The 56,075-nt window shown below is 71.4% G+C and carries 53 protein-coding genes (2 of these 53 cut by a window edge); 20 read left to right on the top strand and 33 right to left on the bottom strand.

From position 1 onward, the window contains the following. Positions 1-257 carry the 3' portion of a nitroreductase family deazaflavin-dependent oxidoreductase gene (locus tag OG510_RS34465; protein WP_406141943.1) on the top strand. 193 nt of this gene lie to the left of the window's left edge, so 257 of the gene's 450 nt are visible here — the last part of the coding sequence; the start codon falls outside the window, past its left edge; it ends in the stop codon at positions 255-257. A 20-nt stretch (positions 258-277) separates the two neighbouring features. Here OG510_RS34465 and OG510_RS34460 read toward each other — a convergent pair whose 3' ends face one another. Continuing rightward, the gene (locus OG510_RS34460) at positions 278-1,600 is read right to left on the bottom strand and encodes a geranylgeranyl reductase family protein (protein ID WP_406141942.1); all 1,323 of its coding nucleotides are present in this window, start codon (positions 1,598-1,600) and stop codon (positions 278-280) included. A 166-nt stretch (positions 1,601-1,766) separates the two neighbouring features. Between OG510_RS34460 and OG510_RS34455 the strand changes: the two genes are divergently transcribed. Next, complete coding sequence (locus OG510_RS34455) at positions 1,767-3,131, top strand: dipeptidase (protein WP_406141941.1); 1,365 nt, start codon at positions 1,767-1,769, stop codon at positions 3,129-3,131. An 11-nt stretch (positions 3,132-3,142) separates the two neighbouring features. Here OG510_RS34455 and OG510_RS34450 read toward each other — a convergent pair whose 3' ends face one another. The 5 genes from OG510_RS34450 to OG510_RS34430 all read right to left on the bottom strand — a co-directional run bounded on the left by OG510_RS34450 (position 3,143) and on the right by OG510_RS34430 (position 9,204). Beyond that, complete coding sequence (locus OG510_RS34450; protein WP_406141940.1) at positions 3,143-4,180, bottom strand: NUDIX domain-containing protein; 1,038 nt, start codon at positions 4,178-4,180, stop codon at positions 3,143-3,145. Positions 4,181-4,387: 207 nt separating this feature from the next. Continuing rightward, complete coding sequence (locus OG510_RS34445; protein WP_406141939.1) at positions 4,388-5,878, bottom strand: FG-GAP-like repeat-containing protein; 1,491 nt, start codon at positions 5,876-5,878, stop codon at positions 4,388-4,390. Positions 5,879-6,060: 182 nt separating this feature from the next. Beyond that, the gene (locus OG510_RS34440; RefSeq protein ID WP_164267461.1) at positions 6,061-6,978 is read right to left on the bottom strand and encodes a carbohydrate ABC transporter permease; all 918 of its coding nucleotides are present in this window, start codon (positions 6,976-6,978) and stop codon (positions 6,061-6,063) included. After that, entirely contained in the window at positions 6,975-7,889 is a 915-nt protein-coding gene (locus OG510_RS34435) for a carbohydrate ABC transporter permease (RefSeq protein WP_406141938.1), read from the bottom strand. Before OG510_RS34435 ends, OG510_RS34440 begins: the two co-directional genes overlap by 4 nt. A gap of 22 nt (positions 7,890-7,911) precedes the next feature. Next, on the bottom strand, positions 7,912-9,204 hold the full coding sequence (locus OG510_RS34430; protein WP_406141937.1) for an ABC transporter substrate-binding protein: 1,293 nt from the start codon (positions 9,202-9,204) through the stop codon (positions 7,912-7,914). Between the two features lie 268 nt (positions 9,205-9,472). Here OG510_RS34430 and OG510_RS34425 point away from each other — a divergent pair, with 268 nt between their 5' ends. After that, the gene (locus tag OG510_RS34425; RefSeq protein WP_406141936.1) at positions 9,473-11,503 is read left to right on the top strand and encodes an NPCBM/NEW2 domain-containing protein; all 2,031 of its coding nucleotides are present in this window, start codon (positions 9,473-9,475) and stop codon (positions 11,501-11,503) included. Here OG510_RS34425 and OG510_RS34420 read toward each other — a convergent pair. After that, a complete protein-coding gene (locus OG510_RS34420) occupies positions 11,493-12,452 on the bottom strand; it encodes an ROK family protein (protein WP_406141935.1) in 960 nt (319 codons plus the stop codon). The two genes, OG510_RS34425 and OG510_RS34420, sit on opposite strands and share 11 nt — an antisense overlap. A 137-nt stretch (positions 12,453-12,589) precedes the next feature. Between OG510_RS34420 and OG510_RS34415 the strand changes: the two genes are divergently transcribed. Both OG510_RS34415 and OG510_RS34410 read left to right on the top strand, forming a co-directional pair. Continuing rightward, a complete protein-coding gene (locus tag OG510_RS34415) occupies positions 12,590-13,618 on the top strand; it encodes a LacI family DNA-binding transcriptional regulator (protein ID WP_406141934.1) in 1,029 nt (342 codons plus the stop codon). A gap of 427 nt (positions 13,619-14,045) precedes the next feature. Next, positions 14,046-14,636, top strand: a complete 591-nt coding sequence (locus OG510_RS34410; protein WP_406141933.1) for a hypothetical protein — start codon at positions 14,046-14,048, stop codon at positions 14,634-14,636. Between the two features lie 150 nt (positions 14,637-14,786). Here OG510_RS34410 and OG510_RS34405 read toward each other — a convergent pair whose 3' ends face one another. The 5 genes from OG510_RS34405 to OG510_RS34385 form a co-directional block, all read right to left on the bottom strand. Next, the gene (locus tag OG510_RS34405; protein ID WP_164267387.1) at positions 14,787-16,085 is read right to left on the bottom strand and encodes a DUF6986 family protein; all 1,299 of its coding nucleotides are present in this window, start codon (positions 16,083-16,085) and stop codon (positions 14,787-14,789) included. Between the two features lie 152 nt (positions 16,086-16,237). Then, a complete protein-coding gene (locus OG510_RS34400; RefSeq protein ID WP_406141932.1) occupies positions 16,238-17,200 on the bottom strand; it encodes an electron transfer flavoprotein subunit alpha/FixB family protein in 963 nt (320 codons plus the stop codon). Between the two features lie 73 nt (positions 17,201-17,273). Then, on the bottom strand, positions 17,274-18,059 hold the full coding sequence (locus tag OG510_RS34395) for an electron transfer flavoprotein subunit beta/FixA family protein (protein WP_406141931.1): 786 nt from the start codon (positions 18,057-18,059) through the stop codon (positions 17,274-17,276). Positions 18,060-18,259: 200 nt separating this feature from the next. Next, the gene (locus OG510_RS34390; protein WP_406141930.1) at positions 18,260-18,850 is read right to left on the bottom strand and encodes a flavin reductase family protein; all 591 of its coding nucleotides are present in this window, start codon (positions 18,848-18,850) and stop codon (positions 18,260-18,262) included. Positions 18,851-19,186: 336 nt separating this feature from the next. After that, positions 19,187-19,513 (bottom strand): TlpA family protein disulfide reductase, encoded by a 327-nt coding sequence (locus tag OG510_RS34385; RefSeq protein WP_406141929.1) that lies wholly within the window; start codon positions 19,511-19,513, stop codon positions 19,187-19,189. 383 nt (positions 19,514-19,896) lie between these two features. On the opposite strand from OG510_RS34385, the gene OG510_RS34380 reads away from it, so the two are divergent. Beyond that, positions 19,897-20,625 carry a lysophospholipid acyltransferase family protein gene (locus tag OG510_RS34380; protein WP_406141928.1) on the top strand — a complete coding sequence of 243 codons (729 nt, stop codon included), beginning with the start codon at positions 19,897-19,899 and terminating at the stop codon, positions 20,623-20,625. Between the two features lie 85 nt (positions 20,626-20,710). On the opposite strand, the gene OG510_RS34375 is transcribed toward OG510_RS34380, so the two are convergent. From OG510_RS34375 to OG510_RS34365, 3 genes are read right to left on the bottom strand one after another with little or no spacing between them, the layout of a single operon-like run. Next, on the bottom strand, positions 20,711-21,790 hold the full coding sequence (locus OG510_RS34375; protein WP_406141927.1) for a threonine aldolase family protein: 1,080 nt from the start codon (positions 21,788-21,790) through the stop codon (positions 20,711-20,713). Further along, positions 21,769-22,515: an SDR family NAD(P)-dependent oxidoreductase gene (locus tag OG510_RS34370; protein WP_406141926.1), complete on the bottom strand. Its 747-nt coding sequence runs from the start codon at positions 22,513-22,515 to the stop codon at positions 21,769-21,771. The genes OG510_RS34375 and OG510_RS34370 overlap by 22 nt, the downstream gene beginning before the upstream one ends. A 26-nt stretch (positions 22,516-22,541) precedes the next feature. Then, on the bottom strand, positions 22,542-23,942 hold the full coding sequence (locus tag OG510_RS34365; RefSeq protein ID WP_406141925.1) for a DUF6421 family protein: 1,401 nt from the start codon (positions 23,940-23,942) through the stop codon (positions 22,542-22,544). A gap of 390 nt (positions 23,943-24,332) precedes the next feature. Here OG510_RS34365 and OG510_RS34360 point away from each other — a divergent pair, with 390 nt between their 5' ends. Then, entirely contained in the window at positions 24,333-24,983 is a 651-nt protein-coding gene (locus OG510_RS34360; protein ID WP_406142703.1) for a glycerophosphodiester phosphodiesterase, read from the top strand. Here OG510_RS34360 and OG510_RS34355 read toward each other — a convergent pair. Beyond that, positions 24,973-25,533 carry a GNAT family N-acetyltransferase gene (locus OG510_RS34355; RefSeq protein WP_406141924.1) on the bottom strand — a complete coding sequence of 187 codons (561 nt, stop codon included), beginning with the start codon at positions 25,531-25,533 and terminating at the stop codon, positions 24,973-24,975. The two genes, OG510_RS34360 and OG510_RS34355, sit on opposite strands and share 11 nt — an antisense overlap. 187 nt (positions 25,534-25,720) lie before the next feature. On the opposite strand from OG510_RS34355, the gene OG510_RS34350 reads away from it, so the two are divergent. The 4 genes from OG510_RS34350 to OG510_RS34335 all read left to right on the top strand — a co-directional run bounded on the left by OG510_RS34350 (position 25,721) and on the right by OG510_RS34335 (position 29,026). Continuing rightward, positions 25,721-26,356: a DUF5134 domain-containing protein gene (locus OG510_RS34350; protein ID WP_406141923.1), complete on the top strand. Its 636-nt coding sequence runs from the start codon at positions 25,721-25,723 to the stop codon at positions 26,354-26,356. Positions 26,357-26,449: 93 nt separating this feature from the next. Next, positions 26,450-27,385: a M56 family metallopeptidase gene (locus tag OG510_RS34345; protein WP_164266279.1), complete on the top strand. Its 936-nt coding sequence runs from the start codon at positions 26,450-26,452 to the stop codon at positions 27,383-27,385. Positions 27,386-27,486: 101 nt separating this feature from the next. Further along, the gene (locus tag OG510_RS34340) at positions 27,487-28,182 is read left to right on the top strand and encodes an HAD family hydrolase (protein WP_406141922.1); all 696 of its coding nucleotides are present in this window, start codon (positions 27,487-27,489) and stop codon (positions 28,180-28,182) included. A gap of 226 nt (positions 28,183-28,408) precedes the next feature. Next, positions 28,409-29,026, top strand: coding sequence for a TetR/AcrR family transcriptional regulator (locus tag OG510_RS34335; RefSeq protein ID WP_406141921.1), 618 nt, complete (start codon positions 28,409-28,411; stop codon positions 29,024-29,026). Between the two features lie 13 nt (positions 29,027-29,039). Here OG510_RS34335 and OG510_RS34330 read toward each other — a convergent pair whose 3' ends face one another. Beyond that, the gene (locus tag OG510_RS34330; RefSeq protein WP_406141920.1) at positions 29,040-29,384 is read right to left on the bottom strand and encodes an ArsR/SmtB family transcription factor; all 345 of its coding nucleotides are present in this window, start codon (positions 29,382-29,384) and stop codon (positions 29,040-29,042) included. Between the two features lie 193 nt (positions 29,385-29,577). Here OG510_RS34330 and OG510_RS34325 point away from each other — a divergent pair, with 193 nt between their 5' ends. Further along, positions 29,578-30,657, top strand: coding sequence for an NADH:flavin oxidoreductase/NADH oxidase (locus OG510_RS34325; RefSeq protein WP_406141919.1), 1,080 nt, complete (start codon positions 29,578-29,580; stop codon positions 30,655-30,657). A 46-nt stretch (positions 30,658-30,703) separates the two neighbouring features. On the opposite strand, the gene OG510_RS34320 is transcribed toward OG510_RS34325, so the two are convergent. The 3 genes from OG510_RS34320 to OG510_RS34310 are packed head-to-tail and all read right to left on the bottom strand — an operon-like array spanning position 30,704 to position 33,500. After that, positions 30,704-31,333, bottom strand: coding sequence for a lactate utilization protein C (locus tag OG510_RS34320; protein ID WP_406141918.1), 630 nt, complete (start codon positions 31,331-31,333; stop codon positions 30,704-30,706). Continuing rightward, positions 31,330-32,748, bottom strand: coding sequence for a LutB/LldF family L-lactate oxidation iron-sulfur protein (locus OG510_RS34315; RefSeq protein ID WP_406141917.1), 1,419 nt, complete (start codon positions 32,746-32,748; stop codon positions 31,330-31,332). The genes OG510_RS34320 and OG510_RS34315 overlap by 4 nt, the downstream gene beginning before the upstream one ends. Further along, positions 32,745-33,500, bottom strand: a complete 756-nt coding sequence (locus OG510_RS34310; RefSeq protein WP_406141916.1) for a (Fe-S)-binding protein — start codon at positions 33,498-33,500, stop codon at positions 32,745-32,747. The genes OG510_RS34315 and OG510_RS34310 overlap by 4 nt, the downstream gene beginning before the upstream one ends. 357 nt (positions 33,501-33,857) lie before the next feature. On the opposite strand from OG510_RS34310, the gene OG510_RS34305 reads away from it, so the two are divergent. After that, on the top strand, positions 33,858-34,721 hold the full coding sequence (locus OG510_RS34305) for a fumarylacetoacetate hydrolase family protein (protein WP_406141915.1): 864 nt from the start codon (positions 33,858-33,860) through the stop codon (positions 34,719-34,721). Continuing rightward, positions 34,721-35,044 carry an L-rhamnose mutarotase gene (locus tag OG510_RS34300; protein ID WP_164266288.1) on the top strand — a complete coding sequence of 108 codons (324 nt, stop codon included), beginning with the start codon at positions 34,721-34,723 and terminating at the stop codon, positions 35,042-35,044. The genes OG510_RS34305 and OG510_RS34300 overlap by 1 nt, the downstream gene beginning before the upstream one ends. Positions 35,045-35,322: 278 nt before the next feature. On the opposite strand, the gene OG510_RS34295 is transcribed toward OG510_RS34300, so the two are convergent. From OG510_RS34295 to OG510_RS34285, 3 genes are read right to left on the bottom strand one after another with little or no spacing between them, the layout of a single operon-like run. Beyond that, on the bottom strand, positions 35,323-36,018 hold the full coding sequence (locus tag OG510_RS34295) for a class I SAM-dependent methyltransferase (protein WP_406141914.1): 696 nt from the start codon (positions 36,016-36,018) through the stop codon (positions 35,323-35,325). After that, entirely contained in the window at positions 36,015-36,692 is a 678-nt protein-coding gene (locus OG510_RS34290; protein ID WP_406141913.1) for a DUF2064 domain-containing protein, read from the bottom strand. The genes OG510_RS34295 and OG510_RS34290 overlap by 4 nt, the downstream gene beginning before the upstream one ends. After that, entirely contained in the window at positions 36,689-37,402 is a 714-nt protein-coding gene (locus OG510_RS34285; RefSeq protein WP_406142701.1) for a glycosyltransferase family 2 protein, read from the bottom strand. Before OG510_RS34285 ends, OG510_RS34290 begins: the two co-directional genes overlap by 4 nt. A gap of 132 nt (positions 37,403-37,534) precedes the next feature. Between OG510_RS34285 and OG510_RS34280 the strand changes: the two genes are divergently transcribed. Together OG510_RS34280 and OG510_RS34275 are read left to right on the top strand one after the other, a co-directional pair. Beyond that, on the top strand, positions 37,535-38,428 hold the full coding sequence (locus OG510_RS34280) for a response regulator transcription factor (RefSeq protein ID WP_406141912.1): 894 nt from the start codon (positions 37,535-37,537) through the stop codon (positions 38,426-38,428). After that, positions 38,425-39,537 (top strand): sensor histidine kinase, encoded by a 1,113-nt coding sequence (locus OG510_RS34275; RefSeq protein ID WP_406141911.1) that lies wholly within the window; start codon positions 38,425-38,427, stop codon positions 39,535-39,537. The genes OG510_RS34280 and OG510_RS34275 overlap by 4 nt, the downstream gene beginning before the upstream one ends. Before the next feature lie 157 nt (positions 39,538-39,694). On the opposite strand, the gene argG is transcribed toward OG510_RS34275, so the two are convergent. Then, positions 39,695-41,143, bottom strand: coding sequence for an argininosuccinate synthase (argG, locus tag OG510_RS34270; protein ID WP_164267588.1), 1,449 nt, complete (start codon positions 41,141-41,143; stop codon positions 39,695-39,697). A 134-nt stretch (positions 41,144-41,277) separates the two neighbouring features. Here argG and OG510_RS34265 point away from each other — a divergent pair, with 134 nt between their 5' ends. The 3 genes from OG510_RS34265 to OG510_RS34255 all read left to right on the top strand — a co-directional run bounded on the left by OG510_RS34265 (position 41,278) and on the right by OG510_RS34255 (position 44,047). Further along, positions 41,278-41,955 carry a uracil-DNA glycosylase gene (locus OG510_RS34265; RefSeq protein ID WP_406141910.1) on the top strand — a complete coding sequence of 226 codons (678 nt, stop codon included), beginning with the start codon at positions 41,278-41,280 and terminating at the stop codon, positions 41,953-41,955. Beyond that, positions 41,952-43,028, top strand: a complete 1,077-nt coding sequence (locus tag OG510_RS34260; protein ID WP_406141909.1) for an N-acetylglucosamine kinase — start codon at positions 41,952-41,954, stop codon at positions 43,026-43,028. Before OG510_RS34265 ends, OG510_RS34260 begins: the two co-directional genes overlap by 4 nt. A 92-nt stretch (positions 43,029-43,120) precedes the next feature. Further along, complete coding sequence (locus OG510_RS34255) at positions 43,121-44,047, top strand: sirohydrochlorin chelatase (protein WP_164267410.1); 927 nt, start codon at positions 43,121-43,123, stop codon at positions 44,045-44,047. A gap of 154 nt (positions 44,048-44,201) precedes the next feature. Here the strand turns inward: OG510_RS34255 and OG510_RS34250 are convergent, their stop codons facing one another. From OG510_RS34250 to OG510_RS34210, 9 genes are all read right to left on the bottom strand, one after another. Next, positions 44,202-45,245: a lactonase family protein gene (locus OG510_RS34250; RefSeq protein ID WP_406141908.1), complete on the bottom strand. Its 1,044-nt coding sequence runs from the start codon at positions 45,243-45,245 to the stop codon at positions 44,202-44,204. A gap of 100 nt (positions 45,246-45,345) precedes the next feature. After that, positions 45,346-46,257: an ABC transporter permease gene (locus OG510_RS34245; protein WP_406141907.1), complete on the bottom strand. Its 912-nt coding sequence runs from the start codon at positions 46,255-46,257 to the stop codon at positions 45,346-45,348. Next, positions 46,257-47,252, bottom strand: coding sequence for an ATP-binding cassette domain-containing protein (locus OG510_RS34240; RefSeq protein ID WP_406141906.1), 996 nt, complete (start codon positions 47,250-47,252; stop codon positions 46,257-46,259). The genes OG510_RS34245 and OG510_RS34240 overlap by 1 nt, the downstream gene beginning before the upstream one ends. Beyond that, on the bottom strand, positions 47,249-47,503 hold the full coding sequence (locus tag OG510_RS34235) for a hypothetical protein (protein ID WP_164267406.1): 255 nt from the start codon (positions 47,501-47,503) through the stop codon (positions 47,249-47,251). The genes OG510_RS34240 and OG510_RS34235 overlap by 4 nt, the downstream gene beginning before the upstream one ends. A 417-nt stretch (positions 47,504-47,920) precedes the next feature. Continuing rightward, complete coding sequence (locus tag OG510_RS34230; RefSeq protein WP_406141905.1) at positions 47,921-50,140, bottom strand: NADP-dependent isocitrate dehydrogenase; 2,220 nt, start codon at positions 50,138-50,140, stop codon at positions 47,921-47,923. Between the two features lie 132 nt (positions 50,141-50,272). After that, on the bottom strand, positions 50,273-51,133 hold the full coding sequence (locus OG510_RS34225; protein WP_406142699.1) for an endo alpha-1,4 polygalactosaminidase: 861 nt from the start codon (positions 51,131-51,133) through the stop codon (positions 50,273-50,275). 177 nt (positions 51,134-51,310) lie between these two features. Further along, positions 51,311-53,443, bottom strand: a complete 2,133-nt coding sequence (locus OG510_RS34220; RefSeq protein ID WP_406141904.1) for a xanthine dehydrogenase family protein molybdopterin-binding subunit — start codon at positions 53,441-53,443, stop codon at positions 51,311-51,313. A 16-nt stretch (positions 53,444-53,459) separates the two neighbouring features. After that, a complete protein-coding gene (locus OG510_RS34215; protein ID WP_406141903.1) occupies positions 53,460-54,449 on the bottom strand; it encodes an FAD binding domain-containing protein in 990 nt (329 codons plus the stop codon). After that, entirely contained in the window at positions 54,446-55,090 is a 645-nt protein-coding gene (locus tag OG510_RS34210; RefSeq protein ID WP_406141902.1) for a 2Fe-2S iron-sulfur cluster-binding protein, read from the bottom strand. The genes OG510_RS34215 and OG510_RS34210 overlap by 4 nt, the downstream gene beginning before the upstream one ends. A 263-nt stretch (positions 55,091-55,353) precedes the next feature. Here OG510_RS34210 and OG510_RS34205 point away from each other — a divergent pair, with 263 nt between their 5' ends. Beyond that, positions 55,354-56,075 carry the start of a choice-of-anchor P family protein gene (locus OG510_RS34205; protein WP_406141901.1) on the top strand. Its footprint extends 1,264 nt past the window's final position, so 722 of the gene's 1,986 nt are visible here — the first part of the coding sequence; the start codon lies at positions 55,354-55,356; its stop codon lies off the right edge, out of view.

Raw genomic sequence — 56,075 nt, 5'->3', positions numbered from 1 at the left:
CACGCGGGCACGTCCAGTGGACCCACAACATGCGCGCGGCAGGCGGCGGCGAGCTGCTGCTCGGCCGCAGATCGCAGCCCTTCCACGCGGTCGAGGTGCCCGACGGCGAGAAGCCGGAGATCCTGCGCGCCTATCTGAAGCGCTGGAAGATGGAGGTCGGGGCGTTCTTCGACGGCGTGAGCGCCGACTCGCCCGCCGCCGAACTCACCCGAATCGCCCCCGACCACCCCGTCTTCCGCATCACCACGCCGAAATAGCCGGCACAGGAGACCGAGCCCTAGTCGACCGGGCTGACCTCCCGGCCCGCGTCCTCGCCGTTACCGTTGCCGCCGATCGCCTCGTCCTCCGCGTCGGACACCGGCGCCCTGCCGGCCGCCCGGCCGCCGTCCCTGCGGTCCAGCACTCCGAGTGCCCGCTGCGCCAGCGGATGCGTACGCACCAGCTCGCCCAGTGACGTCGAGCCACGGGTGATCCCGGCGAACGCCTTCCAGGCCGGCCGGAACCCGGTGATCACCCCGTGCAGCATTCCCGGACGGCGCTCGAACACCTTCAGCATCCGGCGCCCGACCGCCATCTCGACGCCCAGACCTGCCTTGATGGCGAAGGCGTAGTTCAGCGCCTGGCGGCGGGCGTCCACGGCGTCGTGGGCCTCGGCGACCCGGACCGCCCACTCGCCGGCCAGCCGGCCCGAACGCAGCGCGAACGAGATCCCCTCGCGCGTCCACGGCTCCAGCAGCCCGGCCGCGTCCCCGCACACCAGCACCCGGCCCCGGGACAGCGGCGAGTCCTCGCTGCGGCACCGGGTCAGATGGCCGGACGAGACGGACGGCTCGAAACCGGCCAGCCCCTGCCGGGCGATGAAGTCCTCCAGATACCGCTTGGTGGCCGCACCCTCGCCGCGCGCCGAGATCACGCCGACGGTGAGCGTGTCGCCCTTGGGGAACACCCAGCCGTAACTCCCCGGGATGGGGCCCCAGTCGATGAGGACGCGCCCCGACCAGTCCTCGGCGACCGTCGGCGGAACCGGGATCTCGGCCTCAAGACCGAGATCCACCTGGTCCATCTTCACCCCGACATGGGCCCCTATCCGGCTGGCACTGCCGTCGGCACCGACGACCGCGCGGGCCAGCACCGTCCCGCCGTCGGCGAGGACGACCGCGACCGTGCGCCGGTCGGGCACGGCCGACCCGTGCTGCTCGACCCGGGAGACGGCGACACCGGTACGGACCTCGGCGCCCGCCTTCTGCGCCTCCTCGACCAGCCCCTGGTCGAACTCGGGCCTGTTGACGAGCCCGAAGAGCATCTGCTTGGACCGGCGGGTACGGGTCATCCTGCCGTTCATCGAGAACGTCACCGCGTACACCCGGTCGCGCAGCGGCAGTTCGAATCCCGGCGGCAGGGAGTCGCGCGACGGCCCGATGATGCCTCCGCCGCAGGTCTTGTAGCGCGGCAACTCGGCCTTCTCCAGCAGGAGAACCCTCCGTCCCGCCACGGCAGCGGCATACGCCGCGGAGGCACCGGCCGGACCTGCTCCGACCACCACCACATCCCATACCGGCTGGTCGTGCTCCGTGCCCGCGTCTGCGTTCTCGCTGCTCACGATGTGCTGCTGCTCCTGATCCGACCAGTGGCCCGTGCTTGTCGACGGCATACTACGGCGCGCTGCCGGCCGACCCCGCTGTGGGAGGATCGGTCAGCCCGCAAACGAACGCATGTGTGCACACACGTACACGTACTTCAACGTCGCACCCACGAGGAGCGTGCCCATGACCGCGAATCCGATTGCCGAGACCGTCACCTCGCTGATGCCCCGCGCACAGGCGGAGCTGACCGAGCTGGTGGCCTTCAGGTCGGTCGCGGATCCGGCGGTCTTCCCCAGGAGCGAGTGCGAGGGCGCGGCCGAGTGGGTCGCGGGGGCGCTGCGCGCCGAGGGCTTCCAGGATGTCGCGCTCCTCGACACCCCCGACGGCTCCCGGTCCGTCTACGGCCTGCTGCCCGGCCCCGAGGGTGCGCCGACCGTGCTGCTCTACGCGCACTACGACGTCCAGCCGCCGCTCGGCGAGGACGCCTGGCTCTCCCCGCCGTTCGAGCTGACCGAGCGGAACGGCCGCTGGTACGGGCGCGGGTCGGCCGACTGCAAGGGCGGGTTCATCATGCACCTGCTCGCGCTGCGCGCCCTGAAGGCGAACGGCGGCGTCCCGGTCTCCGTGAAGGTCGTCGTCGAAGGCTCGGAGGAACAGGGCACCGGCGGTCTCGAACGGTACGCCGAGGCCCACCCCGAGCTCCTCACGGCCGACGCCGTCGTCATCGGCGACAGCGGGAACTTCCGGGTCGGCCTGCCGACCGTCACGGCCACGCTGCGCGGGATGACGATGCTCCGGGTCCGGCTGGACACCCTGGAGGGCAATCTGCACTCCGGCCAGTTCGGCGGCGCGGCGCCCGACGCGCTCGCCGCGCTGATCCGGCTGCTGGACTCGCTGCGCGCCGATGACGGTTCGACGGTGATCGACGGGCTGGCCTCGGACGCCGTGTGGGACGGACTCCAGTACCCGCAGGACGAGTTCCGCCGGGACGCGAAGGTCATCGACGGTGTGGAGCTGATCGGCGGCGGCACGGTGGCCGACCGCATCTGGGCCCGCCCCGCCGTCACCGTCATCGGCATCGACTGCCCCGCCGTCGTGGGCTCGACGCCTTCGGTGCAGGCGAGCGCACGGGCCCAGGTCAGTCTGCGGGTACCGCCGGGCACCGACGCGGCCGACGCGACCGAGCTGCTGACCGCGCACCTCCAGGCACACACGCCATGGGGCGCGCGGCTCTCGGTGGAGCAGGTCGGCCAGGGCCAGCCGTTCCGGGCCGACACCAGCAGCCCCGCGTACACCGCGATGGCCGACGCGATGCGTGTCGCGTACCCGGGCGAGGAGATGCAGTCGGCGGGCCTCGGCGGCTCGATCCCGCTCTGCAACACGCTCGCCACGCTCTACCCGGATGCGGAGATCCTGCTGATCGGGCTGAGCGAGCCCGAGGCGCAGATCCACGCCGTGAACGAGAGCGTGTCGCCCGAGGAGCTGGAGCGGCTCTCCGTCACCGAGGCGCACTTCCTCGTCAACTACGCGCGGTCGAAAAAGGCGTAGCCGGGCGCGCGTCAGCCCACCGGCACCCCGGCCTCCAGGTTGAGCACGGCCGAGCGTTCCCTGGCACGCAGGGCCCAGCGCAGCCGCTGGTAGCGGTTGGGCGGCAGCAGCTGGGCCGCGTCCTGTTCGCTGACGAATCGCCAGCCGCGCAGTTCGGAGCCGGGCAGCAGCAGCCGCCCGGCCTCCGCGCTGTCGAGGCGGCCGCCGTCGAAGAGGAGCCGCAGACCGCCGAAGCCGGGTGGGCTCGGCGGCTCCCAGTCGACCACGAGGAGCCTCGGGACATGCCCGAGTTGTATCCCTATCTCCTCGGCCACCTCCCGGATGCCCGCCCGCGCGGGGGCCTCGCCGTTCTCGACCACTCCGCCGGGGAACTCCCAGCCCGGCTTGTACGTCGGGTCGACGAGCAGCACCCTGTCCTGCTCGTCGAAGAGGAGGACGCCGGCGGCGAGCGTCTCCGACGTCGGCTCCGGGGTCTGGACGATCTCGCACACCCCGGCGGCCCCGGAGCGCAGTGCCTCGGCGATGCGCTCGGCGGTCGCGGCCGGGGTCAGCGTGGTGTTGTCGACGGTGTGGGCGTCGGCGGCGAGCCAGCCGAGCGCCGTGCGGTACGGCTCGATGTGCTCGTAGGACCACTGCCGTACGCGCTCGCCGGCCTCGGGGTCGTCCGGAGTCTCCACGCGCCCGGCGATACGTTCGCGCAGGATCGTTTCCTCTGTTGCCAGCAGCACATGACAGACCGGAATCCGGCGGGAGGCGAGCCCGCCGAAGATCTCGTCGCGGTACTCCTGTCTCAGCAGCGTCATCGGCACCACGAGCACCCCGCCGACATCGGCGAGCAGTGCGGCGGCGGTGTCGACGACCATGCGCCGCCAGACCGGCAGATCCTGGAAGTCGTTGACCTCGGCCAGTCTCTTCTGCGGCAGCAGGAGACGCAGCGCCCCGCCGAGCACCTCGGGGTCGTAGAAGGTGCTGTTCGGGATCAGGTCGATCAGTTCTCGCGCGGTGCTCGTCTTGCCCGCACTGAACGCACCGTTGATCCAGACGATCACGGTTCCCCCTCTTCGCCTAGGCCCCAGTGGTTTGCCCGCAACACCCTGCCACGGAAACCCGGTTGGGCGGCATGGTGCATCGGCCGGGCGATTCGCCGTACGGCCGCCGCCGGGGCCGGGACGCACGTGGCCCCGGCGGGGCGGACAGCAGAGATGCCCAGGGCTCGCCCTGGGCATCCTGCGTCAGCGGCTGGTGCCGCCTGCGGTTCAGTGGTTGAAGGACGATCCCAGCGCGGCGTTCGCCGGGTCGGTGCCGAGTGTGCCGGCGCCGAAGGTCATCGAACCGGTGGCGGTCGTGCCGCCGGTGCTGCCCGGCAGAACCCAGATCGATCCGGCGTTGTCGTTCTCACCGGGCGAGCCGATGACGAGTTCGGCCCGGCCGTCGGCGTTGGCGTCCATCAGCGAGGTCGCCCCGCCGAAGGCGTCGTTGGGCTCCGCGGCGCCGCCGATGCCGGCGGTGTCCTGGGTGAACCCCTTCGAGCCGGTTCCGGTGGGTCCGCTCGCGCTGCCGTGCAGGACGATCACCTGTCCGGCCTTCGCCTTGGTGCCGAGGGCCTCACCGGGGACGCCGACGGCGATGTCGCCGTAACCGTCACCGTCGGTGTCACCGACCGAGACCGACGTGCCGAACTTGTCGCCCACCTCGGACGCGCCGGGGACGCCCGCGCTGTCCTGGCTGAACGCCTTGGCCTTCGTGCCCTGCGGCCCGGACGCCCCACCAGGGATGTACATGATCATGCCGCCCTTGGCGAGCGGCAGGCCGAGATCGCTGTCGTAGCCCTCCACCGGGCGGCCGACAACGATGTCGGCGTAGCCGTCGTGGTTCACGTCGCCCGTGGTGACGTACTCGCCGCCCTGGACCCGGTCGCCCTTCGCGTCCTCGACGGTCTTCGGCGCGGCGAAGCCGTTCGCCGTCCCGGGCAGGAAGCGCACCCGGCGGGCGTCGTACTCGTCGCCGTCGTTGACCGTGCCGACCAGGTCGGTGATGCCGTCACCGGTGACGTCACCGGCCGCGATGTCGAGGTACCGGGTGTCCTCGGTGTCCCGGACGATCGATGTGCTCTTCGCGGATCCGTCCCGCTTGAACGGGCCGGAGAACACCCGCAGATGCTGATTGCCCGCGACGGTCACCACGTCCTGGCCGCCGTCGCCGTTGAAGTCGCCGACGGCCAGCTTGCCGCCGATGGCTCCGGAGTCGGTGTCCCCTTCGGCAAGCACCGCACCGCCGGTCAGGCCGGTGGGGCTGCCCCAGACCACGGTGAGCGTGCCGAGCTTCCCGAGGCCCGCGTCCTCGTTCGCGGCGCCGACGATGAGGTCCGTGTAGCCGTCGCCGTCCAGGTCGGCGGAGGCGATGGCGCTGCCGAAGGCGTCGCCGGACTCGGCGGAGTCCGGGATGCCCGCGGAGTTCTGGTTGATGACCTGCTTGGATGCCGTGTTCACACCGGACTTGGAGCCGTACATCACACCGACGTATCCGGCGCCCTTCTTGCCTCCGACGGTGGCCGACGGTGCGGTGAAGGCGGTATCGGCGTAGCCGTCGCCGTTGAAGTCGGCCTTCTTGGCAGTTCCGGCCGCCGGCGCGGACTGCGCGGACGCTATGGACGACGGGGGCGCGGCTTGGGCTGCGGGCACGGCGACAGCGGCGGACACCACTGCTACGGCGATGGCCACACCTGCGCCCAGGGCTCGGGAATGCACACGAACTCCGATCTCTGGAAAATGATCTCTTGGAAAGTGCTTCCCCTCCCCTGACACACGAGAGCCCGCGATGGTTGCATCCGCCAACACATTGCCGGAGGGTTCCGGTCCGGATGGGCCGTTCCCGACCTCGGGGGCGGGCCGTACCCCGCCCCCGTGACACCCCCCCCGCTACCGGCAGCTCACTTGCTGGAGCCGAGCGTCAGCCCCGCGATGAAGTGCCGCTGCAGCAGCAGGAACACCACGAGCGTGGGCAGCGCCACGATCACGGAACCGGCGGCCAGCAGGTTGTAGTCCGTGAAGAACTGGCCCCTGAGGTTGTTCAGCGCCGAGGTGATCGGCAGTTTGTCGCCGTCGGACATGAAGACCAGCGCCCAGAGGAAGTCGTTGTACATCCAGGTGAACTCAAGGGTGGCGAGCGCGGCGATGGCGGGGCGGCAGAGCGGCAGCGTGATCCGCCAGAACTGGGTCCACACCCCCGCGCCGTCGACGATCGCCGCCTCCAGGATCTCCTGCGGCAGCGTGCGCATGAAGTTCGCGAGGACGAAGACGCAGAAGCCGATCTGGAACCCGATCTGGACCACGATGACGGCCCAGTACGAGTCGAACATCGTCATCGAGTCGGACATCCAGTACGGCAGCGGGATGCGGTTGAAGACGACGTACAGCGGGGTCACGATGACCTGCTGCGGCAGCAGGTTCCCCGCGGTGAAGAGCATCAGCAGGACGATGCCGCCGCGCAGCCTGATCCGGGAGACGGCGAAGGCCACGAACGACGCCAGGAAGAGCGTGACGATGACCCCGGGCACCGCGATGATCAGGGTGTTGACGAAGTACTTCGTCATGCCCGAGTCGCTGAACGCCTCTTTGTAGTAGTGGAAGGACAGATGCCGCGGCAGCGAGAAGTAGCCGTACTTGGAGGTCTCGTCGTACGGCCTGAGGGAGGCGTAGACCGCGAGGAGCAGCGGCGCGAGGAAGGCGATCGAGACGCCCATCAGGAAGACGTGCAGCCCGATCCGGCCGGGGCGCGTCCCCCGGCGGCGGGCTGCGGGCGCGGACGCCGGGACCGCGGTGGGCGGCGGAGCGGTGTCGACGGTCATCGGGACTTCTCTCCTCGGATCTCCTGCACCAGATACGTCACGACGAAGCCCATGGAGACGGCCAGCAGCACCACGGCGATGGCCGAGCCGAAGCCGATCCTGCTCGCCTCGCCGATGATGTTGTCGGTGACGAGCACCGAGAGCACTTCCAGGCCGTTGCGGCCGTGGTTGACCGCGTAGACGATGTCGAAGGCGCGCAGCGACTCGATGACGGTGATGACACCGACGATGACGTTGACCGGCCGCAGGGTCGGGAAGACGACCCGGAAGAAGGTCTGTGCCTCGTTCGCGCCGTCGATGGCCGCCGCTTCCTTGAGCGAGGGGTCCACGGCCTTCAGGCCGGCCAGATAGAGGATCATCACGTAGCCGGTGTGCCGCCAGGCGGCGGCCAGCAGGATCATCCAGATGTTGAGGTTCGGGTCGCCGAGCCAGTCGGTGGGGTTCTTGGTGTTGCCGATCAGGGCGTTGAGCACGCCCTGGTCGCGGGAGAAGATCAGCTGGGCGATGAATCCCACGACGGCGAGTGAGAGCACCACCGGCATGTAGAGCGTCGACTGGTAGAAGCGGCTGAAGCGCACGCCCCGGTCGATGAGCACCGCCAGCAGCAGCCCGAACGGCACCGCGACGAGCCCGAGGAAGCCCAGCCACAGCAGGTTGTGCCGGACCGCGGGCCAGAAGGGCGGGTAGTTGGTGAAGAGGTTCGCGTAGTTCTGCGTGCCCACCCACTTGATGGGTCCGACGCCGTCCCAGCTGGTGAAGGAGAGCACGACGGATGCGAGCGTCGGTCCCCACACGATGGCGATGTCGAGCAGGACGGGTATGCCCAGCAGCAGCCCGAGCACGACGAGGTCGCGCCGGGTGAAGCGGCGTCGGCCTCGTCGTGCGGAGCGCCGCGCGGTGTTGAGCGCCACGGTCTGTACTCCAGGGGGCTGTTCACTCGGAAGCGAAGATGGTCTTCTTCTGCCGCTCGATGTCGTTGCACAGGCCGTCGACGTCGTTCGGGGTGGAGATGAACTTCTGGATGGCCGGAATCATCACCGTCGACGCGAAGTCGGGGCGGGTGTCACGGTCCATGAACTGCGAGATCTGCTTCGCCCCGGATATCAGCTCGGCCGACTTCTTCTGCAGCGCGGTGTACTTCGACAGGTCGGCCCCGCTGTTGACCGCGATGTTGTTGGGGTCACCGGCCAGGTAGATGTCCTCGGCCTTGGGCGTGGCCAGCCACTTGAGCAGGTCTTTGGCGCTCTCCATGGACTTCTTGTTCTTGAGTTCCTTGGACTTCTTCGCCAGCAGGAAGCCGTCGATGGGTGCCTCGACCGCGTCCTGGCCGTGCTCCGGGTTGATCTCGGGAAAGGCGAAGAAGTCGATGTCGGACCGCTCGGCGGCGGGGAACTGCTGGCCCGGGTGCGGCATCCCGAGGACCACCATGCCGATCTCGCGCTTCTGGAGGCTCTGCCCGGTCTCCTGCCAGGTACGGCCGTTGGCGCCCGGCTGGCAGTACGGCAGGAGGCGGCGCCAGGTGTCGAAGACGTCCTTGACCCGCTTGTCGGTCCACGACTCCTCGCCCGCCATCAGGGACTTGTGGAAGTCGTAGCCGTTGGTCCGCATATTGATGTAGTCGAAGGTGCCCATCGCGGGCCACCCGTCCTTGTCGCAGAAGCCGATGGGGACGAGCTTGTCCTTCTTCATCCGCTTGGCGAGCGCGATGTAGTCGTCGAGGGTCTTCGGGGCCTCGTAGCCGTACTTGGTGAAGAGGCTCTTCCGGTGGAAGACCGCCCACGGGTAGTAGTAGTACGGCGTGAAGTACTGCTTTCCGTCCGCCCCCGTCGACTGGGCCTTGAGCGCGGGCGTGAAGCCCTTGTAGTCCTGCCAGAGGTCGCTGATGTCGTACAGCAGGCCCTTTTTGGCGAAGTACTGCATACGGTTCCCCGCGAACCACATGAAGACCTCGTCGGGGTCGCTCTGCAGATAGCGGTTGATGTTCTCCTGGAAGCTGTTGTGGTCAACGGTGTTGACCTTGATCTTCCGGCCTTCCTTGGACTGGTTCTCATAAGCCGCGAAGGCGTCCGCGAAAGCTTTCTTCGGCACCGCGTCCGAGGAGTTCGACCCCAGTTTGATGGTCTTGGCGTCGCCCCCCGGGCCACTGCTGCACGCGGCAAGGAGCGAAGGCAGCGCCACAGCGCCGGCACCGACTGCCGCGCCACGCAGAAGATTCCGGCGGGACATCCGATGTCCAGCCACACTTCCGGGCACGACTGAACCGTTGTACGAAGACTGCGCCATGTCCCCCTCCTCCAGGGTGAAACCCAACACAACCGAACGCGAGGATTGGATCTCACTCCCAAGTGACGTGCCAGTCAAGGGTTTAGGCGAGATATCGAACAACCGTTACCGCGCCTCTTCCAACAGACTCGAACAAGCCCTACCGTAAACGCTCGCCATGACGCGTACATGAAGTCATCCGATCACGGGCCCTGTACGGAGGAACGTAACGATGCGTCACCTTCCCCCCAGTCACACCCGCCCCCTGCGCCGAAGAATCCTCGGAGCACTGGTCACCGCACTGCTCTGCGCCGGTGGACTCGCCACACCGGCCGCCGCCAGGAGCGCGCCCGACACCGTGACGCCGAAAGCCGACAACGGCCTGGCGCTCACACCTCCGATGGGTTTCAACAACTGGAACTCCACGCACTGCCGCGCGGACTTCAACGAGGCGATGGTCGAGGGCATCGCCGACATCTTCGTGGACAAGGGCCTCAAGGCCGCCGGGTACCAGTATGTGAACCTCGACGACTGCTGGGCACTGCCCGAGCGGAACGCCGACGGGAAGCTTGTACCGGATCCGGTGCGCTTCCCCCACGGCATCAAGGCAGTCGCCGACTACGTCCACTCCAAGGGGCTCAAGCTCGGCATCTACACGAGCGCGGGCACCAGGACGTGCGACAGCACCGGCCTGCCCGGAGCGCTGGGCCACGAGGTCAGCGACGCACGGCAGTTCGCCGACTGGGGCGTGGACTACCTCAAGTACGACAACTGCAACAACCAGGGCGTGGACGCCGTGCAGCGCTACACGGCGATGCGCGACGCACTCGCCGCCACCGGGCGCCCGATCGTCTACAGCATCTGCGAATGGGGCTCCAACAAGCCCTGGGAGTGGGCCGGTGACATCGGCAACCTCTGGCGTACGACCGGAGACATCAGCGACAGCTGGGCGTCGATGCTGTCGATCCTCAAGCAGAACCTGCCGCTCGCCGCGGCCGCGGGGCCCGGACACTGGAACGACCCGGACATGCTGGAGGTCGGCAACGGCGGGATGACCGACACCGAGTACCGCACACACTTCTCGATGTGGTCGGTCATGGCGGCGCCCCTCCTGATCGGCACCGATCTGCGCAAGGCGTCGGACGAGACGTACGGCATCGTGACCAACAAAGAGGTCATCGCCGTGGACCAGGACCCGCTCGGCAAGCAGGGCACCGTGCTCTCGTCCGACGGCGGGCGCTGGGTGGTCACCAAGGAGATGAAGGACGGCAGCCGCGCCGTCGCCCTCTTCAACGAGTCGGACAGCCCCCAGCGCATCTCCACCACCGCCACGGCGGCCGGTCTGCCGAAGGCCGCCGCGTACACCGAGCGGGACCTCTGGCAGCACCGGACGTACAGCACGGCGGGGACCCTCGCGGCCACCGTGCCCGCGCACGGCACGGTGCTGCTGCGCGTCGCCGCCGACCGCAAGTGGGCGACGTACCCGCCGGCCGTCGACACCGGCATCAGCGGCCCGCTGCTGACCGAGGCCGGCAGCACCACTGCGGTGACCACCACGGTCACCGATCTGGGCCGCCTCCCGGCGCTCCAGGTGCGCGCCTCGCTCACCGGACCGGCCGGCTGGACCGTGAGGCCCGTCTCGGGGGCCTCGGCGCCCGCTGTGCCGGCCGGGAAGTCACTGCGTACGTCCTGGAGGGTCACCGCCCCGGCGGGGACGCCTGCGGGCGCCTACGCGCTCCAGCTGTCATCTGCGTACCGCTCACCGGCCGGCGAGTCCGTCCGGTCCACGCGGTCCGTCCCGGTGCATGTCGTCGTGGCACCGCCCGCCGGGAGCCCGTACCTCAGCGATCTGCCGGAGATGTCGGCCGCCAACGGCTGGGGCCCGGTGGAGAAGGACACCAGCAACGGTGAGGACCAGCTGGGCGACGGAAACCCGCTGACGATCGGCGGGACCGGGTACGCCAAGGGGCTCGGGGTGCACGCGCCGAGCAGCCTGGAGTACTACACGGGCGGCGGCTGCTCCCGGGTCAGCGCCGATGTGGGCGTCGACGACGAGACGGGCGCCAAGGGGACGGTCACCTTCGAGATCTGGGCCGACGGCAGGAAGGCCGCGTCGACCGGCGTCCTCACCAACGGGATGCCGGCGCAGCCGCTCTCGGCGGATGTGAGCGGCGCGCGGACGGTACGGCTGGTGGTCACCGACGGCGGGGACGGCAACGACTCCGACCACGCCGACTGGGCCGGGGCGCGGCTCAGCTGCTGACGCCCGCTGCCGCCCCGTCCGGTTCGCCGAGCGAGGCGGCAGCAGCCGCACCGACAAGACCCGCGTCATTGCCCATGAGCGCCGGCGCCACCTTCAGCTGCTGTACGAAGGAGAGCGTGGCGTAGTCCCGCAGTGCGCGGCGCAGCGGGACGAACAGCACATCGCCCGCGCCCGCCACTCCCCCGCCTATCACCGCGATGTCGATCTCGACCAGGGTCGCGGTGGCGGCGATCCCGGCGGCGAGCGCCTGGGCCGCACGCTCGAACGACGCGATGGCGGTGCGGTCCCCCGCCCGCGCGGAGGCGGCCACGGCGGCGGCGCTGACGTCGCCGTCCGGGCCGGGGCGCCAGCCGTCGGCCAGCGCCCTGCGGGCGATGTTGGGGCCACTGGCTATGCGCTCGACACAGCCGCGGGAGCCGCACGGGCAGGCGTCCCCGTCCAGGTCGACACTGATGTGGCCGATGTGCCCGGCGTTGCCGCTGGGGCCAGGGCGCAGGGCGCCGCCCAGGACCAGACCGCCGCCCACGCCGGTGGAGACGACCATGCACAGGGCGTTGTCGTACCCACGGGCCGCGCCCTGCCAGTGTTCGGCCGCGGTCATCGCGACCCCGTCCCCGACGAGCGTGACGGGCAGGCCGCCCACCGCGGCGCGGACCCGGTCGACGAGCGGGTAGTCGCGCCAGCCGGGCACATTGACCGGGCTGACGGTGCCGGCCGACGCGTCCACCGGCCCGGCGCTGCCGATCCCGACAGCGGTCGCGCGGCCCCACCGGGGGTCGGCCGCGAGCCCGTCGAGCACCTCCCTGACGGCGCCCAGCACCGTGTCGCCGTCCTCCTTGGCCGGTGTCGGCGCCTGCGCGCGTACGAGAATGTGCCCCGTGCCGTCCACCAGCGCGCCGGCGATCTTTGTGCCGCCGATGTCGAGCGCGGCTACGAGGTGGTTGTGCATTGCTGTCGGATCTCCAGGTGACAAGGGGTGATGAGGAGTGTAAGTGGTCAGTCTCCATTCACCTGACAACGTTGTCCAGGCCCTATGCTCGACACGCATCTCTCACAGCACACCAGCCGACGACAGGACAGCGCACCGTGGACCGGACCGCCAGCCACTCCGAGCCCCGCTACGGCAACCGGCCGACGATGAAGGACGTCGCCGCGCGTGCCGGAGTCGGCCTCAAGACAGTGTCGCGGGTGGTGAACGGCGAGGCGGGCGTCACGCCCGACACCGAGCGCCGGGTGCAGGAGGCCATCGAAGCACTCGGATTCCGCCGCAACGACAGCGCACGCGTGCTGCGCAAGGGCCGCACCGCGAGTATCGGCCTGGTCCTGGAGGACCTCGCGGACCCCTTCTACGGGCCACTGAACCGCGCGGTGGAAGAGGTGGCCCGCGCTCACGGCGCGCTGCTGATCAACGGTTCCAGCGCCGAGGATCCCGAGCGGGAGCAGGAGCTGGTCCTCGCGCTCTGCGCCCGCCGGGTGGACGGGCTGATCGTGATCCCGGCCGGGGACGACCACCGCTATCTGGAGCCGGAGATCGCCGCCGGGGTCGCCACCGTCTTCGTGGACCGCCCCGCCGGGAAGATCGACGCGGACATGGTGTTCTCGGACAACTTCGGCGGCGCCCGGGACGGCGTGGCCCATCTGATCGCCGGGGGCCACCGCAGGATCGGCTTCATCGGTGACCAGCCGCGTATCCACACGGCCACCGAGCGGCTGCGGGGCTACCACGCCGCCATGGCGGACGGCGGTCTCGAAGTGAACGACGCCTGGGTCTCGCTCGGTGTCACGGAGGCCGAACGGGTGCGTGGCGCGGTGGAGACGCTGCTCGACGGGGATTCGCCGGTCACCGCGATCTTCGCGGGCAACAACCGGGTGACGGTGACCGCCGTGCGCGTCCTGGCCGAGCGCGAGCAGGCGGTGGCGCTGGTCGGGTTCGACGACATCGAGCTGGCCGACCTGCTGGGGATCACGGTGATCGCGCAGGACTCGGCGGCGCTGGGGCGTACGGCGGCCGAGACGCTCTTCCGCCGGCTGGACGGCGCGAACGACGCACCGGCGCAGAAGGTGCTGCCGACCCGTCTCATCGCGCGCGGCTCGGGGGAGATCGCGCCGGCTTGAGGACGGGGTCTGCGGGAGGGCGGGCCTGTTTGAGGGGGCCCGGGCGGTCGTGGTGGTTGGCGTCCCTGGGCGACCTCGTGGTTGGTAGCCCCGGGCGACCTCGTGGTTGGCGGCCCGACGTGAGGCGGTCCCGCTTGGGGGCGTCCCGACGTGAGGCGGCCCGGCTTGGGGGCCGCCCGGCGTGAGGCGGCCCGGCTTGGGGGCGCGGCCCGGCTTGGGGGCCGCCCGACGTAGGGCGGCGGCCGGCCGGGGACGGCGCCCCGGCGTGAGGACGGCTGCCGGAGAGCACAGCCCCCCAACCCCCGCCGATCGTCTTGACGGCGTGACGGTTGTCACTGTCCGGTCACAGCCGGCCGCCGGTTGAAACGCTTCCCCGCTGTCCGTTATCTCCCTGGGCGTCAGCCGGTCTTCGTCGCAGAGGATGCCCATGAACCACCGCCGTTACGTCTCCGCCGCCGCCGTTGTCGCCTCCGCCGCAGCACTCCTCGCCACCGCGTGCGCGTCCTCCGACGCCAGCCCGCGCACGGCCGCGAGCACCGCCACCGTGTCCACCACGGCCGGTCCGGCCACCCACGGTCAGGCCGGCCGTGGTCCGGTCGCCATCAGCGTCGCCGACGCGCACGCCAGGACCACGGGGGCCGCGGCCGGGCAGCCTGCCGTCACCTCCGGAGTCGGGGGCGCCAACTGGAAGCCGTGTCATCTGCCCGCGGGGTACAAGCACTTCTTCGAGCTGCACTCCGCCAAGAACTCCCGGGGCAAGACCGTCGTACGGGTCACCCCGGAGACGTGCAGCGTGAACACGAAGAACGACGAGGACGTCGCCTACACCCCCAGCGGAGCGGCCCGCTCACTGGCCTTCGCCCCGGGCGCATCCGTCCAGGTCCTCCACGACACGGACACCGTGAAGGTCACCCCGAAGTGGCTGGTGACCCACAAGCTCGCGAACACCCCGCACTTCGTCTACCGGGTCAACGGCCGGAGCCAGATCACCGCCATGCGGGAGATCTACCACCCCTAGCACCCGGCGTACGGATCACGCCTGTGGTCCGGATCAGGCAGGGATCGCGGATCGCCATCGCCCCCGCATGACGTCGGCCTCCGTGACCGCAGCAGGTCACGGAGGCCGACGTCATGTTCCGCCCCGGGCCGCGTGAGCCGGGGCCCTCGGTCAGGGGGCCGTGATCGTCAGGTCCGCGCGGCGCGGACCCGCGAAGCTTTCGAGGCCGGCGCGGCTCAGACCGGTGAGGCCGGTGACCTCGGCGTCGTCGAGTGCGCCGCAGTCGAGGCCGCGCAGCAGATATCCGCTGAGTGCCTTGGCGGTCGCCGGCTCGTCCATGACGTCACCGCCGGCCTTGGCGACATAGGCGGCGAGCCGGGCGGCGGCCGGCTCCAGGCCCTCACGGTAGAAGGCGTACACCGCCGCGTAACGGGTCGGCAGATGCGCCGGGTGCATGTCCCAGCCCTGGTAGTAGGCGCGGGCCAGGGCCCGGCGTGTGAGGCCGTAGTGGAGCCGCCATGCCTCGTGCACGTGCTCGGTCGTGCCGATGGGCAGGACGTTGGTCGAGCCGTCCGACACCCGTACGCCGGTACCCGCCGCCGCGACCTGCATGACGGCCTTGGCGTGGTCGGCGGCCGGGTGGTCGCTGGCCTGGTGCGCCGCGCTGACTCCGACACAGGCGCTGTAGTCGAAGGTGCCGTAGTGCAGTCCGGTGGCCCGGCCCTCGGCCGCGCCGATCATCCGGGCGACGGCCGCGGTGCCGTCGGAGGCGAGGATGGACTGGCTGGTCTCGATCTGGATCTCGAAGCCGATACGGCCGGCGGGCAGGCTGTGTGTCTTCTCGAAGGCTTCGAGCAGGCGCACGAAAGCGGTGACCTGCTCGGGGTAGGTCACCTTGGGAAGGGTGAGGACGAGCCCTTCGGGCAGCCCGCCCGCCTGCATCAGACCGGTGAGGAAGATGTCCGTGGTGCGGATGCCGCGGTCGCGGACCGCCGCCTCCATGCACTTCATCCGGATGCCCATGTACGGGGCGGCCGTGCCGTTCGCGTACGCCTCGGAGACCAGCCGGGCGGCGCGGGCCGCGGCCTCGTCCTCCTCGGCGTCGGGGCGGGGGCCGTAGCCGTCCTCGAAGTCGATGCGCAGGTCCTCGACGGGTTCGCGCTCCAGCTTCGCCCGCACCCGGTCGTGGACGGCGGTCGCGAGCTCGTCGCCGATGCCGAGGAGCCCGGCGAAGGAGGCGGCGTCGGGGGCATGGGTGTCGAGGGAGGCCAGCGCCTGGTCGCCCCAGGAGCGGATGGTGCCCGCGTCGAACACGTCACCGGGGACGTACACGGTGTGGACGGGCTGACGGGTGCCCGGGTCCCCCGGGTAGCGGCTCGCCAGCTCCTCGTCGACCGCGACCAGGGAAGCGCTGATGTCCTCGCTGACCGCGCCGGCGAGGCTCGTCGCCACCTTCTCCTGCTGACCCATCCTTCACCCTCCATATTTCCGCTTCACGGAATCAACAATCCGCATAGCGAAGTTAACGGCCGGTCATGACCTGCGTCAATGGTTGGCCGAAACAGCCGGGGGCCGCGCGGCGAAAGTCGCCGCGCGGCCCCCGGCCGACAAGAAGAGGCAGGTCAGCCCTTGCGGGAGGTGACCTCTTCGGTGAGCTGCGGGACGACCTGGAAGAGGTCGCCGACGATCCCGTAGTCGACGAGGTCGAAGATCGGCGCCTCGGCGTCCTTGTTGACGGCGACGATGGTCTTCGACGTCTGCATCCCGGCCCGGTGCTGGATGGCGCCGGAGATGCCGTTGGCGATGTACAGCTGCGGCGAGACCGACTTGCCGGTCTGGCCCACCTGGTTGGAGTGCGGGTACCAGCCGGCGTCGACCGCGGCGCGCGAGGCGCCGACAGCGGCACCGAGCGAGTCGGCCAGCGCCTCGATGATGTGGAAGTTCTCCGCACCGTTGACCCCGCGGCCACCGGAGACCACGATCGCGGCCTCGGTCAGCTCGGGGCGGCCCGTCGACTCACGCGGCGTGCGCGAGACGACCTTGGTACCGGTGGACTTCTCACCGAAGGACACCGACAGCGCTTCCACGGTGCCCGCGGCCGGGGCCGCCTCGACGGGCGCCGAGTTCGGCTTGACCGTGATGACCGGGGTGCCGTGCGAGACCCGGGACTTGGTCGTGAACGACGCGGCGAAGGCCGACTGGGTGGCGACCGGCCCGTCCTCACCGGCCTCCAGGTCGGTGGCGTCGGTGATGATGCCGGAGCCGATGCGCACCGCGAGACGCGCGGCGATCTCCTTGCCCTCGGCGGAGGACGGGACCAGCACCGCGGCCGGCGACACCGCGTCGTACGCGGCCTGCAGCGCGTCGACCTTCGGAACGACGAGGTAGTCGGCGAACTCCGGGGCGTCGGCCGTGAGGACCTTCACCGCGCCGTGCTCGGCGAGCGCGGCGGCGGTGTCCTGGGCGCCGGCGCCCAGTGCGACGGCGACCGGGTCGCCGATGCGGCGGGCCAGCGTCAGAAGCTCCAGGGTGGGCTTGCGGACGGCACCGTCGAGGTGATCGACGTAGACGAGAACTTCAGCCATGGGATTGCTCTCCTGCGAATGCGAAGAATCGGGGGCGGTCAAGAGACTCGGGGCCGGGAGGCCCCGGGGAGCCTCAGATGAACTTCTGGCCCGCGAGGAACTCAGCGAGCTGCTTGCCGCCCTCGCCCTCGTCCTTGACGATCGTGCCGGCGGTACGGGCCGGACGCTGCGCCGCGGAGTCGACCTTGGTCCACGCGCCCTCGAGACCGACGGTGCCGGCCTCCAGGTCCAGGTCCTCCAGGTCCAGCGACTCCACCGGCTTCTTCTTGGCGGCCATGATGCCCTTGAAGGACGGGTAGCGGGCCTCGCCCGACTGGTCCGTCACGGACACGACGGCCGGCAGCGAAGCCTCCAGCCGCTCGCTGGCGGTGTCGCCGTCACGGCGGCCCTTGACCGTGGTGCCGTCGACCGACACCTCGGACAGCAGCGTGACCTGCGGGACACCGAGCCGCTCGGCGAGCAGCGCCGGGAGCACACCCATCGTGCCGTCGGTCGACGCCATACCGCAGACGACCAGGTCGTACCCGGTCTTCTCGATGGCCTTGGCGATGACCAGCGACGTACCCATCACGTCGGTGCCGTGCAGATCGTCGTCCTCGACGTGGACCGCCTTGTCGGCGCCCATCGAGAGCGCCTTGCGCAGCGCGTCCTTGGCGTCCTCCGGGCCGACCGTGAGGACAGTGATCTCCGCGTCGTCGGCCTCGCCCGCGATCTGGAGCGCCTGCTCCACCGCGTACTCGTCGAGCTCCGACAGCAGCCCGTCGACATCATCACGGTCCAGTGTCAGGTCATCGGCGAAATGCCGGTCACCAGTGGCATCGGGCACGTACTTCACAGGGACAACGATCCTCAAGCTCACGCCGGCTCTCCTACTGCATCGTCTTTTCCGGGCTGCCTTGTCGCTCGCAGCATAGGCGCCTGATGGGGCGATTTCCGGTTGGGGGTTCCGACGCCCCCAACGAAATATTACTCGCCAGTACATCCAGAATGTACCCAGTAAGCAAGCGCTTTGAACTGTGACGTGAGCAACGCTCCGTAGCCGGGGTTCGCGGGAGAATCTCAGTCCCGCAGAGCGTTGAAGCGCCCCTGGTGGTAGAGCAGCGGGCGGCCGTCCCCGGCCGGGTCCCCGGTGACGACCTCGGCGATCACGATGCGGTGGTCCCCGGCGGGAACCCGCGCCACCACCCGGCAGACCAGCCAGGCCAGTACACCGTCCAGCAGCGGTACGCCCTCGGGGCCGCTGCGCCAGCCGGTGGGTGCGGCGAACCGGTCGGCGCCGCTGCGCGCGAAGGTGGCAGCCAGCTCCTGCTGGTGCTCGCCGAGTATGTGGATCCCGACGTACTCGGCCCCGGCCACCACCGGCCAGCTCGACGACCCCGTCCCGACGCCGAAGGAGACCAGCGGCGGCTCGGCGGCGACGGAGCTGACCGAGGTGGCGGTGAACCCCGCCGGATACTCACCGGCCGCGGTGACCACCGCTACGCCGGACGCGTGGCGGCGGAAGACCGAGCGGAGCAGCGCGGGGGCGCCGGCCGGGCCCGCGGCGGGTGCCGCGTCGGCGGGCGGCCGGGCCGCCGGCCTCGCGTCGTCCGGCCGTGGCCGGGGCGTCGTCCGTTCCGGTGCCGATGTGGGGGTGGGCGTCGTCGTCATGCGGGTGTCCTTCTCCGGTGTGAGCGAACGGGGCCGGGGATGTTCAGACACCCGGACAGCCACCGACGGCGATCCGGGCGGGGTCCGCGGGGACCCGGCGGGGGAGGCACCGGCCGTCAGGAGGGGAGAGCTGCGACATAGCGTCAGATTGACGATTCAGGGGACACCCCGTCAAGAGCCTTCCGGAATGTGGGAGATCACTCACGGTGCGTCAGCCGCCCTCCCGGGCTGCTGGTCTCGGGCTGCCCGCCCCGGGCTGTCTGTCCCGGACTGCCCGACTCGGACCGACCGGTTCGGACCGGCCGTCTCCGGCTGTCCGGCTCGGACCGGCCCGGCTCAGACCGCCTCCCCCAGGGCGGCGATGACGTCCGCCTTGCGCGGCTGCCCCGACGCCCGGCGCACGATCCGGCCCCGCGCGTCCAGCACCAGCACGGTGGGCGTCCTGAGGATGCCCAGCTCACGTACGAGCCCCAGCCTGGCCTCCGCGTCGAGCTCGACATGGGTGACACCGTCGACCATGGCCGCCACCTCCCGCAGCGTCCGCCAGGTGGCCCGGCAGGGCCTGCAGAAGGCACTGGAGAACTGGACGAGCGTCGCCCGCTCCCCCAGCTCCTCGCCCAACTCCGCTGCTCCGAGCCGCGTTTCACCGTCTTGCCCGTACACGTCGCGCTCCGTTCCTCCGCCGCCGTACCGGCCGGAAGCCCGTACGGTTCCACAGCCGCGGGACCTGCCGCGCAGCGCGCCGCCCGCCACCGCTTCCGGCCCCGTCCGGGTGCAGCGCTCCCCCGGCCGGGAAGATTCCCGGAGCCACGCCGGGGCCACGCCGGGGCCACGCCGGTCGCGCCGGATCGTTCCTGTCGGCGTATGCGCTGCTCGGGGGCGGTGCGGGCGGTTTACGCACGACGTGACGAGGATCTCCCGGCCCCGCGTCACCAGGGGTGGCTACTCTGGTCGGCATGGGGCACGATCTGCCTCATGCCGCAAACCTACGGCAGCGTAACTTCCGCCGGGGGGCACGTCCCCGGGCACAGAAGGGTCTTCTCCAGATGGCAGAACTCGTCTATCGACCGGTCATCGGCGCCGCTCGGGGGCTCTTCAAGGCGCTCGACCTCAAGATCGATACACAGGGTTCCGAGAACATCCCGCGCTCGGGCGGGGCCGTCCTCGTCAGTAACCACATCGGTTATCTGGACTTCATCTTCAACGGTCTTGCCGCACTCCCGCAGAAGCGCCTGGTGCGCTTCATGGCCAAGGAGTCGGTCTTCCGCCACAAGGTCTCCGGGCCGCTGATGCGCGGTATGAAGCACATCCCGGTGGACCGCAAGCAGGGCGAGGCCGCCTATCGGCACGCCCTCAGGGCCCTGCGCTCCGGCGAGATCATCGGTGTCTTCCCCGAGGCCACGATCTCGGAGTCCTTCACGCTCAAGGGCTTCAAGTCCGGTGCGGCACGGCTGGCGCAGGACGCGGGCGTACCGCTGATCCCGATGGCGCTGTGGGGCACCCAGCGGCTGTGGACCAAGGGCAGGCCGCGCAACCTCAAGCGCAGCCACATCCCGGTGACGGTCCGGGTCGGCGAGCCCATGGACGCCCCGACCGACGAGTACGCGGGAGCGATCACCCGCAGGCTCCGCGAGCGTATGCAGGAGCTGCTGGAAGCGGCGCAGCGCGCGTATCCGGTACGCCCGAAGAACGCTTCGGACACCTGGTGGATCCCGGCCCACCTGGGCGGCACGGCGCCGACGCCCGCGCAGGTGCGTGAGGCCGGAGCCGGCTGAGTCCGGCCGCTTGACCACATACGTGAAAGGGCCGGCCGGACTGAGTCCGGCCGGCCCTTTCACGCATCCGGTCAAGCGGGCCGGTTCAGCGGGCCAGTTCTTCCTTCAGCGCCAGCAGGAAGCCGTCCACGTCTTCCTCCGTGGTGTCGAAGGAGCACATCCAGCGGACGTCGCCGGCCGGTTCGTCCCAGAAGTAGAAGCGGTAGCGCTTCTGCAGCCGCTCACTGACGTCGTGCGGCAGCCGGGCGAACACGGCGTTCGCCTGGACGGCGTGCAGGATCTCCACCCCGTCCGTCTCACGCACCCCCGCGGCGAGGCGCTGGGCCATGGCGTTGGAGTGGCGGGCGTTGCGCAGCCACAGATCGCGGGTGAGCAGCGCCTCCAACTGCACCGAGACGAAGCGCATCTTGGACGCGAGCTGCATCGACATCTTCCGCACATGCTTCATGTGCCGTACGGCGTCGGGGTTGAGGACCACGACGGCTTCGCCGAAGAGCATGCCGTTCTTGGTGCCGCCGAAGGAGAGGATGTCCACCCCCACCGCGTTGGTGAAGGCGCGCATCGGCACATCGAGGGAGGCCGCCGCGTTGGCTATCCGGGCCCCGTCGAGATGCACCTTCATCCCGTAGCCGTGGGCGTGCTCGCAGATCGCCCGGATCTCGTCGGGGGTGTAGACCGTGCCGAGTTCGGTGTTCTGGGTGATCGAGACGACCTGTGGCATCGCCCGGTGTTCGTCGTCCCAGCCGAACGCCTGACGGTCGATCAGCTCCGGGGTGAGCTTTCCGTCGGGTGTCGGTACGGTGAGCAGCTTCAGCCCGGCGACCCGCTCCGGGGCGCCGCCCTCATCCACGTTGATGTGTGCCGTCTCGGCCGCGACGACGGCGCCCCACCGGTCGGTGAGAGCCTGCAGCGCCACGACGTTGGCCCCGGTGCCGTTGAAGACCGGGAACGCCTCGGCGCTCTGGCCGAAGTGGCTGTGGATCAGCCGCTGCAGATGGTCGGTGTAGGCGTCTCCGCCGTACGCGATCTGGTGTCCGCCGTTCGCGACGGCGAGCGCGGCCAGGATCTCCGGGTGCGCGCCCGCGTAGTTGTCACTGGCGAAGCCACGGACCTGCGGGTCGTGGTGGCGTACGGCATCGGTCCTCACGGGGCGGGTGTCAGCCACAGGCGCTTTCCGTTCACGTCTCCGGCGGGCTGGTCCCAGACGCCCGCGATGGCCTCGGCCAGCTGCGCGACGTCGGTGAAGCCCGAGAACTTCGCATTCGGGCGCTCGGCGCGCATCGCGTCGTGCACCAGAGCCTTGATCACCAGGACGGAGGCGGCCGACCGCGGCCCTTCGTCGCCGCCCGCCTTGCGGAAGGCGTCGCCGAGTGCCAGCGTCCATGCCTCGGCCGCCGCCTTCGACGCCGCGTAGGCCGCGTTGCCCGCGGTGGGTTTGGACGCGCCGGCCGCGCTGATCAGCACATAGCGGCCGCGGTCGCTGCGCAGCAGCGCGTCGTGGAACGCCAGCGAGGTGTGCTGGACCGTGCGGATCAGCAGCTTCTCCAGCAGATTCCAGTCGGCGATATCGGTCTCGGCGAAGGTGGCGCTGCCGCGCCAGCCCCCCACCAGATGCACCAGACCGTCGACACGGCCGAACTCGGCCTCCGTACGGTCGGCCCAGGCCCGGGTGGCGTCCAGGTCCAGCAGATCGACCGTCTCGCCGGTCACGGTGGCCCCGCCGTGCGCATAGCGCGCCGCGTCCACCGCCTCGGCGAGCCGGGCGACGTCGGCGTCCGCGCCGACCACCGTCGCCCCGGCCTCGGCCAGCCTCAGCAGCGCCGCACGGCCCGCCGGGCCCGCGGCCCCGGCCACCGCGACCACGGCTCCGTCCAGTGATCCCTTGCTCATCGTCTCCGCCTCCTGCCTGCGGGCGCTCACGCCGCTTCCCGCTCGGGGGCGCCCGCCGCGGTGATGCCCTTGGTCGAGGCGACCACGGTCTTGAGCTTCTTGGCGAGTGCCTCATAGAACATGCTGAGCGGAAACTCGTCGGGAAGCACGTCGTCCACGAGTTTACGCGGCGGCTGGCTCAGATCCAGGGCGTCAGGACCCTTGGCCCAGCGCGATCCGGGGTGCGGAGCGAGGTAGCGGGAGACCAGGTCGTAGGCCGCGAACCAGTGCACCAGCTTGGGGCGGTCGATACCGGCCCGGTACAGGTCCTCGATCTCCGCGCAGAGCTGGTTGGTGACCTGCGGCGCCCGCTCCCAGTCGATCTTCAGGGTGCTGTCGGTCCAGCGCACCACGTCGTGCTGGTGCAGATAGGCGAAGAGCAGCTGGCCGCCGAGTCCGTCGTAGTTGCGTACGCGCTCGCCGGTCACCGGGAAGCGGAACATCCGGTCGAAGAGCACGGCGTACTGGACGTCGCGGCCCTGCCCGAAGCCGTCCGCCTCCAGCCGCACGGCCTCCCGGAAGGCGGTGAGGTCGCAGCGCAGCTCCTCGAGTCCGTACATCCAGAACGGCTGGCGCTGCTTGATCATGAAGGGGTCGAACGGCAGGTCGCCGTGGCTGTGGGTGCGGTCGTGGACCATGTCCCACAGGACGAACGCCTGCTGGCAGCGCTGCTGGTCGGAGACCATCTCCTGGATGTCGTCGGGCAGTTCGAGCTTCAGGACGCGCACGGCGGCCTCGGTGACGGCCCGGAAGCGCGCCGCCTCGCGGTCGCAGAAGATGCCGCCCCAGGTGAAGCGGTCGGGGGCCTCGCGGACGGCGATGGTCTCCGGGAAGAGCACCGCGGAGTTGGTGTCGTACCCGGAGGTGAAGTCCTCGAAGGTGATGCCGCAGAAGAGCGGGTTGTCGTAGCGCGTGGCCTCCAGCTCGGAGAGCCAGTCGGGCCAGACCATGCGCAGCACGACCGCTTCGAGGTTGCGGTCCGGATTGCCGTTCTGTGTGTACATCGCGAAGACGACCAGGTGCTGGAGGCCGTCGGCGCGCAGGTCGGCCGGGTGGAAGGCGAGCAGCGAGTCCAGGAAGTCGGGGACGGCGAATCCGCTGTCGGCCCACTTGCGGAGGTCGGCGACGAGCGCCCGGTGGTACGCGGCGTCGTGCGGCAGCAGCGGGGAGAGTTCCTCGATCGCGCCGGTCACCCGCGCGAAAGCGGCCTCGACATCGCCGCGCGCGGGGGCGCCGTCGGCATCGAAGTCGATGGAGCCGTCCTTCGACTGCCAGGGCCTGATCTCCTCGACGGCATTCTTGAGCACGGGCCACGCCGGATGCTCGACCACACGCTGGGCGCCGGATATATCGCCGCCTACCGGGTCCTGCACAAGAATTTTCGTCATGTCGCTTCCTCCACAGCAGAAATTGCCGACCAACCGCGGGGACACCGTATCGATGTTCGGATCCCTCATTCAAGGGCGCATCCAACAGATTGTCCCGCGAAACCCCCTTGATCGCAGCGAATCTTCCTGTCGTATGCCCAGGATGGAACCGCTTCCACCCTTGTTTCCCCGCTCTGGGGGTGGAAGGAAAACCGTGTCGGAAGACACCGGAACGGGCCTTCCGGTGGGGGCGGACACGGGCGCCCGGCGCCATCGCGGGGAAGCGGTACGGCAGCGGAGCGGGAGCGTTAGGCTGCGGCTCTGCCAGCTGGGTAGCAATGCCACGCGAGAGCCGCCGTCGACGGAAGCGAGAGAACCTTGAGTCTCCTCATCATCGGACATCGCGGGGTCATGGGCGTCGAGCCGGAGAACACGCTTCGGTCCTTCCGCCACGCGGAACAGGCGGGTATGGACGCCATCGAGCTCGATCTGCATCTGAGCAAGGACGGCGCGCTCGTCGTCATGCACGACACGGACGTCGACCGCACCACCGACGGCAAGGGAGCCATCGCCGACCGGACGCTCGCCGAGCTGCGTGAGCTCGACGCCGGGCAGGGCGAGCGGATCCCGGTCTTCGAAGAGGTGCTGGACGCGGTCCGCTCACCGATCCAGGCCGAGATCAAGGACGCGGCGGCGGCACGGGCGCTCGCCGAGGTGATGCTCCGGCGCGATCTGGTCGGCCGCGTCGAGGTCTCGTCGTTCCACGACGAGGCGGTCCGTGAGATCGCGGCACTCGTGCCGGGCGTACGGACGGTGCTCATCGCCAGCCGCTGGGACAAGGACATCGTGGCCCGCGCCAAGGCCGTCGGAGCCGCGACGGTCGCGCTGAACATCCGCAGGCTCACCCTGGAGACCGTCGAGAAGGCGCACGCCGAGGGTCTGAAGGTGCTCGGCTGGGTGGTGAACACCCAGGACCATCTGCGGCTGGTCAGGGCGCTCGATCTCGACGGTGCGACCACCGACTACCCGGAGATCAGGCGCACCGGCCGTTTCACGGCCTGAGTGCCCCACCGGCCGGGAGCGGCTTGACCAGGAGCTCGAACTGCAGGTCGTCGCGGAGCGGGATGCCGAACCGCTCGTCGCCGTACGGGAAGGGGAACATCCTCCCCGTGCGGCGGTAACCGCGCCGCTCGTACCAGGCGATGAGGTCGTCCCGTACCGAGATGACGGTCATCTGCATCTCGTCGGCGCCCCACTCGTCGGACACCCGGCGCTCGGCCTCCGCGATGATCCGCTTGCCGAGGCCCGCGCCCTGGAGCGCCGGGCTCACCGCGAACATTCCGAAGTAGGCCGCGTGCCCGCGGCGCTCCAGCTGGCAGCAGGCGACGGGCTCGCCGTCCTGTTCCACCACCACCAGCCGGCTGGCGGGCGCGGCGATCACTCCGCGGACCCCGTCCGGGTCGGTACGCCGGCCGTCCAGGATGTCCGCCTCCGTGGTCCAGCCGGTGCGGCTGGTGTCCCCGCGGTAGGCCGACTCGATCAGGGTGACGAGGGCCGCCACATCGGTCTCTGCCGCATCCCTGAAAGTGATCCGGTCGGGGGCGGTGTCCATGGGGTGATGTCTCCCGTCGAAGGCGGTCGCGGCCGGGCCGTCACTGTCCGGCCGCTGCTGTCCAGACAGTAACGCGCCCGCGACGCGCTCCCCCGTGCCCCCCTGCGCTTGCGTGCGCTCCGCCCGGCGGGGGCATCGATGGCCCTGGGCCGTGCCGCGGAGCGCACGGTCCGACGGGGGGTGCGCCGTGTACGGATCAGTGGTGTCCGGCTGGCTGCTGATGGCGCTGAGCGCGGCGACCGGGGCCTACTGCCTGCTGCGGATGCGCAGCACGTCGCGGCAGGCGCGGACGGCTGCCGGGGGCGAGGCGGTGATGGGGTTCGGGATGGCGGCGATGGCTCTGCCCGCTGCGGTGGTCGCTCTCCCGGGGTGGGGGTGGACGGTGTTCGCCGCGGTCTTCGCCGCGGGCGGCCTCCGGGCGCTGTGGCAGCTCCGCACGGGCGCCCACCATCTGCACCATCTGGTCGGCTCGCTCGCCATGGTCTACATGGCGCTCACGATGGGGGCGGGGATGCCGCCCGGCGGAGCACAGGGCGGCCCCATGGCACACATGGCGCACTCCTCGCACATGGGGAGCGGGGTCCCGTTGCTCACCGGCGCGCTGCTCGTCTACTACGCCGTGTACGTGCTGCGTACGGGCGCCGCCCTGGTGCCCTCCCCCGCTCCGGCGGCCGGGAGAGTCACGGCGGCCCGCGGGGCCGTGGCCGGCGAGGCGCTCGCCGGCTCCGGCCGCGGCGTCGCCCAGTGGGCCCGTCCGGAGCTGACACTCGCCTGCCGGCTCGCCATGGGTATGGCCATGTTCGCGATGCTGCTGACGATCTGATCCGGGCAGAACCGCGGAACCCGACCGTGTCCTGCGTCACTTGCGGGTCCAGGCCATACCCCGGTGACACGCCGACTCCATAAACTGGCGCCCATGCTGGTCTCCCTAGCGCTGTTGCTACTCGGAGCCGTGGCCGCTGTCGCGGCACCGCGGCTTCTGGCTCGCGCCCAGTGGCCCGAGCGGGAGCCCGTGGTGGCGCTGTGGGTGTGGCAGTGCGTGGTGGCCGCCGTACTGCTGTGCTTCGCTCTGGCGATGACCTTCAGCGCGTCGGCGGCCTGGCAACTGGTACGGGGTCATGTCTTCGCCTCGGCCCCGCACGCCGTGGTGGAGGCGTATGCCCTGGGTGCGTACGCGCAGTGGTCGGCGGCGACAGCGACCGTGCTGGCCGCGGGCGGGATCTGGACGGCCGCGATGCTCACCCGGGAGGTCCGCCGCGCACGGGCCGCACGCAGGCAGAGCCGCAGGGAACTGCTGGTGCGCTCCCCCGTGCTGCCCGGCGAGGAACCGGGCGGCGAGCGCCTCGTCGTACTGGAGGGTGAGCGCCCCGACGCCTGGTGGCTGCCCGGCGCCGCGCCCCAACTGGTCATCACCACAGCGGCACTTCGGGGCCTGAAAGGCCGTCAGCTCGATGCGGTGCTCGCCCATGAGCAGGGCCACGCGCGGGCCCGCCACGACTGGCTGCTGCACTGCTCGGCGGCGCTGGCCGTGGGCTTCCCGCAGATTCCGGTCTTCGCCGCCTTCCGCAACGAGATGCACCGGCTGGTGGAGCTGGCCGCCGACGATGTGGCGTCACGCCGCTTCGGCCGGCTGACGATCGCCCTGGCGCTGGTCCAACTCAACGAGCACCGTGGGGTGTTCGGCCCCTGCCCGACCCCCGACGCGGAGCTGCCGCACCGGGTCGACCGGCTCCTGAGCGCGGCCCCGCGCCTCACCGCGGGCCGCCGGCTGCGCCTGACCGCAGCCGCCTCGCTGGTGCCGGTCGTACCGCTGCTGATCGCGTTCGTGCCCGGACTGCGCGCGCTCGGATAGCGGTGACGGCCCCGCGGGCGCGGTGCGACGGCCGAAAGGCCGAGGGGGCGAACGAACAGAGGAGGAGACGGCCGGACCACCGGGCCGGAAGAATGTCCCCCATGACGATCAAGGCCGTACTTTTCGACTTCTCCGGAACGCTCTTCAGGACCGAGCCGGTCACGACCTGGCTCCGCGCCACCCTGGACGAGGCAGGCATCACCCTGGGCCAGGAGGAATTCACCCTCCGTGCGGCGGAGTTGGCGGCCGCCGGCGCGCAGCCCGGCGGACCCGAGCCCCAGCGGGTGCCACCCGCGCTCGCCGGGCTGTGGGCCTCGCGCGACGAGAGCGCCGAGCGGCACCGCGCCGCGTTCACTGGTCTCGCCCGCCAGGTCGAACTGCCGGATCCGGCGCTGTACGACGCCCTCTACCAGCGCCATATGACCCCGGACGCCTGGCGCCCCTACCCGGACACCGCCGAGGTGCTCGGCGCGCTGCATGCCCGCGGGGCCGGCATCGGCGTGGTGAGCAACATCGGCTGGGACCTGAGGCCGGTGTTCCGCGCCCATGGGGTCGATCCGCATGTGGACCACTACACCCTGTCGTACGAGCACGGCGTCCAGAAGCCCGACGTCCGGCTCTTCCGTGCCGCCTGCGAGGCGCTGGGCCGGGATCCCGGCGAGATTCTGATGGTCGGTGACAACCGTCACCAGGACGGGGGCGCCCGGAATCTGGGCTGCGCGGTCCATTTCGTGGACCACCTCCCGGCCGCCGAACGCCCGGACGCGCTCCGGCCGGTCCTGGATCTCGTCGGCTGACCCGCGGAGGCAAGCAGGATCACCCCACCGGAAAACCCATCGAAAAAACCACCCGAAATCATCCATATCCGCCCATAAAAAACGGGTGACGACAGCAGAAAGTCCGGACCGGACGATCCCCCGCGTCGCCCGGTCCGGACGAGTCCCACAGCACAGCCCCTGACGGGCCCCTTTGCGGGATGCGCTGATTATAGTTGGCTGAGAGCCAGTCAACGCAGGAGTAAGCATGTCCCCGCGCAGCCAATCGGTCAATGAGGAGCTGCGGCGGCGTTCCCGCGAGCGGCTTCTGCAGGCCACAGTGGATCTTGTCGGTGAGCGCGGTTACGAGGCGACGACGCTGGCGGACATCGCCGACCGCGCCGGATCCGCCCGCGGCCTCGTCTCGTACTACTTCCCGGGCAAGCGGCATCTGCTGCAGTCAGCCGTGCACCGCCTGATGCACCGCACCCTCACCGCGGCCCTGGAGCGCGAGCCGCGCACCGACGACGGGCCCGAGCTGCTGGCGCGGGCCATCGACGCGATCCTGGGGCTGGCCGGCGACCATCCGGTGCTGATGCGGACCCATATGGCCGGGATCCTCCAGGAACAGGGGTTCGTGCGGTGCCCGGAGCAGCAGGAGCTCGCCCGGGTCCTGCGCTCGGCCGTGGAGCGGTACGGGTCACCCGACCCGGACACCGACTACGTACTGCTGCGCGCCCAGCTGATGGGCACGGTCTTCGCCCAGCTGCTGCCCGGGGCGCCCATGCCGCACGCGCGACTGCGGGCCGAACTGTTCCAGCGGTACGGACTCGACTGGAAGCTGGGAGTACCCCCGGAGGACGAAGGGGCCACGCCGCCGCCCTGACGGCGGCGGCGGGTCACGCCTCCCGCGAGGCTTCGGCGGCGGCCGCGGCGAGGACGCCGTCCAGCAGACCGGGGAAGACCGCGTCCAGGTCCTCCCTGCGCAGCACGTTCATCTTCGCGGTCCCGCGGTAGATCTGCCGGATCACACCGCTCTCGCGCAGCACCCTGAAGTGGTGGGTGGTGGTCGACTTGGTCACCGGCAGGGCGAACCGAGAACAGGACAACTCCCCGCCGTCAGCCGCCAGTTCACGGACCACACACATACGCACGGGATCCGCCAGCGCGTGCAGGACGCCGTCCAGGCGGATCTCGTCGCGCGCCGGATGAGCGAGTGCCCGGCTGCTCGTCGCGGTCACCATGACGGCTCTCCTCACATGCGGAACATCGGAACACCCGGACATTCGGACACTAGACCCCGGGCGGAAATCTCCGGCCCCGGCGGCCGGACTCGGGAATGGAATCATTGTACGAGTTCCATCGTAGTTTGACATCCCCCGTACTACGATGCGTATCGTACGTTCCGTCCCGACGCCGTTGTGATTGGAGCCTGTCGTGAGCGCCCTCTTCGCCCCGTACACCCTGCGGTCGCTGACCTTTCCCAACCGCGTATGGATGCCACCCATGTGCCAGTACTCGGCGGCCACTTCGGGCCCGGACACCGGTGTGGCCGGTGACTGGCACTTCGCGCACTACGCCGCGCGGGCAGCCGGAGGCGCCGGGCTGGTCATCGTCGAGGCGACCGCCGTCAGCCCGGAGGGCCGTATCAGCCCCGCCGACCTGGGCATCTGGAACGACACCCAAGTGGAGGGGCTCCGCCGGATCACCGGCTTCCTCAAGAGCCAGGGCACGGTTCCCGGCATCCAGCTCGGCCACGCCGGGCGCAAGGCGTCGACCGACCAGCCCTGGAAGGGCGGCGGTCCGGTGGGCGCCGACCAAGGCGGCTGGCAGCCGGTGGCGCCGAGCCCGGTCCCCTTCGCGGCCGGTGAGCATGTGCCCGACGAGCTGACAGCCACTCAGATACAGGACATCGTGGGCCAGTTCGCCGACGGCGCCCGGCGTGCGCTCGACGCGGGGTTCCAGGTCGCCGAGATCCACGGGGCGCACGGTTATCTGGTGGGCGAGTTCCTCTCGCCGCACAGCAACCACCGCACCGACGAGTACGGCGGGTCCTTCGAGAACCGCACCCGCTTCGCGCTCGAAGTCGTGGACGCCGTACGGGCGGTGTGGCCCGACGAGCTGCCGCTGTTCTTCCGTATCTCGGCCACGGACTGGCTGGACGAGGGCGGCTGGACGGCCGACGACACCGTGCGCTTCGCGCCCCTGCTCAAGGAGCACGGCGTCGATCTGCTCGATGTGTCGACCGGTGGCAACGCCGCCGGGGCCCGTATCCCGGTCGGGCCCGGCTACCAGGTGCCGTTCGCCGCACGCGTCAAGTCAGGTACGGAACTGGCCGTCGCCGCCGTCGGGCTGATCACCGAGGTCGAACAGGCCGAGAAGATCCTGGCCAACGGTGAGGCGGACGCGGTGCTGCTCGGCCGCGAACTGCTCCGGAACCCGTCCTGGGCCCGGCACGCCGCCCGCACGCTGGGCGCCGACGTGCACGTTCCGCAGCAGTACCACCGCTCCGTCTGACCCTCCGTCCGAGGCTCGGTCGGGCCCTCCGTCCGAGCCCAGCGGGTCACTCCTCGACGAGAACGACTTCGAGGGTGCGCGGTCCATGGACCCCTTCGACGCGGTCGAGTTCGATGTCGCTGGTGGCCGAGGGCCCCGAGATCCAGGTGAGCGGGCGCGCCGGGTCGAGACGCGGGAGGGCCTGCGGTACCGAGGCGACCACCTGGTCCGGGGCCCGTACGACGCAGATGTGGTGGTCAGGGACCAGCGTGATCCGGCGGCGCCCCTGGTCGGCGCTGCCGTCCAGGACGATGGTGCCGGTCTCGGCGATGGCCACCGCGCATCCGGTGACCACGCTGTCCACGGCGTCGAGTTCCCCCGGGGTCGACGCCGGTGTGTCCGGTGTCAGGGTCGCGGTGGCCTCGGCCAGCCAGCCGTCCGGCAGCCCGGACGGTGTGAGTACGGACGTGGCCCCGCGCTCCGCCAGCAGCCGGGCGAGCAGCGCGGGCAGTCCGTCGGGGCTGGTCCGGTGCACGAGGGCCCGGTAGTCCGCCAGGTTCTCGTGGAGCAGGTCGAGGACGGCCGCAGGGTCGTCCGTGGTGTGCGTGGTGAGGTAGTCGCGGGTGACCTCGGGGGCCTCCGGTGCGTCGGCGACGGCGGCACGTACACGCGCGAGGATCTGGTCACGGGAGCTCATGTGCGGTTCTTCTTCCACCAGTCACGGAACGGTTCGGGCGGCAGCTCGGGCAGCTCGCGGCTGTCGGTCCACGCCCCGGCGCCCGGCAGCCGCCTGGGTTGCAGTCCGCGGGTCTTCGACGCCGCCTTCTCGCCGGCGGCGAGTGCGGCGGGATGGTTCAGCACCCAGCCGGCCGCCTTGATCGCCGCCTTCTCCAGCCGGTGGCCCCGGCCGCCCTGGACGGCGACCCGCTCCCGCAGATGGACCAGGACCTCGGGGATGTCGATGGCGACCGGGCATACGTCGTAGCAGGCACCGCAGAGCGATGAGGCGTACGGCAGTGAGGCGTCGATCTCGCTCTCCGTGCCCCGCAGTTGCGGGCTGAGGATGGCGCCGATGGGGCCCGGGTAGACCGAACCGTACGCATGGCCGCCCGCCCGTTCGTACACCGGGCAGACGTTGAGACAGGCCGAGCAGCGGATGCAGCGCAGCGCCTGCCGCCCGACCTCGTCGGCCAGGGTCGCGGTGCGGCCGTTGTCGAGCAGCACCAGATGGAAGTCCTGGGGCCCGTCCGCGTCGGTGGTGCCGGTCCAGGTGCTGGTGTACGGGTTCATCCGCTCGGCCGTCGACGAGCGCGGCAGGGTCTGCAGGAAGACCTCCAGGTCCCGCCAGGTGGGCACGATCTTCTCGATGCCCACCACCGAGATGAGTGTCTCGGGCAGCGTCAGGCACATCCGGCCGTTGCCCTCGGACTCCACGACGACCAGCGTGCCGGTCTCCGCGACCATGAAGTTGGCGCCCGAGATCCCCACCTTGGCCCGGAGGAACTTCTCCCTGAGGTGCAGCCTGGCGGCCTCGGCCAGCTCGGCCGGGGAGTCGGTCAGCCCCTCGGGGGCCGGCCGGCCCCATTCGCTCATCGTCCGGGCGAAGATCTCCCGGATCTCACCCCGGTTGCGGTGGATCGCCGGGACCAGGATGTGGCTGGGCCGGTCCTCGCCCAGCTGCACGATCAGCTCCGCGAGATCCGTCTCGTACGCGGCGATCCCCTCGGCCTCCAGCGCTTCGTTGAGCCCGATCTCCTGGGTCGCCATCGACTTGACCTTGACGACCTCGCGCTCCCCGGTCGCCTTCACCAGACCGGCGACGATCCGGTTCGCCTCGTCGGCGTCGGCGGCCCAGTGCACGGTGCCACCGGCATCCGTGACGGACTTCTCCAACTGCACCAGATACTCGTCCAGATGACGCAGCGTCCGGTCCTTGATCTGCTTGCCCGCCTCCCGCAGCTGCGCCCAGTCGGCGAGCTCGGCCACCGCCTTCGCCCGCTTGTCGCGGATGGTGTGGGTGGCGTGCCGCAGGTTCCCGCGCAGAGTCTCGTTGTGCACCGCTTCCGCGGCCGCCTTCGGGAAGGACGGCATCCCGAGATAGGTACCGCTCATGCGTGGGGCTCCTCTTCGGTGCTCGCCAGGATCTCGGCCAGGTGGAGCGCCCGCAGGGGCGCGTCCTGGCGGCGCATGATGCCGCCGATGTGCATCAGACAGGAATTGTCGGCCCCGCACAGGACACCGGCGCCGGACGACACGGCGTTGCGTACCTTGTCCTCGCCCATGGCGGCCGACACGTCCGGGTTCTTCACCGCGAAGGTCCCGCCGAAACCGCAGCACTCCTCGGCCCCTTCGAGCTCCCGCAGTTCGAGCCCGCGCACCGCTTCGAGGAGCCGGCGCGGCCGGTCGCCGAGCCCCAGCATCCGCAGGCCGTGGCAGGACGGGTGGTACGCCACCGTGTGCGGGAAGTACGCGCCCACGTCGACCACCCCCAGCACGTCCACCAGGAACTCCGTCAGCTCGTACGTCTTGGGCACGGAGCGGGCCGCCGCGTCGGCGAGCCCGCTCCCGCGGTGCTCGGCGGCCGCCTTGCGGCCGATCCGCGGATAGTTGTCGCGGATCATCGCGGCGCAGGAGCCCGACGGTGTGACCACGTAGTCGTAGCCCGCGAATTCCCGGTCGAAGCGCCGGACGAGCGGTTCGGTCTCCCGCCGGTAGCCGGTGTTGAACTGCGGCTGCCCGCAGCAGGTCTGCCCGGCGGGGAAGCCGACCTCCACGCCCAGCCGCTCCAGCAGTTTCACCACGGCGATGCCGGTCCGTGGGTACAACGCGTCATTCACACACGTCACGAAGAGTCCTACCCGCATGTGTCCTTCTCGGGGTCGTCCACGGCTCGGGGGCCGCGGCGGATGTGCTCGGGCGGCGGTCTGCGGCGGTCGGGGCGGAAGACCCGAGACCGATGGCATCGAGGATGTCAGGAAAGGCCGATGGGAGGGGGGACGCCTCCAGGGCAGCCGGAATGTCCTCCAGAGGGGATGAGGGGTCATCGGAGGTTAGCCACGGTCCCCCGGCGCACGTCAACCCTTCGGCCGCCCTTTTTCGTTACTGCGTCCGAGGCGGCGAAGGGTGCGGCCGCCCCAGGGTTCTCTCCCTCCGGGTTTTCCTATAGCTTTCGTCTCGTTAACATCCGACCTTTAACGCCGATATCTGAGGAGGCTGCGCTCATGCAGCTCATGCGACTTGGCGATCCGGGCAGTGAACGCCCCGCCGTACGCGAAGCCGGTGTGCTCTACGATCTCGGCCCGCTGACCGACGACATCGACGGGCGGTTCCTCGCCGGAGGCGGGATCGCCCGGGTGCGGGAAGCCCTCGGGGCGGGGTCGCTCAGCGAACTCCGGGGAGCCGAACTGCTCCGCGTCGGCGCACCGGTGGCCAGGCCCGCCGCGGTCCTCTGTATCGGCCAGAACTACGCGGCCCACGCGGCGGAGTCGGGCAGCGAGCCGCCCACCGCACCGATCATTTTCTTCAAGCACCCCAACACGGTGGTCGGGCCGTACGACGACGTCCTGATCCCGCCCGGCGCGAAGACGGTGGACTGGGAGGTCGAACTCGCCGTCGTCATCGGACGCACCGCGCGCTATCTCGACTCGGCGGACGCGGCCGCGGAGTGCGTCGCGGGATACGCGGTCTCCCACGACGTGTCGGAACGGACGTACCAGCTCGACGAGTCGGGCGGCCAGTGGTCGAAGGGCAAGTCGAGCGAGACCTTCAACCCGCTGGGGCCCTGGCTCGTCCCGGCGGACGACCTCCCGCACGGACCGCAGGCCCTGAACCTCCGCAGCCGCGTCAACGGCGAGCCGCGCCAGGACTCCAGCACCGCGGACATGATCTTCGGGGCGCTCGAACTGGTACGCCACCTCAGCCACTACCTGGTCCTCGAGCCCGGCGACATCATCAACACCGGCACTCCGGAAGGCGTCGCGCTCTCCGGGCGCTTCCCGTATCTCTCGGCGGGCGATGTCGTCGACCTGGAGATCGACGGGCTGGGCGCGCAGCGCCAGACGGTGCGCGCGGCGGTGGTGGGCTGATGCAGCGGATCGCGCAGGTGATCCGGGTACGTCCGGAGAGGCTGGCGGACTACCGCGAGCTGCACCGGGCCGTCCCGGAGCCGGTGCTCGCCCGGCTCCGGGCGAGCCATATCGCCAACTACTCGATCCATCTGCTCGGGGACCGGCTCTTCAGCTACTTCGAGTACCACGGCGACGACCTGGCCGCGGATCTCGCGGCGATGGGACAGGACGAGGCCACCCGTGCCTGGTGGGAGCTGACGGATCCGTGCCAGGAGAAGGTGCCGGAGGCGGCGCCCGGCGACTGGTGGACGCCCATGGAGCAGGTCTTCCTCATGGAGTAGGGCTTCTCCGTGGAGCAGGGCTGCCCCGGCCTCAAGCAGGGCTGCTCCGTGGCGCAGGCGGTCCAGTACACCAGACGGTAGTAGTGCTTGAGCACCGTCGTCCCCTCCTTGATCAGTGCCGCGCCGGTGACACCGTACAAGGGGGTACTGACAGTGCGGCCGTCGGCACAGCCGTACGCAGGACCGGCAACAGCCCCCGGGGGAAGAGGAGTTGCCCAGCGCCCAGCCGGACGCAGGACCGCAGGACCGCAGAGCGCAGGACCGCGGAGCCGGAGGGGCTACGGCGCCGGGGCGGCCGCGTGCACCTGGTGTACGACGGTGCCCGGGCGGCGCAGTGCGATGAAGGGGCGCCCCTCCTCCTGCCACTGGCCCGCCTCACTCCAGCCGGCCGCGTGCGCGTGGTCGAGCAGGGCGCGTACGCCGACCCGGGCCCAGGGGAAGTCGGCCCCGGCGCCGCCCCTTCCGTCGTCGACCCGGACACGTACGCGCTCGTCGACGTCGACCGGCGCCGCCTCGGCCAGCAGCAGTCCCCCGGGGGCGATGAGCTGCGCCGTCCGGGAGAGCAGGGCGCGCGGGTCGCCGCCGATACCGATGTTGCCGTCGATGAGCAGGGCCGTGCCCCAGCGCCCCTCCCCCGGCAGCCGGTCGAAGACCGAGCGGCAGAGAGCGGGGGCTCCGGCGCGTTCGGTGCGGGCGACGGCCGCCCGGCTGACGTCGATGCCGAGCGCCCGGTGGCCGAGCCCGGCCAGCGCGGCGACCAGCCGGCCGGGACCGCAGCCGATGTCGAGTACCGTTCCCTCGCACCGGCCGAGCACCGACATATCGGCACGGTCCGGGGCCTCGCACCACCGTTCCACGTCGAGCGGGAGGAGCCAGCCGTCGGTGCGGCGCAGGAAGAGCGGGCCGCGCCCGGTGCGCAGGGCGTCGGTGTACGGATCGGACTGCCAGCAGCGCGGCCTGACGGGCGCGCTCACGTCCGGGCTCCGGTGCGCTGGGTGTACGGGGCGGGGGTGCGGGCGATGGCGGCCGGGGGCGCGGCCGCCGCGACGGCTGCCGCGAAGCCGCTGTGCGGAATGGCGGCAGCGACCGTCCGTACGTCGTCCGCGGTGTCGACGTCGCACAGCGCGGGCAGATCACGGACGGTGAGCCCGGCGCCGGTCAGCCGGGCCCGCTGCGCCGCACCGGTGCCCGGCGTCGACATCGGAACACCGCGGATGAGTCCGGGGCGGGGTTCGGCGAAGCCGAGTGCCCAGAACCCGCCGTCGTCGGCCGGTCCGAACCAGGCGTCGCAGCCGCTCCAGCCACCGGGGCCGAGCGCCGGGGCCAGCAGCGCCGGGGTGAGCTGCGGGGTGTCCATGCCGACGAGCAGCGCGGGTCCCGTACAGAGGGCGAACGCGGCTGCGAGCCGTTCGTCCAGTCCGCCGCCGCACTGCGGGACGACTTCGATCCCGGGCGGCAGCCACTTCCCCGGTGTGCCGTCGAGCACCAGGATCCGGCGCCGGGCCGGGCAGTCCAGGACCGCTGCGAGGGTGTCGCTCAGCGCCGCCTCGGCGATGTGCGCCGCCTGTTGCGGGCTGTAGGGCGGGGTGAGCCGGGTCTTGACGCGGCCGGGCCGCGGCTCCTTGGCGATGACGAGCAGCGTGGTCATCGCACCGCCGTCCCGGCGGGCGCGGGGCCGTTCAGTACGGAGCGCATGTCGGCCACCGCCTGCCAGGTGCCCCGCCAGGTGCCGGTGACCTTCGACTTCCCGGTGCGCGGCCGGTAGGGGACGTCCTGCTCGGCGATACGCCACCCCTCGTCGGCCGCGCGTACGACCATCTCCAGCGGATAGCCGCTGCGCCGGTCGGTCAGTCCGAGGCCGAGCAGCGCGGCACGGCGGGCGACCCGCATCGGGCCGAGGTCGCGCAGGCGCAGCCCGGTCCTGGTGTGCAGCATCCGGGAGAGCGCGTAGTTGCCCGCACGGGCGTGCAGTGGCCAGGCGCCGCGCCCGGTGGGGCGCCTGCGGCCCAGCACGAGGTCGCACTCGCCGTCGGCCACCCGGCGGACCAGACCGGTCAGCAGGGCGGGGTCCAGCGAACCGTCGCAGTCGCAGAAGCACACCAGCTCGGCCGTCGCGGCGCGCAGCCCCGCGTGGCAGGCGGCGCCGAAGCCGCGGCGGGGTTCGTGGACGACGGTGGCGCCGAGGCCGGCGGCGATGGCGGCCGAACCGTCGGTGGAGCCGTTGTCGACCACGAGGGGCCGCCAGCCGTCCGGGATGCGCTCCAGCACCCGGGGCAGCGCGCCCCCCTCGTCGAGGCAGGGGAGGACGACGTCCACCGTCAGGGGGGTCGGGGGGCTCGGGGGCCGCAGAGGCGTCAGGTCGGTCACGTCCCTCACCGTACGAATCAAACGGAGCGTGATGGCTCTTCCGCTCCTTACGAAACGCGGACGTCCGCGCGCAACCACCCACTCGACCGTCCGCCCGGGGCTGCTCGGTGACACGCTGGGGTCATGCCGAACCCTCGCCCCGCTCCGCCGCCGCCCTGTGTGCTGGTCGTCGACGACGACCCGACCGTCTCCGAGGTCGTCGCCGGCTATCTCGACCGGGCCGGGTACTCCGTGGACCGCGCGGCCGACGGCCCGGCGGCCCTGGAGTGCGCGGCACGGCGCAGGCCCGATCTGGTGGTGCTCGATCTGATGCTGCCCGGCATGGACGGCCTTGAGGTGTGCCGGATACTCCGCTCCCGCGGTCCGGTCCCGGTGATCATGCTGACCGCGCGCGGCGACGAGGACGACCGGATCCTGGGGCTCGAAATAGGCGCGGACGACTATGTGACCAAGCCGTTCAGCCCGCGCGAGCTGGTGCTCCGCGTCGACTCGGTGCTGCGGCGCAGCCGTACGGCCGGCGACCGGCCGGGGCCGCTGCTGCACGCGGCGGGGGTCACGGTGGACCCGGCGGCCCGGCGCGCCACCAAGGACGGGCGGGAACTGGCCCTGACGCTGCGGGAGTTCGACCTGCTGGCGTATCTGGTCGGGCACCCGGGGCAGGCATGCGGCCGGGAGCAGCTGATGCACGAGGTGTGGGGCTGGGAGTTCGGCGATCTGTCGACGGTCACGGTCCATGTGCGCCGGCTGCGCGGCAAGATCGAGGACGATCCCGCGGCGCCGAGGCTGATCCGGACCGTGTGGGGGGTCGGCTACCGCTTCGAGGACGGGACGGGACCGGTGGCGGCGGACCAAGCGGCGACGACGGGCCGGGGCGGGGCCACGGACCGGGGCGGGGCCACGGACCGGGTCGGGGCCACGGACCGTACAGCGGCCATGGACCGGGGCGAGGTGCCCGACAGCTCACCTGACAGCGCAGAGGGACAGCGCGGAACGGACTCCGGGGCGGGCGCGCGATGAGGGATCTGCTGCTGATCGCGCTGTACGCGTTTCTCGGCGCCGGTGCGGCCGGGCTGCTCGGGGCCGGTGCCCTGTGGCGCCTGCGCCACCGCTCGGTCGCCCTGTCGCTCACGGTCATCTCGGCCGTCGCGGTGATCGCGATGCTGGCGGGGACGCTGGCGGTGGCCAGGGCGATGTTCCTGTCGCCGCACGACCTCAAGGTGGTGACCCTGGTGGTGGCCATGGCCGCCGTGGTCTCGCTGGCGACCGCGCTGCTGCTCGGCCGCTGGGTCGTCGCGGGCAGCAGGGCGCTGACCCTGGCCGCGCGGTCGTTCGGTGACGGGGGCGACTTCGCCGAACCGGGCGGGGCTCCCACCGCCGAACTCGCCGATCTGGGCCGGGAACTCGCCGCGACGAGCGAGAAGCTGGCGGTGTCGCGCCGCCGCGAGCAGGCGCTGGAGACCTCGCGGCGTGAGCTGGTGGCGTGGATCTCGCACGATCTACGGACTCCGCTCGCCGGGCTGCGGGCGATGTCCGAGGCGCTGGAGGACGGGATGGCCGCCGATCCCGAGCGGTACTTCCGGCAGATCCGCACCGAGGTGGACCGGATGAACACCATGGTCGGCGACCTCTTCGAACTGTCCCGGATCCACGCGGGGGCGCTGACCCTCACCCCGGTCCGGATGTCCGTGTACGACCTGGTGGGTGACGCCCTGGCCGGAGCGGACCCGCTGGCCCGCGAGCACGGTGTCCGGCTGGAGGGCGGCGGTGTGGCACCCCTGCCGGTCGAGGTGGACGGCAAGGAAATGACCAGGGTCCTGGCCAATCTGCTGGTCAACGCGATCCACCGGACGCCGGCCGACGGCACCGTCGCGGTCGCCGCCGAACAGCGGGCCGACTCCGTCGTCCTCTCGGTCACCGACGGCTGCGGCGGTATCCCGGAGGACGATCTGGCGCGGGTCTTCGACACCGGCTGGCGGGGCAGCGAGGCCCGGACTCCGCCGGCGGGCGCCGGTCTCGGCCTGGCCATCGTGCGCGGCATCGTGGAGGCGCACGCCGGGCGGGCCGCGGTCCGCAATGTGACCGGCGGCTGCCGCTTCGAGGTCACCCTGCCCGCGCCCCGCGCCTGAGGCGCCGGACGGCGAATCGGGGGGGGCGGTCGCGGTCCATAGGTGTTGACCCGCGGCGCTGTCGCCGCGGGTCAACACATTCAGGGCCTGCCGCTGCCTGCGTACCGGCCAGCCAGTGCCGGGACCAGCCGGTGACAGGGATCAATCTGTCCCGGGCTCAGTCGGTGCCGGACTCCATCGCGGCGCGGTCGAGCATCTGCTCGTCCGCGTCGACCCTGCCGCGGGAGGCGATGGCCTGGGCGCCGCCCTGCGGCATCGCTCCGATCAGCCCCGTCGACGCGGCCTGGGCGGCGCCGATGAGCGTCGCGTGCGTATTGCCGACGATCCCGAGACCGGCGTACTGCTCCAGCTTGGCGCGGGAGTCGGCGATGTCGAGGTTGCGCATGGTGAGCTGACCGATCCGGTCCACCGGGCCGAACGCCGAGTCCGCGGTGCGCTCCATGGAGAGCTTGTCCGGGTGGTAGCTGAACGCCGGGCCCGAGGTGTCCATCAGCGAGTAGTCCTCGCCGCGCCGCAGCCGCAGCGACACCTCACCGGTGACGGCCGCGCCCACCCAGCGCTGCAGCGACTCGCGGATCATCAGCGCCTGCGGGTCGAGCCAGCGGCCCTCGTACATGAGGCGGCCCAGGCGCCGGCCCTCGTTGTGGTACTGCGCGACGGTGTCCTCGTTGTGGATCGCGTTGACCAGGCGCTCGTACGCGGCGTGCAGCAGCGCCATGCCGGGTGCCTCGTAGATGCCGCGGCTCTTGGCCTCGATCACCCGGTTCTCGATCTGGTCGGACATGCCCATGCCGTGGCGGCCGCCGATGGCGTTCGCCTCCATCACCAGGTCGACCGGCGAGGCGAACGTCTTGCCGTTGATCGTCACCGGGCGGCCCTGGTCGAAGCCGATCGTCACGTCCTCGGCGGCGATCTCGACTTCGGGGTCCCAGAACCGGACGCCCATGATCGGGTCGACGGTCTCGACACCGGTGTCCAGGTGCTCCAGGGTCTTGGCCTCGTGGGTGGCACCCCAGATGTTGGCGTCGGTGGAGTACGCCTTCTCGGTGCTGTCGCGGTAGGGGAGCTCGTGGGCGAGCAGCCACTCCGACATCTCCTTGCGGCCACCGAGCTCGGTGACGAAGTCCGCGTCGAGCCACGGCTTGTAGATGCGCAGATGCGGGTTGGCGAGCAGCCCGTAGCGGTAGAACCGCTCGATGTCGTTGCCCTTGAACGTCGAGCCGTCGCCCCAGATCTGTACGTCGTCCTCGAGCATGGCCCTGACCAGCAGGGTGCCCGTGACGGCGCGGCCGAGCGGGGTGGTGTTGAAGTAGGACCGCCCGCCGGAGCGGATATGGAACGCGCCGCAGGTGAGCGCGGCCAGCCCCTCCTCGACCAGCGCCGCACGGCAGTCGACCAGGCGCGCGATCTCGGCGCCGTACGCCAGGGCGCGACCGGGCACCGACGCGATGTCGGGCTCGTCGTACTGGCCGATGTCGGCGGTGTAGGTGCACGGGACGGCGCCCTTGTCGCGCATCCACGCGACCGCGACGGAGGTGTCGAGGCCACCGGAGAAGGCGATGCCGACGCGCTCGCCGGTGGGCAGGGAGGTGAGAACCTTAGACATGGAAAGAGTATGCGACAGAACGCATGATCATGCAAAGTCGACCTTCGGGGGCCGCGTACCTCCCCGGCCCCCGTGGCGCCGTGTCACCCGACCCGGCACGGCGGCCCCGCGGTGTGCCAGTAGAGTGACGCCCCGTGGCAGCACGACCGTTGAATGAAATTGTCGAGGCGGGATGGGCGCAGGCGCTCGCTCCCGCAGCCGAACGGATCACGGCGATGGGCGAGTTCCTGCGCGCCGAGGTCGCCGCGGGGCGCACGTACCTGCCGTCCGGGGCGAACGTGCTGCGCGCGTTCCAGCAGCCCTTCGACGAGGTGCGCGTCCTGATCGTCGGCCAGGACCCGTATCCGACGCCGGGGCACGCCGTCGGGCTGAGCTTCTCGGTGGCACCCGAGGTACGGCCGGTGCCGGGCAGCCTGGACAACATCTTCCGCGAGATGCACGCGGACCTGGGCCTGCCCCGCCCCTCCAACGGCGACCTGACCCCCTGGACACGGCAGGGCGTACTGCTGCTCAACAGGGCGCTGACGACGGCGCCGCGCAAACCGGCCGCCCATCGCGGCAAGGGCTGGGAGGAAGTGACCGAGCAGGCCATCCGGGCCCTGGCCGCCCGGGGGAAGCCGCTGGTCTCGGTGTTGTGGGGGCGCGACGCCCGTAACCTCCGGCCGCTGCTGGGGAACCTTCCTGCGGTCGAGTCGTCCCACCCCTCCCCCATGTCGGCGGACCGCGGCTTCTTCGGTTCACGCCCCTTCAGCCGGACCAACGATCTGCTGGTACGCCAGGGGGCCCAGCCGGTGGACTGGCGGCTGCCGTGACCTGGGTGCTGGGGGTGGACTCCGGCGGGTCCGGACTCCGGGTGGCGCTGGCCGCGGCGGATCCGGCTCTCTCCAGCCCCGCGGCCTCCGCTTCCCTGGTCTCCCGTGTGCCGGTGCGCACCGGCACACGCGGCATCGAAGCAGCCCATTTCCTGGAGCAGTTGCTGCCGATGGCGGCGGAACTGCTCGGGCGCGCAGGGGGCAATGGCGAGGTGTCGGCGGTGGCGATCGGCGCCGCCGGGATGGCGACGCTCGGCGACGATCTGCGCGCCGGGCTGCCCGCCGCGCTGGAGCGCGCGCTCGGTGTACGGCGGCTGGCGCTCGCCGCTGACGCGGTGACGGCGTACGCCGGAGCACTGGGCCAGCGGCCCGGGGCGGTCGTCGCCGCGGGTACCGGAATGGTCGCGCTGGGCACGGATCTGGTCCGGTGGCGCAGGGCGGACGGCTGGGGGCATCTGCTGGGCGACTGCGGCGGCGGGGCCTGGATCGGCCGGGCCGGTCTGGAGGCCGCGATGCGCGCCCACGACGGGCGGCACGGTGGTTCGGCGGCGCTGCTGGAGCGGCTCGAGGCGGTTTTCGGGCCGGCGGCCGGCCTGCCGGGGATTCTCTACCCGCGTTCGGACCGGCCGGCGGTGCTCGCCTCGTTCGCCCCCGAGGTGGCCCGCTGCGCGGGCAGCGACCCGGTGGCGGCCGCGATTCTGCGGGACGCGGCCCGGCAGATCGCCGAAGCCGCCGCAGCGGTCTGCCCACCGGGGACAACCGCGACGGCGGGGACAACTGCGACGGCGGGGACAGCCGGGACGGCAGAGACAGCAGAGACGGCGAAGACAGCAGAGTCAGGGGAAGGCTGTGAAGTAGCCCTCACGGGTGGTCTGTTCAAGATGGGAGACCCTCTGCTCACTCCTGCGCGCGAGGAGCTCGCCACCCTGCTGCCGTCCGTCAGACCCGTACCCGCGGCCGGGGATCCGCTGGTGGGAGCGGTGTTGATCGCTTCCGCGCTCGCCACAGGGAGTCTTCGGCTGCCACCTCATCCACAGCTCTTGCGTGTGGTGGCGGAACAGGATACGCGATAAGGCCGATACGCAACGGATAAATGCGGACAGACGCCGCGCGAGCGCACCCTCCCCGAACAGCCGGGCCCGCAAAGCCAGTAGCATGCGGCGCCATGAGCTCCCCCAATGGGCCCGCACCCGGCCTGCCCGTACGAATGCCGCGACCTCGCCAGACCGGACGGCACCGCCGCCCGGAACCCGCGGTGGCCCCTGAGGGCGCGCCTGCGCTGGTTCTCGCTGTTCCCGGCACACCTTCCGCCGCTGTCCGCAGCCTGGCGGAAGAGGTCATTTCCATCGCACGCTCCGAGCTGCCCGGACTGGATGCCCGTATCGGTTACCTGGACGGCGCCGACGACGAGTTCCCCGCCCTGGAAGCGGTGCTCTCGCACACCGCGGCCGAGCGGGTGGCGCGCTATGAGCTGGCCAAGGCCGCCGGACGTGAGGTGCCCGAGCCGACGGGCGTCACCGCCGTCGTGGTACCGCTGCTCGCGGGCCCGGACGCGGCCACCGAGCGGCGGATACGGCAGGCCGTGATGGACAGCACCACCGCCGCCGAGCTGACCGAGGTGCTGGGGCCGCACCCGCTGCTCGCGGAGGGTCTGCACGTGCGCCTCTCGGAGGCGGGTCTCTCCCGCGCCGACCGCGCCCGGCTGTTCACGGTCGCCACCGCGGCCGACGGCATCATCCTCGCGACGGTCGGCGGCGACGAGGCCGTGCAGGCCGCCGGGATCACCGGAATGCTGCTGGCGGCGCGGCTGGCCGTGCCGGTGATGGCCGCCGCTCTCGACGTGGAGGGTTCCGTCTCCGCGATCGCCGAGCAGCTGCGCGGTTCGGGTTCGGCCCAGCTGGCGCTCGCGCCGTATCTGATCGGCCCCGAGGTCACCGAGGAGCTGCTGGCCGGGGCCGCCAAGGAGGCGGACTGCGCGTCCGCCGCACCGCTCGGCGCCTACCCGGCGGTCGGCAAGCTGGTGCTGTCGAAGTACACGACCGCGCTGGGCATCACCCCGCAGCAGCCGTCCCAGGGAGCCCCGGTCGGCTGACCCCGCGGACACAGGAACACGCACGGGCGGGAGGCCCGCACCCGGAGCAGTACGAGCGTACGAGCACCGGTGGCGGGCCTCCCGCCGTACGTGCCTCACGGGCCCGCGCTCCGGCCGGCCCGCACCACCCGGCCGCCCGCACCGCCCGCCGATCTCAGGCGAACACCACGCAAGAGGCCGCGGCCACCTCCACGGAGCCCGCACGGCTCGGCATCCCGGTCCGCGGGTCGATGTCGAACCAGGTCACATCCCCCGAGTGCTCGTTGGCCACGTACAGCCGCCGTCCCCCGGGATCCACCGCCAGGTCGCGCGGCCACCGGCCACCGCAGTCGACGGTGGCGGTCAGGGCGGGCTTCTCCCCGCTCCCGTCGATGGCGAGGACGGAGATGGTGTCCTGTCCCCGGTTCGCCGCCCAGACGAAGCCACCGCCGGGTGCGACGGCCACCCCCGATCCGAAGCTCTCCCCCACCGCGCCGCCGGGCAGCAGCGCGGCCCGGCCGACCGGCTCCAGGGTGCCCGTTCCGGCGTCCCACCGGCAGACCGTGAGCGTGGGCTCCAGTTCGTTCAGGACGTACACATGTGTCCCGGCCGGGTGGAACACCAGATGGCGTGGCCCGCTGCCGGGCCGCAGCGCGGTCTCCGCGTGCACCGTCAGCGCGCCGGTGCCGCCGTCCAGCGCGCAGACCCGTACGGAGTCGGTGCCGAGGTCGACGCTCAGTACCCACCGCCCCGTGGGGTCCGTCTTCACCTGATGGGCGTGCGGGCCCTCCTGGCGGTCCGGGTCCGGCCCCCGGCCCTCGTGTTGCAGTACGGAAACGGGCGCGTCGAGGCCGCAGTCCGAGGCGCGGACGGGCAGCACGCTGACGCTTCCCGAGCTGTAGTTGGCGGTGACGACGTGCCCGCCGGCGAGCGCGAGGTGGGTGGGGTCGGCGCCGCCCACCGCGACGGGCGCACCGATCAGCCGTGGCAGGCGGTCCTCGATGCCGAAGGCCGCCGCCGCGCCATCGCCGGTCTCGGAGACGGCGTAGAGGACCGAGCCGCCGGGGGCCGGGGCGAGGAATGACGGGTTCGGCAGGGTGTCGACCGCGCCCAGCACGGTCAGCGCCCCCGCCGCGTCCACCGAAGCGGCGACGAGCCCCGGGCCTCCCGCCGAGGTGAACGACCCGATGAATGCCCGCCCGGTGCCTGTGGTGACCACCGTGTTCCTCTCTCCGCCGGCGCCCGGACCGTGCGTGGCCGGGGCTCCGGCAGACGGTAGCAGGAGGGGCCTGGCCCCCTACGGGCGCGCCGCGGCCCGGTCAGGAGAGCACGCGGCGGCGGAAGTTGCGCAGTCCGAGGGTGAGGAAGAGCGCACAGAATCCGGCGAGAACCGGATAGACGACGTACAGGTGCATGTGGGAGACGTCGGTGAATCCGGCCCGCATGCCTTCGCTCATGTAGATCAGCGGGTTGACCAGCACCAGCACCTGGAGCCAGTGGAATCCGCCCACCTGCACGGGGGCCAGCTTGGTCCACTGGTAGTACGTACCGCCGAGGAAGACGAGGGGCAGGACGACGAAGCCGAACATCACGCCGATGTTCCTCGGCTGGAACGAGGTGCCCAGGAGCAGTCCGAGCGAGGTCATCGTGAGGCAGGACAGCGGGATCAGGGTGACCACGATCCACCAGTGGATGCTGAGTTGGGGGTGCACACCGGGTGCGTGCACGACGGCCGCGATCGGCAGCACGATGACCGCGGAGATCAGCCCCTGGGCCGACCCGGACAGCACGCGCGCCACCGCAACCAGCCAGATGGGGCAGGGGGCCTGCACCCGGTCCTCGATCTCGCGGGTGAAGCCGAACTCCTGGGACATCTGGATGGCGACCGACTGGATGCCCTGGAACATGATCGCGATGGACACCACACCGGGGACCAGTACGGTGGCGAACGCCGATTCCCCCCTGGCGCCGCCGCCCGACCCGATGCCCTGGCCGATGAGCGGGAACACGTACAGGAACACGAAGACCAGCAGGAACGGCTGCATGACGGTGCGGCCGGCGAACTCGCCGAAGTTCTTCATCAGGACGGCCAGATCCCGCTGGACGAGCGCGCTCAGCGCGGAGCGGCTGGACGCCGCGGCCGACCGGGCGGGCCGTACGCCGATGGGCCTCCCGGACCGGCCCGTGGACGGAACGCCTCCGGGTGGCGGGGCAGCACTCGATGCAGCCATCAGTCCCTCAACTCCTGTCCGGTCAGGCTGATGAAGACCGTTTCCAGGGTGCTCTCGGCGATCGAGAGGTCGACCAGTTCGAACCCGCCCGCCTCCGCACTCGTGACCACTCGCGGCAGCAGCCGTTCGGCGCCCTTGACCTGGATCTCGACGGCCCCGTCGACCAGCCGGGTGCGTACGACGCCTTCGATGTCGCTGTTCAGCCGGGCCGCCAGGCCGTCCTGGCTGCCGCTGGTGGCGACCGTGACCACGGCATCGGCGCCGAGGCCCTGTTTCAGCGCGGCCGGGGTGTCCAGGGCGAGGATCCGGCCGTGGTCGATGATCGCCACCCGGTCGCAGAGGTGGTCGGCCTCCTCCATGTTGTGCGTGGTGAGCAGGATCGTCTGGCCGTCGGCGATCAGCCCGTCCAGCGCCTCCCAGAGCGCCAGCCTGCCTTGCGGGTCGAGCCCCGCCGTCGGTTCGTCGAGGAAGAGCACGGCGGGACGGTGGAAGATCGCGCGCGCCACCATCAGACGCTGCGCCATCCCGCCGGACAGGGCGAACACCGACGCCTTGCCCCAGCGGGACAGATGGAACCGTTCGAGGAGTTCGTCGGCGGTGCGCCGGGACTCGCGGCGCGGGATGCCGAACAGGAGACCGTGGAAGTACAGGTTCTCCCACACCGTCAGCGAGCGGTCCAGCGTGTTCTGCTGGCTGACGACGGCGATGAGCTGTTTGGCGAGCGTCGGCTCCGCGACCACGTCGATGTCACCGACGTACGCGGAGCCGGCCGTCGGCACCACCCGGGCGGTCAGCATGCCGACGGTGGTGGTCTTGCCCGCCCCGTTGGGCCCCAGCAGCCCGAAGATCTCTCCCTGGCGCACACCCAGATCGATACCGTCCACCGCAGGGCCGGCCGACTTGGCGTACGTCTTGGTGAGCCCGGCGGCACGGATGACGGTGGCCGTACCGGGCGCAGGGCTGCTCTGCCGCTCCCGGTCGCCGGGGAGGGTCATCGTCTCGGCAGCGGGGGTACGTGGAGGGGGTGGGCGGATGCGTCGGCGAGCGCCAGCCGTTCCTGGTCCGCCTGGTATTCGGCCTGTCCGACCCGGCCCGCGAGCAGGTCGGCGGGGCCGGGGCGCCGGGTGTGCGGCGCCGGGGGCTGCTGGTCGGTGAAGTGCCGTGCGACGTAACTGCCGACTGCTCTTGCCGAGCCTGTCACCAGCCGTATGAGGTGTCTGAACACGGTGAGAATGGCTGTGGACATACCGCATCTCCTTTCAGGACCGCCGGCCCGCGCGCCGGGGGGGGTACGCGCGGCGGATTCACGGCGCGTGTCCATGAGGGCGGCCGGCTCGCACCGGTCCGGCCGGACAGCCGCACGCCGCCCCTGAAAGTCGTGGGATCAGCCTGATGGGCAACCCCGTTGCGTCCGCTCGGCGGATACGACGGGAGCATCAAGCACTGACATCTCTCATGGAACCACGCAAGGCGGTCCCCGGCATCCGGCGTCGTGGCCGGCCCGGCCGCGCGGTGTGCGGGCCCCGCCGCCGGGCCCGCTGCGAGGCCAGCTGCGGGGTCCCGCACACAGCAGGCCGCCCCGGCCGGCGGGATGCCGGCCGGGGCGGCCAGGGTGCGGACGGCGGACCGGACGGCCGCTGGGGCGCCGCCGGTCCTCCGGTTGTCAGCCGAGCGTCGCGATGGCCTGGTTGAAGGTCGCCGACGGGCGCATGACGGCGGACGCCTTCTCCGGGTCGGGCTGGTAGTAGCTGCCGATGTCGGCCGGGGAACCCTGGACGGCGATCAGCTCGCCGACGATGGTCTGCTCCTGCTCACCGAGCGTCTTGGCGAGCGCCGCGAACGCGGTGGCGAGCTGGGCGTCGTCGGTCTGCGCCGCCAGCTCCCGGGCCCAGTAGAGGGCCAGGTAGAAGTGGCTGCCGCGGTTGTCGATGCCACCGAGCTTGCGGCTCGGCGACTTGTCCTCGTTGAGGAACGTGCCGGTCGCACGGTCGAGCGTGTCCGCGAGGATCTGGGCGCGTGCGTTGCCCGTCGTCTGCGCGAGGTGCTCGAAGCTGACCGCCAGCGCGAGGAACTCGCCCAGGCTGTCCCAGCGCAGGTAGTTCTCCTTGACGAGCTGCTGCACGTGCTTCGGCGCGGAACCGCCGGCGCCCGTCTCGAACAGGCCGCCGCCGTTCATGAGCGGGACGACGGAGAGCATCTTCGCGCTCGTGCCCAGCTCCAGGATCGGGAACAGGTCGGTCAGGTAGTCGCGCAGCACGTTGCCGGTGACGGAGATGGTGTCCTCGCCGCGGCGGATGCGCTCCAGCGAGAACGCGATGGCGTCCTCGGGAGTCATGATCTCGATCTGCAGACCGTCGGTGTCGTGCTCCGGGAGGTACGCCTTGACCTTGGCGATCAGGGCGGCGTCGTGGGCGCGGCCCTCGTCCAGCCAGAACACGGCCGGGGTGCCGGTCGCGCGGGCGCGGGTGACGGCGAGCTTGACCCAGTCCTGGATGGGCAGGTCCTTGGTCTGGCACATGCGCCAGATGTCACCGGCGCTGACGGCGTGCTCGAGGACGGCGTTGCCCTGGCCGTCGAGGACCCGCACCGTGCCGGTGACGGGGATCTCGAAGGTCTTGTCGTGGCTGCCGTACTCCTCGGCCTTCTGCGCCATCAGACCGACGTTGGGCACGGAGCCCATCGTCGACGGGTCGTAGGCGCCGTTGGCGCGGCAGTCGTCGATGACGACCTGGTAGATCCCGGCGTAGCTGCTGTCCGGGATGGTCGCCAGGGTGTCGGCCTCGCCGCCGTCCGGGCCCCACATGTGCCCGGAGGTGCGGATCATGGCCGGCATGGACGCGTCGACGATGACATCGCTCGGCACGTGCAGGTTGGAGATGCCGCGGTCGGAGTCGACCATCGCCAGGGAGGGGCCCTCGGCCAGCTCGGCCTCGAAGGACTCCTTGATCTTGGCGCCCTCGGGCAGCGACTCCAGGCCCTTGAGGATGCCGCCGAGGCCGTCGTTCGGGGTCAGCCCGGCGGCGGCGAGCGCCGCGCCGTGCTCGGCGAAGGTCTTCGGGAAGAAGGCGCGCACCACATGGCCGAAGATGATCGGGTCGGAGACCTTCATCATCGTGGCCTTCAGGTGCACCGAGAAGAGGACGTCGTCGGCCTTGGCGCGGGCGATCTGCGCCGTGAAGAACTCACGGAGCGCGGCGACGCGCATCACCGATGCGTCGACGACCTCACCGGCCAGCACGGGTACCGACTCGCGCAGGACGGTGGTGGTGCCGTCGTCCCCGGCCAGCTCGATACGGAGCGTGCCGGGCTCGTCGATGACGACGGACTTCTCGGTGGAGCGGAAGTCGTCGCCGTCCATGTGGGCGACGTTCGTCTTCGACTCGGACGACCAGGCGCCCATGCGGTGCGGGTGGGCCTTGGCGTAGTTCTTGACCGACGCCGGGGCGCGGCGGTCGGAGTTGCCCTCGCGCAGCACCGGGTTGACGGCGCTGCCCTTGACCTTGTCGTACCGCGCGCGGACGTCCTTGTCCTCGTCGGTCTGCGGGTCGTCCGGGTAGTCCGGGAGCGCGTAGCCCAGCTTCTGCAGCTCCGCGATGGCGGCCTTCAGCTGGGGGATGGACGCCGAGATGTTCGGCAGCTTGATGATGTTCGCGCCGGGCGTCTTGGCCAGCTCGCCGAGCTCGGCGAGTGCGTCCTCGACCCGTCGGCTCTCGTCAAGACGATCGGGGAAACTGGCGATGATCCGCCCCGCGAGAGAGATGTCACGGCTCTCCACGCTCACACCGGCCGTCGAGGCGTACGCCTGGATCACCGGCAGGAACGAGTACGTCGCCAGGGCCGGGGCCTCGTCGGTATGTGTATAGATGATGGTCGAGTCAGTCACCGGGTGCTCCGCTCCACGTCTGCAACATTGCTCGACATCAAGATATCTCCTGAGCGGCCCCCTCTCGACAGGGCCCCGCCCCGGGGGCCGCCGAGCCGTACGCATCCGGCCGGGCCGCCCGGCGCCGCGCCCTCAGCCGGGAGAGTCGCACCGCCGGTACACATGGGCCGGTTCTCCCGCGGGGCTCACCTCGCGGTCACGCAGTGTGACCGACAGCTTCCCGCCCCAGGAGCGGCAGGCGCGGCCGAAGTCCTTGGCGCCGTACTCGATGTCGAAGACCCTGCCCCGGTAGGCGGTGGCGAAGTCGGCGCACTCCTGGAAGCGGCCGCACTCCTCGACGATGGCGAAGTCGAACCCGATGCGGCTGCGCTCGCCCAGCAGGTCGGTGGTGTTCTTCTGGGCGATGGCCAGTCCCCGCCGGTGTGCGCGGGTGGCCAGCAGCCGGGCGAAGGACGCCGCGTCGTCGGCGGTCAGCAGGCCGTGCGAGCGCTCGTACGAGTCGAGGTTGTCCGGCTCGACCGCGTCGAAGCCGGCGGCGGCGCAGCCGTCGATCCAGCGGCCGACGATGCCGGCGAGCGTCTCGCGCCCGGCCGCTCCCGAGATGTCGAGGAGGGGCTCCTGCCAGTCCTCGTCGACGACCTGCTTGCCGTGGCGGTCCCGCAGCAGCAGGCCGGGGTGGTGCTTCTGCCACCAGTCGACCGCGCCACCGGGCTGCGACTGGAAGGCGTTGACGTAACAGATGTTGTAGAGCCCAGGTACGGGGTCCGCGGCGCGGTCCCGGGAGACCGCGCGCACCCCGGCCGGCGGCCGGTACGCCCCGCCCAACTGGTAGTCGAAGGACGCCCGGGCGGGGGGCTCGCGGACGACGCCGTCCCGGGCGGAGGCCGAGGCCGAAGCGGAGGGGGCCGGGGCCGATGCGGCCGGGCCGCCGATGGAATCACTGCCGGGATGGCTGCTGGGATCGCCGGACGAGCATCCGGCCACGAGGACCATCAGCGCCGGGGCGAGGAATCGGGCGGCGCGGCGGAACACTGGGGGCACCTCGGGGCTTTCGCGGCGGGAGCGGGGGAAGGTGATTGGATCATGGAAGCCGCCATCACGGCGAGCCCAGCCCCGCCCCGCACCACCGCACACACCCCGGCGGCACCAGTGAGCTGAACATCAACGGCCCTATGCGGTAAGGGGGTTGGCGTCGGCGGTCGCCCGCTCCCCCATCGCCTCCAGCACCTTGTCGGGGCTGAGCGGCAGCGAGCGCAGCCGTACGCCGGTGGCATGGCGGAAGGCGTTGCCGACCGCGGCGGCCGCACCGACGATGCCGATCTCGCCGATGCCCTTACTGCCCATCGGATTGAGATGCGCGTCCTCCTCCTCGATCCAGTGCGCCTCGACGGAGCGGACGTCCGCGCAGACGGGGACGTGGTACGACGCGAGATCGTTCTCCACGAAGGCGCCGGAGGCGGGGTCCACGGTGCTGCTCTCGGTGAGGGCCATCCCGATGCCCATCACCATGCCGCCGATGAACTGCGCTCTCGCCGTACGGGAGTTGAGGATGCGGCCGGCCGCGAAGACCCCCAGCATCCGCCGGACGCGCACCTCCCCGGTCACCTCGTCGACCTCCACCTCGGCGAAATGGGCCCCGAAGGCGTGCCGGGCGTAGGGCACCGGTTCTCCGGCCCGCCCGGTGGTGTCGGCGGCCGTGTGCAAGCCTCCGGGCGGGACCGCTCCCCCGTGTTCGGCGAGCAGTTCCCTGAGCGAGGTGCACGCCTCGTGGACGGCCCAGCCCCAGGACGCGGTGCCCGATGAGCCGCCCGCGAGCGAGGCGCTGGGCAGATCGCTGCTGCCGATGTCGGCCGCCACACGGTCCACCGGTACACCGAGCGCGTCGGCGGCGATCTGGGCGAGCACGGTACGGGCGCCCGTGCCGATGTCGGTGGCGTTGATCCGTACCAGGAAGGTGCCGTCGGGCGCCGCGTGCGCGGTCGCCTCGGACGGGGAGACGAGAACGGGGTAGGTCGCGGCGGCGACACCGGTCCCGACGAGGAGCGCGCCCTCGCGCCGGATGCCGGGGCGCGGGTCCCGGCCGCTCCAGCCGAAGCGCCGGGCACCCTCCTTCAGGCAGTCGGTGAGGTGACGGCTGCTGAACGGCAGACCGCTGTCCGGCTCGGTGTCCGGTTCGTTGCGCAGCCGCAGCTCCACCGGGTCGAGGCCGGTGGCGACGGCGAGTTCGTCCATCGCGGACTCCAGCGCGTACATACCGGGAGCCTCGCCCGGGGCCCGCATCCAGGAGGGGCTGGGGACGTCGAGGGCCGCGACCCGATGGGTCGTCAGGCTGTGCGGCGAGTGGTACATGACGCGTGCGGGGACGGCGGCCTGCTCCACGAACTCCTTGACGCGTGAGGTGTGGGTGAGCACTTCGTGCGCCAGAGCGGTGATGACACCGTCCTCACCCGCTCCCAGCCGGACATGGTGCAGTGTGGGCGCGCGGTGTCCGACGACCGCGGGCATCTGCCGCCGCGGCAGCGCGAGCGTCACGGGCCGCCCGGTGTGCAGGGCCGCCATGACGGCCAGTACGAGCTGGGGGCGCGGAGTGCCCTTGGATCCGAACCCACCACCGACGTGTTCGGAGATGACGGTGATGTCGCTCTCCGCCATGTCGAAGAGCGCGGCGAGGGCCTGACGGACGGTCGTCGCGCCCTGGCTGGAGTCGTACACGGTCAGCTGTCCGCCGGTCCACTCGGCGGTGCTGGCATGGGGCTCCATCGGGTGGTTGTGGAGCGGCGGCACGGCGTACGAGACGTCGACGCGGACGGGGGCCCGGCCGTACGCGGTGGCGAAGTCACCGCGTACCCGGTCGGCCGGGTGGCCCCCGTTGGCCGTCTCCGGCGCGTAGACGGCGGGGTCGCCGGGGGTCAAGACGCAGTCGTGGGGGCCGCTCTCGTACTCGACGCGCACGGCCTGGGCCGCGGCACGGGCCGCTTCGAGGGTCTCGGCCACGGCGAGGGCGACATGCCAGCCGTGGTGCGGCACCCGGTCGTTCTGCAGGACTTGCAGGGTCGGGTCGTCGGCGGTGGCGAGCCGGGGCGCGTTGTCCGGGGTGAGTACGGCGACGGTGCCGGGCAGCGCGAGCGCGTCCCCGGTGTGTACGGCGCGGACCCGGCCCGACGCGATCGCGGCGGGGACCGGCCAGGCGTGGACGCGGCCGGCCAGGGCGTGTTCGGCGGCGTAGGCGGCGGCGCCGGTGACTTTCGCCCGGCCTTCCCGGCGGCTGACGGGGGCCCCGGTCGCAGAGGGTTGCTGGTTCACGGGAGTGCTCTCTTCCTCAGCGTCGGTCCGCGAGCCCGGCCAGGGTGTCGACGGCCAGATTGCGGGCGAGCTCGACCTTGAAGGCGTTGCCGGACAGCGGTTCGGCGGCCGCCAGTTCGGCCTCGGCCGCCCGCAGAAAGGTGCTCTCGTCGGCGGGCGCCCCGACGAGCAGCGCCTCGGCGGTGACCGCGCGCCAGGGCCGGTGCGCGACCCCGCCGAAGCAGAGGCGCGCATACCGGATCAGGCCGTCGTCCCCGACCGCGAGGACGGCGGCGACGGAGACGAGCGCGAAGGCGTACGAGGAGCGGTCGCGGGCCTTGCGGTACGCGGAGGGCAGCCCGGCGGACGCGGCGGGAAGCACGACCGAGGTGATCAGCTCGCCGGGCCTGATGACGGTGTCCTGCTCGGGGCGGTCTCCCGGGAGCCGGTGGAAGTCGGCCACGGGCACGGTCCGTCCGCCGCCGGGGCCGATGAGTTCGACCTCGGCGTCGAGCGCCGCGAGGGCGACCGCCATGTCGGAGGGGTGGGTGGCCACACAGTGCGCGGAGTGCCCCAGGATCGCGTGGTCGCGGTTGACCCCTTCGACGGCCGCGCAGCCGGAGCCGGGTTCGCGCTTGTTGCAGGGCTGCCCGGTGTCCTGGAAGTACGGGCAGCGGGTCCGCTGGAGCAGGTTGCCCCCGGTGGTGGCCACATTGCGGAGCTGGCCCGACGCGCCCGACAGCAGGGCCTGCGCCAGCACGGGCCGGCTCCTGCATACGGCGGGATGCGCCGCGAGGTCGCTGTTGCGTACGGTCGCCCCGACGCGGAGCGCGCCGCCGGGCAGTTCGCCGACGGTGTCGAGGGGCAGTCCGCTGACGTCGATGAGCGTGCCGGGGGATTCCACCCCGAGCTTCATCAGGTCGACGAGGTTGGTGCCGCCGCCGAGGAAACGGGCGTCCGGCAGCGAGACGAAGCTGTGCAGGGCGTCGTCGGTGGTCCGGGCCCTGACGTATCCGAAGGACTTCACGCGATCACGTCCCCCACGGCTTCGACGATGCGGGGGTAGGCGCCGCACCGGCACAGATTGCCGCTCATCCGCTCACGGATCTCGGCCGGGGTCAGCTCGGCGGGCCCTTCGTCGGCGAGGGCGTCCGCGGCCGTGGCATGGGAGGGGTGTCCCGCGGCGGCTTCGGCCAGCACGCCGACCGCCGAGCAGATCTGCCCGGGAGTGCAGTAGCCGCACTGGAATCCGTCGCGGTCGAGGAAGGCTTTCTGGACCGGATGCGGGGTTCCGGCGTCGCCGAGCCCCTCGATGGTGGTGATGCGGACGTCCTGGTGCGCGACGGCCAGCAGGAGGCAGCTGTTGACCCGGCGCCCGTCGGCCAGGACCGTGCACGCCCCGCACTGACCGTGGTCGCAGCCCTTCTTCGCGCCCGTGAGGCCGATCCGCTCGCGGAGTGCGTCCAGGACCGTGGTGCGGTGATCGAGATCCGTGAGGGTGTGGGTGGTGCCGTTGACCCGCAGGGTGACGGTCGACCACGCGGGTGCCTTCCCCGACAGATTCCGCAGCCCGGTGCCCGACGGGGGCCGGGGCCCGGTGTCCGGCGGGGGTGGGGCCTCGGTGGTCGGCGGGGTCCGCCACCCGGTCCGTCCGCTGGTCGGCTGCATCCGTCCTTCACGCCCTTTCCGGGGAGAGTTGCCGCTCCCACTTGATGCCACGCGGGCCCCGTGTGCCACTGGGCGGAGGCCGTGCGGGGCACGGGCCGGGGATCGTGGGCCGCGTCCGGGGCGCGCCGTGTCCGGATACCCCTGGGCAGCGCACGGGTCCGCCGCTAAGCTGCCGTGTTGGCATGTACACCACTGGCCAGATACACCACTGACGGATCCGCGCCGTCTGCCGCGCGGGGCCGCCGATCCTCGGGGGGATTCGGGTGAAGCGTCCGACCACATGGCTGCGCGGAAAAATCTTCGCGGCCCTTCTCTGTCTCGTCGCCGGGCTGCTCGGCGTGGGCATGGCATCGAGTACGGCCTACGCCGCGACGTCCAACCCGAACCCGATCAACTGGACGGTGGAGAAGCTCTTCTACGACCAGTACGGTCACGACGTCCCGCTCCGCACCGGCCAGGAGGACTACAACGACCCGTCCGACCCGCCGCCGCTCGACGGCTTCGGCCGGGTGCACATCGAGGCGTCCGACGGCGGCCACGGCGCGGTCCCGCCCTCCACGGACATCCAGGACACCATCGGCAACCCGGCGAACTGCGTGCCGGGAGCCGACGCCCGGGTGCGCTGCCTGAACCCGGAGACCAATCTCTTCGTGGTGTACAGCCCGGTCCTCGACCCGCGCTCCGACGACCCGTACGCCTTCGGCATCATCACCGCCTACTACACGCTGCCGTGCATCGCACCGTCGGACGGCCCCCGGCTCATCTGCGGCGGGACCCCTCCCGTACCGGCCGTCCGTACCGCCCTCACGTACACCGGGCCGCGCCACGGCACCAACGGCGGCCCGCTGACGCTCTCCGCCTTCCTCGGCGACGACCTCGGCATCCCGGTCGCGGGCAAGACCCTGCACTTCCGGGTCGGGTCGGGTGACGGCGCGCAGTCCTGCGACGGCACGACCGGCTCGGCGGGCACAGCCCGCTGCACCAT

Source organism: Streptomyces sp. NBC_01089, assembly GCF_045162975.1.
Lineage (GTDB): Bacteria > Actinomycetota > Actinomycetes > Streptomycetales > Streptomycetaceae > Streptomyces.
This window is presented reverse-complemented; position numbering and strand designations above follow the sequence as displayed.

What these genes read in the sequence shown, in the direction of transcription:
- OG510_RS34320 (WP_406141918.1), bottom strand. Translation starts at nt 31,333, where the DNA reads ATGAGCTCCCGTGACCAGATCCTCGCGCGTGTACGTGCCGCCGTCGCC.
- OG510_RS34390 (WP_406141930.1), bottom strand. Translation starts at nt 18,850, where the DNA reads ATGACGACGACGCCCACCCCCACATCGGCACCGGAACGGACGACGCCC.
- OG510_RS34310 (WP_406141916.1), bottom strand. Translation starts at nt 33,500, where the DNA reads ATGCGGGTAGGACTCTTCGTGACGTGTGTGAATGACGCGTTGTACCCA.
- OG510_RS34455 (WP_406141941.1), top strand. Translation starts at nt 1,767, where the DNA reads ATGACCGCGAATCCGATTGCCGAGACCGTCACCTCGCTGATGCCCCGC.
- OG510_RS34400 (WP_406141932.1), bottom strand. Translation starts at nt 17,200, where the DNA reads ATGGCTGAAGTTCTCGTCTACGTCGATCACCTCGACGGTGCCGTCCGC.
- OG510_RS34335 (WP_406141921.1), top strand. Translation starts at nt 28,409, where the DNA reads ATGTCCCCGCGCAGCCAATCGGTCAATGAGGAGCTGCGGCGGCGTTCC.
- OG510_RS34315 (WP_406141917.1), bottom strand. Translation starts at nt 32,748, where the DNA reads ATGAGCGGTACCTATCTCGGGATGCCGTCCTTCCCGAAGGCGGCCGCG.
- OG510_RS34380 (WP_406141928.1), top strand. Translation starts at nt 19,897, where the DNA reads ATGGCAGAACTCGTCTATCGACCGGTCATCGGCGCCGCTCGGGGGCTC.
- OG510_RS34255 (WP_164267410.1), top strand. Translation starts at nt 43,121, where the DNA reads ATGAGCTCCCCCAATGGGCCCGCACCCGGCCTGCCCGTACGAATGCCG.
- OG510_RS34440 (WP_164267461.1), bottom strand. Translation starts at nt 6,978, where the DNA reads ATGACCGTCGACACCGCTCCGCCGCCCACCGCGGTCCCGGCGTCCGCG.
- OG510_RS34240 (WP_406141906.1), bottom strand. Translation starts at nt 47,252, where the DNA reads ATGACCCTCCCCGGCGACCGGGAGCGGCAGAGCAGCCCTGCGCCCGGT.
- OG510_RS34405 (WP_164267387.1), bottom strand. Translation starts at nt 16,085, where the DNA reads ATGGGTCAGCAGGAGAAGGTGGCGACGAGCCTCGCCGGCGCGGTCAGC.
- OG510_RS34210 (WP_406141902.1), bottom strand. Translation starts at nt 55,090, where the DNA reads ATGCAGCCGACCAGCGGACGGACCGGGTGGCGGACCCCGCCGACCACC.
- OG510_RS34420 (WP_406141935.1), bottom strand. Translation starts at nt 12,452, where the DNA reads ATGCACAACCACCTCGTAGCCGCGCTCGACATCGGCGGCACAAAGATC.
- OG510_RS34360 (WP_406142703.1), top strand. Translation starts at nt 24,333, where the DNA reads ATGGGCGTCGAGCCGGAGAACACGCTTCGGTCCTTCCGCCACGCGGAA.
- OG510_RS34275 (WP_406141911.1), top strand. Translation starts at nt 38,425, where the DNA reads ATGAGGGATCTGCTGCTGATCGCGCTGTACGCGTTTCTCGGCGCCGGT.
- OG510_RS34280 (WP_406141912.1), top strand. Translation starts at nt 37,535, where the DNA reads ATGCCGAACCCTCGCCCCGCTCCGCCGCCGCCCTGTGTGCTGGTCGTC.
- OG510_RS34355 (WP_406141924.1), bottom strand. Translation starts at nt 25,533, where the DNA reads ATGGACACCGCCCCCGACCGGATCACTTTCAGGGATGCGGCAGAGACC.
- OG510_RS34300 (WP_164266288.1), top strand. Translation starts at nt 34,721, where the DNA reads ATGCAGCGGATCGCGCAGGTGATCCGGGTACGTCCGGAGAGGCTGGCG.
- OG510_RS34340 (WP_406141922.1), top strand. Translation starts at nt 27,487, where the DNA reads ATGACGATCAAGGCCGTACTTTTCGACTTCTCCGGAACGCTCTTCAGG.
- OG510_RS34365 (WP_406141925.1), bottom strand. Translation starts at nt 23,942, where the DNA reads ATGACGAAAATTCTTGTGCAGGACCCGGTAGGCGGCGATATATCCGGC.
- OG510_RS34245 (WP_406141907.1), bottom strand. Translation starts at nt 46,257, where the DNA reads ATGGCTGCATCGAGTGCTGCCCCGCCACCCGGAGGCGTTCCGTCCACG.
- OG510_RS34235 (WP_164267406.1), bottom strand. Translation starts at nt 47,503, where the DNA reads ATGTCCACAGCCATTCTCACCGTGTTCAGACACCTCATACGGCTGGTG.
- OG510_RS34425 (WP_406141936.1), top strand. Translation starts at nt 9,473, where the DNA reads ATGCGTCACCTTCCCCCCAGTCACACCCGCCCCCTGCGCCGAAGAATC.
- OG510_RS34370 (WP_406141926.1), bottom strand. Translation starts at nt 22,515, where the DNA reads ATGAGCAAGGGATCACTGGACGGAGCCGTGGTCGCGGTGGCCGGGGCC.
- OG510_RS34225 (WP_406142699.1), bottom strand. Translation starts at nt 51,133, where the DNA reads ATGGTCCTCGTGGCCGGATGCTCGTCCGGCGATCCCAGCAGCCATCCC.
- OG510_RS34430 (WP_406141937.1), bottom strand. Translation starts at nt 9,204, where the DNA reads ATGTCCCGCCGGAATCTTCTGCGTGGCGCGGCAGTCGGTGCCGGCGCT.
- OG510_RS34410 (WP_406141933.1), top strand. Translation starts at nt 14,046, where the DNA reads ATGAACCACCGCCGTTACGTCTCCGCCGCCGCCGTTGTCGCCTCCGCC.
- OG510_RS34345 (WP_164266279.1), top strand. Translation starts at nt 26,450, where the DNA reads ATGCTGGTCTCCCTAGCGCTGTTGCTACTCGGAGCCGTGGCCGCTGTC.
- argG (WP_164267588.1), bottom strand. Translation starts at nt 41,143, where the DNA reads ATGTCTAAGGTTCTCACCTCCCTGCCCACCGGCGAGCGCGTCGGCATC.
- OG510_RS34290 (WP_406141913.1), bottom strand. Translation starts at nt 36,692, where the DNA reads ATGACCACGCTGCTCGTCATCGCCAAGGAGCCGCGGCCCGGCCGCGTC.
- OG510_RS34305 (WP_406141915.1), top strand. Translation starts at nt 33,858, where the DNA reads ATGCAGCTCATGCGACTTGGCGATCCGGGCAGTGAACGCCCCGCCGTA.
- OG510_RS34330 (WP_406141920.1), bottom strand. Translation starts at nt 29,384, where the DNA reads ATGGTGACCGCGACGAGCAGCCGGGCACTCGCTCATCCGGCGCGCGAC.